Below are 57,671 nucleotides of genomic sequence, written 5' to 3' on the forward strand. Positions count from 1 at the left end.
AACACATGTTTTAGACTGCGTTGGTGAAAGACCAGAGTAAAGAGCAACCGAAATACATTCAATACAGGAACGCCGGTTTGCTTGGTGATGTTGGATTGCCGGAGCAGCTTCCCGATGCGGAATTCCTTGAAGAATGCGGTTATCATGGATTGGAGTTGATCTGAGTGCAGAGAATCACGTACCATGTAAGAAACATCCTCACTTTTTTGTAGACTGTTTGGGTCGGCAACCTCAGTCTACCAGAAATATGAGGATGTTTTTGCTTTTACATGACCCACAGCTCCAACGAACTCAAGAAATTACAGGCTCAATTCGGGTGCGAAACTTGAGGAAATTCACATATTGAAAGGCGAAGTAGCCGATAGCATTGCAGACCAGCGTGGGATGACGGAAGAAGGAGTACCAGGGCGCGCGTACTTGTTCCGACGCTTGAAGCGTCTGTTCGTCCGACAGCACGCCGTCCGTCGAGCGAATGACTGCGAGTTCTCCTTCGTCGACCAACGGGTGTTCTTCCGGCTTGTTGGTGAACACCTTCGCCCAGATGGCCACCCAAATCAGACCGACAATACCGAGAATCACAAACGTCGTCTGCCAGCTGGCGATGGACAGCAAACCCACGGCAATGGGCGCCGTCAGCAGGCTGCCGAACGGTACGCCGAATAAACCGAACGATTGCATGAATCCCTTCTCCTGCGGAGCCGCCCAGTTCGCCACCGTCTTGTTCATCGTGGAAAACAGCGGACCTTCCGACAATCCGAACAGAATGCGGAAGACCGCGAAGCCGGCCAACGCAGATCCGCCAAAGATGGCAACGCCGATATTACCGGCGAATGCCATGGAAATTTCAAAGACGGACCAGAGGCTGCCCGCGAGCAGCCACACAAATTTCGGCCCTTTGCGGTCAGCCAACAGCCCGCCCAGGATGGATCCGGCCATATACCCGTAGCCGAAGTACCCTAGAACCGCTCCCCAAGCTGCCTTGTCCAGGTGAAACAGCTGAATGATGGGCTCGGACGCGTAGGAGATGGCACCTCTGTCCACATAATTGATCATGGTCATGAGTACAATCAGTGCCATGATGACGTAGCGAAACTTCCGATGCAAATCTTTTTCCCCCCATCGTGTCAGAATCCAATAAAACATGAATTCCTTTCCAGACTACCACATTTCCGAGGTCAAGTGAATCCCCTTACATTCACGCCGTTCATGCGACCAGGGTGCATGAAACGCGAGATGTTCAGAACACGCTAAGGGTTGTATTCTCCATCTGCCTCGCGTAGACTGGTTCGGAGAATGAAATATTTGATAAACGAAAGGAAATCGCCGCCATGGAACTCTGGAAGCGGAATCTGTGGGTCTGCTGGTTCGGCTCCTTCGCCACCACTGCGGGGATGAGCCTGGTGACCCCCTTTTTGCCCCTGTACATCGAACTGCTTGGCGTACATAAAACCAGTGCTGTGGAACAGTGGTCCGGATTGGCATTCGGCGCGACCTTTCTGCTGTCCGCGATGGTGTCGCCGCTGTGGGGACGGCTTGCAGATAAACGCGGGCGAAAGCTGATGCTGTTGCGGGCCAGTTTGGGCATGTCGGTGATTGTGACGCTCATGGGCTTCGTTCATAACGTCTACGAACTGGTGGGGTTGCGATTGCTGATGGGGGCGGTGTCCGGGTACATTGCCGCCGCCATCACGTTGGTGGCGACCCAGACGCCAAAAGAGCATTCCGGCTGGGCGCTGGGCACCCTCTCCACCGGAACGGTCGGAGGTACGCTGCTCGGCCCGCTCATCGGCGGCTATCTCGCTGAGGCGGTGGGGCTTCGATCCGTATTCTTCATCACGGGCGGATTGCTGCTGGTCGCCTTCATGACGTCCGCACTCTTCATCCGTGAACGGTTCACCCCGTCAAAAACCACTGCGGACTATAGCTTCCGCCAGGTCTGGACCATGCTGCCCAACCGTCAGTTGGTGGCAGGTCTGTTTGTCACCACGTTCATTCTGCAACTGGCCAACATGTCCATCCAACCCATTGTCACCGTGTATGTGGAACAATTGCGACCGAACGGCAGCCATCTCGCGCTGATTGCCGGAGTCGTCGTGGCTGCGGCCGGCGTGGCCAACGTGATGGCCGCACCGTGGTTGGGCAAACTGTCCGACGCGGTGGGGCCGCAGAAAGTGCTCTTGGTGGCGTTGATTGCAGCGGGGATCGTGTTCATTCCACAGGCCTTCGTGACCACGCCCTGGCAGTTGATGGGTTTGCGATTCTTGCTCGGGATTGCGACCGCGGGACTGCTTCCGTCCATCAACGCGCTGGTGCGCCGAAACGCGCCCGCGTCCGTGGCGGGCCGGGTCTTCGGATACAATCAGTCCGCGCAGTACCTCGGCAACATCGGCGGGTCAGTGCTCGGCGGCCAGATGGCAGCCTACTTCGGCATCCACTACGTGTTTTTCTCCACCGGCGCCCTCCTGTTGCTGAACGCATTGTGGGTGTTCCAACTCGAACGCATCGGTGGCCGGCGCCATCGTCTGCACCCGGAGGCCAAGGCGTGACGGCGTCGGCTTGAACGCCCCGCCGCTCTGCGTCAGTTGGCTGCCCAGTCGGGCAAAAGCCAGTAGTACACAGTCCTGCCGTTGGGACGAATTCTTCCCACTTCGAGAAAGCGATCCCCGCGCGCACAGACAAGACGAGTGCCCGTCTTCAACTCAATGGTCGAAGCGTCCGTGAAGTCCGGGACGTACTTGCTGTTTTTGCCGAGATAGACGCACCGGTTGTACCGCGCAACCACCTCGACAGGATCGGACGTGCCCCAGACCTGGTCGGCGGCGCCCGTCACCTGCCGAATCTGCGCCGCTTGCAGCGGACGATACACGCCGAGCCAGTCCTCCAGTTTTTTGTACACCACCGACAAACTCAACAGAACGCCCAACAAGGCGGCCGCCAGATGCCACCCCCAGTTGCCCCAGGTGGACATGTGAAACCCTCCCCGCCTTCGGGATCTCATTTCACGAATTATACATTAGACACATTTCGTTAAGTTACAGCACAGGCGCGACAGGATTACAGAACGATGTTTTCGGAAAACCTACTAACAAAAGAAGATGGGAGGTATGGGGCAGTGCGACGAAAAAAGTGGATTGCCACCTGTTTGTACACCTCCTTGGTGGCTTCCGCATTGTCGTTTTTTCTGTTCCCTCATACAGAGTACGTGCCGCGACTGCTGTATTTGATAATTGCATGCGCTTTCACGGTCACCTACGCGCTGCAGCGCAACATCCGTGGCGCCATACTGTGCGGCGTCGGCGCCCTGTTCATCGCCATGATCATTCCGAACAGCCGAACCTTGCGCACAGCGGAACTGATTCTGCTCGTATTGGCCTCGTTTGCGGCGTACGTGGTCAACCGGTACATGCAGAAGAACCACAAACAGGCCGAGTGACACTGCACCCGGCCCGTACGGTGGTTTGGACTCCACCCGGACCGTCACGAGCCTTCCGGCGGTTTCTCACTGGGAGCTGCCGAGTTTCCGGGAAGATACACGCGAAAGGTCGTCCCCTCCCCGAGTTTGCTGTCCGCTTCAATGCGCCCACCGTGGGCCTCCACAAACTCTTTGGCGATGGCGAGACCAAGCCCCGTCCCCCCGCTCCCTCGGGACCTATCCGACTCCGCGCGGTAAAACCGATCAAAGATGTGCGGCAGATGCTCCTCGGCAATGCCGGGTCCAGTGTCGGATACGGTCACTTTGACGCCGGGCGCCGCCCGCTCCACTGTCATCATGACCGTTCCACCCAGTGGTGTGTAGCGCACGGCGTTGCCGACCAGGTTGACCAGGACCTGCGTGATACGGTTCGGATCGACCAAGGCAATGAGCGGTCCGGCAGGTGCATCGTAGCAGAGCTGAATGCCTCTGTCTTCCGCCTCGACTTCGAAGTTCGCCACCACGCGCTGGGTCAACTGCACCATGTCGGTGGATACTTTCTCGAGCGGCAGTTTACCAACCTCGGCGAGCGACAATTGGTGCAGATCCTGCACCAGCCGCGCGAGCCGAACCACCTCATCCTGAATCGGGAGCAGGGTGGCGGGTTCCGCCGGTTTCACTCCCTGTTGAATCAACTCCAACTGTCCTTGCATGATGGTCAAGGGGGTTCTCAATTCGTGCGCCACGTCTGCCACCAAGTGTCGGCGCGCCTCTTCCGTCCTCGACAGTCGATCCGTCATCTCATTGAATGTCTTGGCCACTTCGCCAAACTCGTCGTTGGACGACACGTCCACTCGCACGCTCAAATCGCCGTGCTGCAGCCGCTTCATCGCCACCAAGAGCGACTGCAGCGGCGTGGTCATGAGCCGCATCAACCAAACCCCGACGAGGAGCGCCACCATGGAGGTCAGAATCGTTCCCCAAACAGTCGCCGCCGTCATGGAGGACAGGATGTTTTGTTCCACCGGACTGCCATCCAGAATCCGGTTGCTGACAGTCAGTACGCCGATTTCCTGTCCGTGCACGCGAATGGTCACGGTGGATGTATCCGACTGGCCCCGCGGCGCAGCGCCACCCTTACCAACGCTGACCAAGATGTGGCCCTGCGTGTCTTTCAGCAACAGGCTGTTGAATCCAGCGGTGTACTCCGGGTTCTCCTTCAGGTAGTACACGATGTACTGATCCACCGCGTACCACCCGTTCTGCTCGTAATACGCCGCGATGTTGCGAGCCAACTGCTCGGCGGAGGCAGCTTCGGCCGCTTTCGCATACTGTCGAAACAGTTGTCCGATATAACCGTGGGAAATGGCAAAAAACGTGCCGCCCATGAACAGAATCAGGGCGGTCATCGCCATCCAGAGTTTGTAGCGCAGTTTCATAGTTGGTCCCCAAACCGGTAGCCGACGCCGTGCACGGTTTGAATATACTTGGGATTGGAGGGATCCGATTCGATTTTCTTTCTAAGGTGGCTGATATGGCTGTCGATGGTGCGTTCGTAATTTAGATACGCGTCGCCCATCGTCGCCTGCAACAGCTGCAGGCGGCTGTAGACGACACCAGGTCGGCGCGCGAGCGTAACCAACAGCTGAAACTCAGCCGGCGTCAGCACCACTTCTTCGTCGCCCCGCCACACCCGAAACTTCTCCTCATCAATCACCAGGTCGCCGCGCCGCATTACGTCCCGCTGTTCACCCTGCTTCTGCACTCGACGCAGCACGGACTTGATGCGCGCCAGCAGCTCTCGCAGCCCAAACGGCTTCGTGATGTAGTCGTCCGCGCCCATCTCCAAGCCGATGACCCGGTCAAATTCGTCCGATTTGGCCGTGAGCATGATGATGGCGACATTCGTTTTCTGCCGCAGTTCACGGCACACGTCGAGGCCGCTCATTTCAGGCAGCATCCAGTCGAGCAGGACGAGGTCGGGGCGGTGTGCCTGCGCCATCGCTAACGCCTCGCGCCCCGTCGCCGCCGACAGCACCGTGAATCCTTCCTTCTCGAGGAACGGCTGTATCACTTCAATGACCTTTGGTTCGTCGTCCACTATGAGAATTACGGCTTCGATGGTTTTCCCCGCCTTTCCACAGGTCCGTCGGACCATGCACCGCCCGATGCATCAGTTCCCCTGGCTGGAACTGAGCGCGCTCGTGTTCATCGGACTCACAGTCACGGTCAGCGAGAGTTTCTTCTGGCCGCGATACACTTCCAGGGTAGCCTTCTGACCAATCTGCAGCTTGAACAACGCTGTGCGCAATTCCGCCGCAGACGTGATGGTCTGACCGTTGATGGCGACAATCACATCCTGCGGTTGCAAACCGGCCGCCTTGGCGTTCGCCGATTGCACGGACTGCACGTACACTCCGTCTGTCACCGGTACATCCGGCCGCAGGTAGTCCGGCAGAGCGGACAGCGAGTACGCTTCAATGCCGAGACTAGCGTGTGTGGCATGGCCCGTTTGCATAATTTCGTCAACAATAGTATGCACCGTATTGGAAGGAATGCCAAATCCCATCCCCTGTACGGTCGGATCGACAATCTTACTGCTGTTGATGGCAATCACCTGGCCCTCCATGTTTAACAGGGGGCCGCCGCTGTTGCCTGGATTGATGGCCGCGTCGGTCTGCACGACCGTTTCATAATCGAGAATGTCCTGCGAGCTGTCAGACGTGCCATCCGACTGGCTGTCCGGCATCTCGACGGGCATCACCCGCTGCTTCGCGCTGATGATCCCGGACGTCACGGAGTCTTGAAAGTCCAGCCCCATCGGTGTTCCAATCGCCACCACCGGTTCGCCCACCTGGATGTTATCGGAGTTGCCAAACGTCGCCACAGGCAGATTCTCCACGTTTTGAATCGGTGTCTTCAGCACGGCGAGGTCCGTGTACGGATCGGTTCCGACGATGGACGCATTGATGTGCTTTCCGGAATTGAGAACCAGTTCCAACTTGTCCGCGCCGTCCACCACGTGATTGTTCGTCACAAAATACCCGTAGTTATTGTCTTTGGCGAACAGCACACCGGTGCCTACGCCCGTCTCCTGAAGCTGGCTTTGTTGATCAAAAAAGTCCTGCGTGGACTGATAATTGACCACAGCGACCACGGACGGAACGGCCTGCTTCACCACCTGTGTGATGGCGTCGTTCACGCTGACGTTCACATTCGTCGTCGCCCCGGTGGACACGTCCGTCGGATTCACGGACGATGTCACCGCCCCTCCTTGAGATGCCGACCCGAAATGATTGGCAAGGATTGGATACATCGCCAAACTCCCGCCACATCCAACCAACGCGGATACCACTGCAACGCCAATCCATTGAGGCAAACGCCGTTTGCGGGGTTCAGAGGGTTGATAGAATCCCATCCCACATACACCTCTCTCTATAATATTCGTTCCCGAAGGGTCAACAGCCGTTTATTCGTGGCGCAGCGCGTGAATCGGCGACAACCGACTGGCTCGAACGGCAGGATACACGCCGAACAGGACGCCAACGACCACCGATACCACAAACGCCAGCCACACCGCGTTGCCATTGACCGCCACGGTCGTATTCATGACACGGCCCAACACCAGGGTACTGATGCCCCCGACGACAATGCCGAGTACACCGCCCAATAATCCAACCAGCCCGCTCTCCACCAGAAACTGCCGCAGGACGGCGCCGCGTGTCGCTCCGATGGCCTTGCGCAGCCCAATCTCTCGCGTTCGTTCCGTCACCGAGACCAGCATGATGTTCATAATCCCAATCCCGCCGACCAACAGAGAAATGCCTGCAATGCCACCCAGGAACTGCTGAAGGGTTTGCGTGACGCCCTGGAGGGTGCTCAGCAACGTGGATTGGTTCGTGATGACAAAGTCATCCGATTGCCCGAACGAAAGTCCGTGGCTCTCCCGGAGCGCCATCTCCACTTCCTGTTGCGCCTGCGTCATGCGCTGACCGTTCACAGCGGATGCGTAGATCACGCTCGGATTGCTCACCCCGGTGAACCTTCGCTGCAAGGTGCTGAGCGGGATGAGCACTCTGTCGTCATTGTTGGTGGCCCCGCTCGATCCCTGGCTCGCCAACTCGCCGATAATTTCAAACGACAATCCATTCATCCACACGGTCTTGCCAACCGGATTTGTGTTGCCAAAAATATTCTGCGCCGCCGTCGCCCCAATCACCGCGACGTTTGCTGCCTGTTGTTCTTCCACCAGGTTGAACGCTCGGCCGCTGGCCAAGGTCAAGTTCCGTACACTGAAAATATCCGGGGTGCTGCCTTCAGCCTGTGTTTGATAGTTAGTCGATCCGTATACCACCTGCACGCGCGTGCTCGCATCCGGCGCCACTGCGGACAGGTCGGGCAACTTTTGCAACGCCGTCATATCCGCCGCGGTCAGCGTCTGCGCGGAGCCAAGCCCCTGACTCACCCCGTTTTGCACCGACTGTCCCGGGGTGATGACCAAAAGGTTGGTCCCAAGGCCCTGAATTCGCGCCGTTACATTGTTTGTGGTCGCGCTTCCCAAGCTCATCAGCGCAATGACAGCGGCCACCCCAATGATCATACCAAGCAACGTCAAGATGGTGCGCATTGGATTCGCCCACAGGCTTCGCACCGCCGTCCGAACCACTCTCGCGAAGGTCATACACTCACCCCCGCTCCGGCCTGCAGCGGCTGCGGAACGGGTTCGTCCGCGGCCACACGGCCGTCTCGGAAGCGGATGATGCGCTTCGCATGCTGCCCCACGTGCGGTTCGTGGGTCACCATGACGATGGTGGTTCCCTCCGCGTTGAGGGACTGAAACAGCGCCAGGATATCATCCGTGGCCTTGCTGTCCAGGTTTCCCGTCGGTTCATCCGCCAAAATCAGACTCGGGGCATTGACAATGGCACGCGCGATGGCGACCCGCTGCTGTTGGCCGCCGGACAGTTGATTCGGCGCGTTGCGGCCTTTCTCCTCCGGATTCAATCCCACCCGGACGAGCGCCTTGGCGGCCCGTTCCATCGCCTCTCGCTCGGGCACCTTAGCGTACCAGAGCGGCAGCGCCACATTTTCGAGCGCCGAGGTGCGCGGCAGTAGGTGAAAGCTCTGAAAGACAAATCCGATGTTCTCGTTCCGAAGGGTCGACAACGCCCGTTCCGTCAATTGGGACGTCGGGATGCCGTGCATTCGAATCTCCCCTTCGTCGACCGTATCCAGCAGTCCCATCAGATGCATCATCGTCGATTTGCCCGATCCGGACGGACCCATAATGGCCACAAACTCACCGGCCTCGATGCTGAGACTCACGTCCCGCACGGCGTAGAAGCGTTCCCCCGCCTGGTCATACCACTTGCTCACGTGCGACAGTTCCAGCAAGGACATCAGTTGCCACCCCCGCTTCGGGCACCGTTGTACCCGCCGCCAGCACCGCCAACCCCTCCGTATCCGCCGCGGCCTGCATAACCACCGCCGAGCACGCCGCGGCCGCCAGCACCGCCTTGACCGCCAAAGCCAATGCCGCCCGCTCCGCCGAGCATGCCGCCAAGCCCCGTATTACCGGACCGGGTTGCACCGGTTGTTGTCGTCGCCGTCTGCGTCACCACAGCCACTTGCTCCCCTTCGGTGAGACCGCTCTTAATCTCCACCTCGTTGCCTCCGTACAGCCCCACCGTGACCGGTTGGAACTGCAGCCCCACAGGTACCCGCGAGCCGGTTTCCGCCTCGGACGATGACGTGGTATCATTGTTCGACGTCGTGCCCTGTCCGGCCTTCACATACACGCCCACGGTTCCTCTCCGCTGGGTCAGTGCGGCAGCCGGTACCATGAGCACCTGTTTCGCTTGCTGTTCCACCACCGAGACGGACACGGTTTGTCCCGGCAAAAGATGGATCGATGAATTGTTCGGATTGTCTACGCGAATCGTGACCGGATACACGGTGACTCCGCTCTGGGTTTCCGGTAGATAACTGATGTTTTCAACCTGGCCGGTCAGTGACGGCGATCCCGAGGTGGACAAGGAAATCTCAGCCGTCTGTCCAGCTTTGATGTTCGCCGCGTCCGTCTGATCCACCGTCGCATCCACCTCGAAGTCGGACGGACTCAGATCTGCAATCACGGCGATGGGACTCGAGCCACTGCTTCCTCCGTTCCCACCACTAGAACCACCCCCCGACTGACTGGACGACTGCGACGACGTCGTGACCACGTTCGGGTTGGCCACCGAGAGCACCGTTCCCGAAATGGGACTGGTCACTGTACACGCTGCCATCTGCTGCTCCACCGAATCCACCTGCGCCTGGGCCTGGGTGACGGCCGCCTGCGCCTGCGCCACCACGTTCGGATCCGGAGCAGTCGCTCCACGTTGACCGCTCGAGGTGGCCGTCTCCTGGCTCTGAGCCAACTTGGCCTGTGCCGATGCAAGCTGAGCCTGCGCCTGCGTCAGCTGGTTCTGCAGCGAAGAATCGTCCAAATGCGCGATGACCTGTCCTTTCTGCACGACATCACCGGGCTTGACCGACACGGATAGCAGCTTTCCCGTGTTCTCAATCTGCACTTCGCTGACGGGGGTCAACGTGCCGGACAGACTGACGCTCTGACTCACACTGCCGCGCTGCACAGTCACCCAGCGCACCTGAAACGCGGCGTCCGACGCGTCCAGTCCCCCATGCGCCGCCATGATCCAGTAGGTGAATCCACCGCCAACCAGTATCACCACGCCCGCCCACGTAATGGGGCGCTTCCACCATGCATTCCGTTTTTCAGACAATTCCTGAAGCCTTGCGGCCGGTTGAACTTCCATCGCATTCGGTCCTCCGTTCCCCTGCTCATTGACGCTATACCATGAAGAAGAAGGGTAACTTGACACATTCATTGTAGGAGGCGCCTTACAGGACTTGGTGGAAATGATTTGAGGAACTTGTGGAGAAGTTATGGAGACCGTGACAGTTTGCGAAGATCACGTCTGAACTCGTACCGCTCGGGTGTATAAATAAGAATGAGGTGGGGTGCGGTGAAAGAAGCGAACGCGGTCATCTACACTGAAATATTGGAAGAGCGGGCGCCCACCTGTGACCACGGATGTCGGACAACGGTCCGGTTGACCAACGTGGTCACAGGGGCCACGTGGCAGATGTGCCATCTGTCCTTCGAACGGTTTATCGGAAACGCGTTGCAGGCGCTGGAGTGTGCCATGCGCGACTCGGCCGGCACTCAAAGGAACGACGGTCCATTTTAGATCAGGGCGTGGTCAGATAGCTGTTCAAGGCCGACCAGGCAGCGGCGTTTTCGGTTCCCAGATGCCACACGGCCACTCCGTGCAGCCGGAACGTTTTCGCCAGAGTCAGTTTGTCCGAGAGACTCGCGCCGTTTTCATAATACACGGTGTGCGTCTGACCATCCGCCTGATAGGTGAAATACGGTGCATCGGCCACGGCATCCCAGCTCGGAGACAGGTGCCTGGTCTGCAGGAGGGTGTCAATCTGTGACAGCGTCCACGCCTTGGTGGCTTGTCCAGACCAATCGTATCCGTACAGCGGAATGCCGAGCAGCAGCCTGTCGGGATGGATTTGACTGGTGGCATACGTCAAAACTTGTTTCACCCACCCGATAGGAGCAATCGGCCCCGCCGGTCCCCCCGGGTACGAATCGTCGTAGGCCATGATGACAACCTCATCGGCCAGCGCCCCTAACGCCGCGTAGTTGTATGCATTTGCGGAAGCGGTTAGAGCGGGGACATCCACCGACAACCGCGCCCCTGCTTGGTGGAGCGCCGTGGCCAAATGGGTCATGAACTGAGTGTAGAGCGGACCGTCATTGCTCGCGACCATCTCAAAGTCCACGTTGATGCCGAGCGATGTGGTGCGGGCCAACTGCACCAGTTGACTGATGAGTGCCTGTTCGGCCGCCGGCGTGGAGAGCACCTGGTGGAGCACATTCGTATCAAACTCGCCTGTGGTGTCATTCAGATTCGTCACCGTCACATAACCCGTGGCGCGCTGCAACACGGAGCTGGGAATGGTGAGCGGAGTGCCAACGAGTTCGCCGTCCGCCGTGATGGAATCAGTGAACGTGCTGAACTCGTTCACTTGCGCATGATTCACGAGATCGTTCAACGAAGTCTGGCTGCCCCCGTAGTTGGTGACAAAGCCGAACAGAGATGGCGGACTGGTGGGAGCGACAATTGCCAGGCTCCATCCATTCCACTCTGCGTTCATCGCGGCAGCCTGCAAAAGTTGCTGAATATAGTAGATGGGCAGGTATGTCGTGGCTTGTGCCTGCGGTCCTCCGGCGGGATCTTTCGCCGTATACGTGTTCACCTTCTTCACGGCTTGGCCATTGACAACGATGGTTGCATTGCCCGTTCCAAGGCTCAGCCCGGAGGTGTTCAACGCGAAGCCGCTGCTGAGCGTCCACGTCCGCGTGGCACCATTCCACGACACCGACCAACCACACGCTTGCAGCGCCTGTCCGACGTAATAGATGGGCATGTACGTGGTCTGCTGGCTGCCGTCCGTGGCAACAAAGGCGTACGGTGAAGACAACACGTGCCCATTGATGGAAATGGTCTTTTTCGTTTGCACAAGCGCCGCAGCATTCGACGGGCCAACCATCAGACCACTGGCCACGCAGACGAGGCCGGTGGTCAAACTCCACTTTGTCAATCGCCTGGTCAAGGAACTTCCTGCCCCCATCGTTGATTGGTCTCTGCGCTCATTCTACGGGACCGGCGTTAGATTCTCATTGCACAATTGCTTCCTGTTCTTCGGAACCACATGCGGATCCACGGTTTCCCGCTTCCCCGCCCGCATTCCTATGCGTCTCGAACACTTCGCGCAAACGGACCTCTTTGCGACGCAGCAGATCCACCAACCCCTCAATGTACGCGCGCGGTTCCCGCGGATTCGCAAAACGTCCGAAATGTTTGCCGCCCGAGCCAATCAACTTCGAGACCGCCCCGCCGCCAACCCCGAGGATGGCCTGCCGTTCCTCCATGATGCAGATGTTGTACACGCTCTCTTTGCCGGGCAACGCAAATCCGATGTTCTCCTGGTTGCCGAGAATGTCCTTTTGGCGATACAGATAGTAGGGTCCGTAGCCGAGATCTCTCGCCCACGCCTTCGCTTCCCGCATCATCTCGCGTACTGTCGCAGCCGTAGGAATCCGAAACCGTTCGCGCTCCTCTTTCACCACCGCCGACGTCTTGAACGACATCGTGTGCACCGTGACCGACTCCGGTTGGAGCCGACCGATGCGTTCGAGGGTGTACCGAACATCATCCACGGTTTCGCCGGGCAGTCCGACAATCAGATCCATATTGATGTTGTCGAATCCGGCGTCGCGGACAAATTGGAAACGGTGATCCACGATGTCCGGCGTATGCCCCCGACCGATATCCCGCAAGGTGCTCGCCTTGTACGTCTGAGGATTCACACTGACGCGCGTTACACCATACTTCTTCATCACCCGAACCCTGTCCGGCGTGATGGTGTCCGGCCTGCCCGCCTCCACGTCCAACTCACGCCACTGTTCGGGATTTGGAAGGTGCGTATACATCATGTCGAACAGCCTCTCCAATTCCGGGCCGCGCAAACTGGTCGGCGTACCACCGCCGATGTACACGCTTGTGATGGACAGCTCGTATTCTCGCAACAGCTGTCCGAGCTGCGCAAATTCGGCCGCCATCGCCTCCAGAAATCCTTCAACATAGGTGGCTTTGTCCTGCATCGAATACGCCGGGAACGTGCAGTATGCACAGTGCGTGGGGCAGAACGGGATCCCCACGTACACGCTGACTTCCCCGTCGAGGGCGTACAGCTGGGGGATGACCCTTTGCTGGGCCGCGGCAATCTCGAGCAATAACTCCACTCGATCCGCGGACAACAGATAATCCTCGCGAAGACACCGACGGATCTCCGCTTCCGGCACCTGTCGGCGCATCATCTCATGGACCAATTTCGTCGGCCGTACGCCGGTTAAAATTCCCCATGGCTGACCTTCTCCCGCCACTGCGGTGAGCAGTTCATGGAGCACATGCAGCACCGCGCGTTTGCCCAACCGGCGCACGCTGACGTTCGACGCCGCTTCGGGCACCTCCACGGCATACGACGATTGGTGAACTTGGCTGCCCATCGTCAGAGTTCCCGCCGCCCGCAGTCGCCCTTCCACCGGTGTCAGGCGCAAATCCACCGTCATGTCCGCCGTCCCGTCGACAGGCGTTCCATCCACCGCATCGCGAATGGTGATGACGGCTCCTTCGAAAAACAGATAGGTGAGTCGCTCAATCTCCCGTTCATAAAAACATCCATCGGTCTGGATGACAATTCGCACAGAGACACCCTCCCCTTGGCACACCGCCACTCTAACCAACCTGCTCAGGCGTGTCAATGTGGCTTTTCCTAACGCAAACACCCCCCGGAACCAGGGGATCCGAGGGGGCGCGTTGTCTATGATGTGAATTTACTGTCCTACGCGTTCAGCAACTTCATAAACTCTCGCATGAATCCCGGCAAATCCGGCCACGCGTGGCCAGAGACCAGATTGCCGTCGACATGAAGGCCGGTTTCCTTGTACGTGGCGCCCATCGCTTCGACGGAGGGCTTGCACGCAATGTACGCGGTCATCGATCTCCCGGCGACGACGTCACGGACCACTTCGAGCACCTGAGCCGCATGGCAAATGGCGCCAACCGGTTTGCCCGCTTCGAAGAAATGTCGAACAATGCGCGGTACATCCGGTTGCAGGCGAATGTATTCGGGCGCCCGTCCCCCCGGCAGAATGAGGCCGTCAAACGTTTCCGGTTGAACATCCGAAAAGGCCACGTGGGCTTCCAGCAGATACGCCGGCTTTTCGGTGTAGGTGTCCCACCCCACGAAGTCGTGAACCACCGTGTTCAGCTTTTTCACCGATGGCGCGGCAATCACAGCTTCCACTTCGGCTTCAAGCAGGCGATAGTACGGGTAGAATACCTCCAGCGCCTCCACCGCGTCTCCGGTCAAGATCAGCACGCGTTTGCTCATGACGATTCCCCCTTTGGAATTCTGCATGGTTTTCCATAGGTGCCTCTTTCATGTTACCGCAACCCCATTCAAGAAGAAACAGCCAGTCAACGCATGCGGAGAGCTAGGGGCGGATGGTGACGCGCGTCCCAATGGGCACGGTTTCCGCCAGATAAGTCACGTCTTGGTTGTACATGCGCACACAGCCGTGGGACACGCGCTTGCCAATGGAAGACGGTCGATTGGTGCCGTGAATTCCGTAGTGAGGTCGGGAGAGGCCGAGCCAGTACGCGCCGAACGGACCGCCCGGGTTCGGCTGCTTGTTCATCAGCGTGTATTCCCCCACCGGCGTGGCGGTCAACATCTTGCCCACGCCGATGGGGAACGTCCGGATGACGCGGTTGTCCCGCAATAAGTGCAACCGAAATTCTGATAGGTCGACGATGATGTGATAGGTCGGCAACGGTCTCACCCCCTCGTCATGTCATATGAACATGCGCCCGGCGTGGTACCGATTGGCCGCCTGATTGACGGCTGCACGTATCCACTCACTGGCCCGTGCGGCGACGTGTCTTCCCTCTTCGGCCGTCTACCCACCGAGCGACAGCGTCGAGGGCGACGCGCCGCACAAGTGAACATACCGCGTCAGCTCCGCCGTCAAGTCGTACCGCAGAAATGGCGTGATGAGGTAAATTCCCCGGAAGTACTGCAGAGCTTCATCCAACAGCGCTCTGGCGAGGTCCAACCCGACCACGGCGGCCCGCTCCGGTTCGGCGTTGGCCATCGCGCTGAGCACTCCGTCCGGAATCGAAATGCCCGGTACCTCGTGGTGGAGGAATTGGGCATTGCGCGCACTGACCAGCGGCATCACGCCCACGAACACCGGTACGCCGAAGGATTCCGCCGCGCGGGCGATGGGCTCGAACAGACGCGGATCGTAAATGGGCTGCGTCATCACAAAATCCGCGCCGGCCTCCAGTTTCCGCTGCAGGCGCTGGATGGCCTTATCGAACCGGGGCACGTGGGGATTGAACGCCGTCCCCACAACGAACCGAGAAGGGACTTTCATGGGCAGCCCCGCAAAGGAGATGCCGCTGTTCAGTCGCTTGACCATGCGAGTGAGTTCGATGGACGACACGTCATACACCGATGTGGCTCCTGGCAGATCTCCGAACCGCGACGGATCTCCGGTCACCAACAGAATGTGGTAGATGCCAAGCACATGCAGACCCATCAGGTGAGACTGTTGTCCAATCAAATTGCGATCCCGGCATGTTACGTGCACCAGCGGTTCAATGCCCCGCTCCTTCAACATGCTCGCCAGGGCCATGTTGCTCACGCGCACCGTGCCAAGAGAGTTGTCGGCCAGCGTGATCACGTCGGCGCCGGCATCGCGCAGGACCGCGGCACCGGTGAGAAATTTCCTGACGTCCAGGGTTTTCGGTGGATCGAGTTCCACAATGACGCTCACGTCTTGCTCCACCCGGCGCAACAGCGAAAACTCTTCCATCGAACGCCGTTCCGGGATTCGCACGGTCGGGTCGGCGGTCACAACGACAGATGAACCGACGACCGAAGAGCCAGCGGTCGCTCCAACAGGTGCGGCGTCCACCTGCTGGAGTCGCTGCACCAGGCGGCGAATGTGCTCCGGCGTTGTGCCGCAGCACCCCCCGAGCACGCGGACGCCCGCGGACGCCAAACCTACCATCATGTCCGCGAAGTAATCTGCATCCGCGGTGAAGGAATAGTCTCCATCGACATAGTGCAGTCGACCCGCGTTCGGATTCGCGGAATAGATCAGATCACTGGCTAAAGTTATTCTTTCGTAGGAACGTACAATGCCGGCGAGGCCCAGTCGGCAATTCAATCCCACCACGTCCGCCCCCGCCTGCCGCAATTGGCGAAAGGCATCGTCCAATGCGCAGCCATCCCGCGTCACACCGGGGTGGTCCGGGGACAGATTGGCGAAAATGGGGACATCCGTCAATCGTTTGGCGACCGCCACGGCCACCAGGAGTTCCTCCAAATCGGCGAACGTTTCCAACAGCAGGCCATCCACGCCAGCGTCCAACAGTGTCGTCATCTGCTCTTCGAACACGCTCGCCAGCTCTGCGCCCTCCACCGGATCGGCGCCGGGTCGCACACCGAGGTCCCGGGTGCTGCCGACAGTGCCGATGACATACGCGTCCGCGTCCCCCACAGCCTCGCGTGCAATGCGCACTGCGGCGCGGTTCAAATCCGCCAATCGCTCGCTCATCCCATATCGATCCAGCCCAATCCTGTGACCACTGAACGTATTGGTCTGAATCAACTGGGCGCCGGCCGCCACGTAGGCCCGATGCACTTCCCAGACCAACTCGGGCTTTGTGAGGCAGAGTCCTTCAAAGCACGTCCGTGCTGGGACGGCCATCTGGTGCAACAGCGTCGCCATCGCGCCGTCGCCCACCAGCCACCCGGACTGGAGTCTATCCCGCAAGTTTGTCCGCATGTTCTCGCCCCCTCGTTCCTGTCCTATTCGACGCTGAAATACCGCGCCTCGGGATGTGCGAACACCATCGCGGAGACGCTGGCCTCCGGCTCCATCATGAATCCTTCTGTCAGGCTTACACCGATGTCCTCGGGCTGGAGCAGGTGAAACAGCTTGGCCTGATCTTCGAGATTGGGACACGCCGGATACCCGAACGACACCCGGATGCCTTGGTACTTCGCAATCCACCGCTCCCGCATGGTCAGCTCCGGCGCGTCCGGAATCCCCCACACATCTCGCAGCATGTGGTGCAGCCGTTCCGCAAACCCTTCCGCGTATTCGATGGCAATCGCCTGGATGGCGATGGATTTGAGGTACTCTCCCGCCTCTTTCCACCCTTCGGCCAACGTCCGCACGCCCTGGCCCGCGGTGACCGTGAACAGGGCGATGTAATCCATTTCCCCGCTGTCCACCGGTCGCAGGTAGTCGGCAAGGCACAGGTAAGGCGGCTTCGACTGCCGAGGAAACGAGAATCGTTCCAGCACCTCGCCAGGATGCTCGGGGTGGTACACGAGCACGTCGTCCCCCTCCGCTTGAGCCGGGAAAAACTGATAGACCGCATTCGCCCGGAGCGCGCTATCCCGCACCACCGTTGCGATCAGATGGTCCACCATCGCCTTCAGCGCTGTTGCTTTCTCGTCACCCGCCTGCAGGAGCTTTTCCACATTTCCGCGCAAGCCCAAGTGCTTGCCGAGCAGCATCTGCAAATTCACGTACGGGCGGACGAGCGCCAACGGGTAGTCGCGCAACACGTGGCGCTGCAGATCCGGCGGCACATGGATGGGGACATCCCGCGTCACGGAAATCTTGTGAACCGCCTGTTCGACGGTCGTCCGTTCAGACGACGTAGACCTGTTCTCCATCTCCCTGCGCGCCTCTTCCAACTCCATCAACAATTGTTCCCGTTGATCCGGCGTACACAGGCGGTTGGCGATGTCCAGACCTTCCATGGCGTCCCTCGCATAGGCCACAACCCCATCGTAATGGGCCTGGATGCGAGTCATGGTGAATTTCTTGGTCAGTGCCGCGCCGCCCACCACCAGTGGCAAGGCAATGCCCGCGTGGCGAAGGTCCTCCGCCGTGACCACCATCTGCTGCGCGGACTTGACCAACAACCCCGACAGCCCAATCATGTCCGGGTGGTGTTCGTGAACCGCCTGGATCAGCTGCTCCGGCGGTACCTTAATGCCCAGGTTCACCACCTCGAAGCCGTTGTTCGACAGAATGATTTCGACCAAGTTCTTGCCGATGTCGTGGACGTCACCCTTCACGGTGGCCAACAGCACCTTGGCTTTGGTCGCCGTCTCCGTTTTCTCCATGAACGGTTCCAGGTGAGCGACCGCCGCTTTCATCACCTCCGCGCTCTGCAGCACTTCCGCCACAATGAGTTCATTGTTGTTGAACAACCGCCCCACTTCGTTCATGCCGTCCATCAGGGGCCCGTTGATGATGTCGAGGGGCGACAGAGTCTGCAGTGCTTCGTTTAAATCCGGAATCAGTCCCTCTTTGGTCCCGTCCACCACGTATCGAGCAATGCGCTCCAGCAGAGGCAGCGACTGCGCAGGAGCGGTGTTGACCGGCGATTTATTGCGATAATAGGCGGTGAATTCTGCCACCTTCTCGTCGTCGGTCGCGAACAACAGTTCTTCGCACATCCGCCGTTCCTCCGCGGGAATGTTGGCGTAGCGCTCCAACTTTTCACTGTTCACGATGGCATAATCCAGTCCCGCCTTGGTGCATTCGTAGAGGAACACAGAGTTTAAAATCTCGCGTCCAGCCGGCGGCAGTCCGAACGACACATTGCTGATGCCGAGAATGGTGGCACAGTCGGGTAGGTGTTGTTTGATCAACCGTATGCCTTCCACCGTCTCCCGTGCCGCGCCGATGTAGTTCGCGTCGCCGGTTCCAACCGGAAACGTGAGCGGATCGAAAATAATGTCTTCCATCGGCAGACCATATCGGTTGACCAACAGATCCGCACAGCGTACAGCAACTTCCAGCTTGCGTTCCCGCGAGACCGCCATGCCCTGTTCATCAATGGTGCCGACGACCAACGCCGCGCCATAACGCTTGGCCAACTCCGCAAAACGAGCCAGCCTTGGTTCTCCATCCTCTAAATTGGTGGAGTTGATGATGGCTTTCCCCTGACTGTGTTTGAGCGCGAGCTCCGTGACGGCGGCATCGGTGGAATCAATCATGAGCGGCACCTTCACCTTTTTCACGACGAAGGGAAGAAACGCAGCCATGTCGGCAGCTTCGTCTCGGTCCGGATCGGCCAGACAGATGTCAATCACCTGAGCGCCCGCTTTCACTTGCGCGCGCGCCACTTCGGAGGCCGCCTCATACTGCCCTTCGGCAATCAGCCGCCGAAATTTCCGCGAGCCGATGACGTTGGTCCGTTCGCCGACGAGGATGGGCCGGTTGTCCGCCTCCAGAAACACGGCTTCCAAACCGGACACCGCGTGGTACCTCCGCGGGCGAATGGCTCGCGGCCGAAGTTCGCCAAGCGCCTGCTGCACCGCTGCGATGTGCGCTGGAGTGGTCCCACAACAGCCACCCACCACGTTCAACCAACCCTGTTCAGCGAATTCCACCACCTTTGCCGCGAAACTGTCCGGGGTTTCGTGATAATGGCCGTCTTCGTCGGGAAGACCGGCATTGGGGTAGCAACTGACCCCGCAGTCGGCCAGCGCGGCCAGCGTACGAATGTGATCCCGCATGAATTCGGGGCCCGTGGCACAGTTCAAGCCAACCGTCACGGGACACAAGTGTTTGACGGAGAGATAGAACGCGTCGATGGTCTGTCCGGCCAACGTGGTTCCCATGGGCTCGATGGTACCGGACACCATGATGGGCACGCGCCGTCCCGTTTCAGCAACGGCTCGTTCAATCCCAAAGCTCGCGGCTTTCACGTTCAGCAGGTCCTGTGCTGTCTCGATGAGCAGCACATCCACACCGCCTTCGAGCAACCCCGCGGCCTGTTCCGCATAGGCTGCCACAAGTTGTTCAAACGTCGCGCCACCGGTCACCGAAAGGCTCTTCGTGGTCGGCCCCATGGCTCCCGCCACAAACCGCGGCCGCTCGGGCCGACTGAATTGACTTGCGACCGATTTCGCCAACGATGCAGCTTCGCGGTTCAGCGCCCGCGCCAGGTGCCCAAGCCCGTATTCGTCCAGCACCAACGGCGTCGCACCAAACGTATTGGTCTCGATGATATCTGCACCCGCATCCAGATACGCCGCGTGAATCGCGCGAATCACGTCCGGACGCGTCCGCGTCAAATACTCGTTGCATCCATCGTAGGCGCTGCCGCCAAAGTCCGCTTCCGACAGCCCCCACTGTTGAATCATGGTCCCCATTGCGCCGTCGAGCACCAGAATCCGCTCTCGAAGCGCCTCCTGCACCGTGGCCATGCGGCCTTCCCCCTCATCTCGATGTCTCTCGACATGTTTGCACAATGAAAAAAACGCCCAAAAGGGCGTTCGTATCACGACGCACCCTTATCTTTCAATACCGCACCGCCGTTCCGGGGGGCGACATTGCTGGAATTAGCACCTCGTGCATCCGCACAGGTTGCCGGGCGTCATAGGGCCAGTCCCTCAGCCGCTCTGGATAAGGTATCCGATTTGTTTTGTTCATTGCATTCTGCTCAATATATTCGGAGTATATCACAATTTTTCTATTTGTCCAGCGCCGTTCATAGACTGCGAACCATGCCGCCATCCACCAGGATGGATTGACCGGTGATGTAACCATTGGCCGCCGATCCCAGGAATACGGCCAACGCCGCAAACTCATCCGGTTCCCCGTAGCGTCCGAGCGGAATTTGCGCCACACTGCGCGCGACGACTGCCGCTACGGATATGCCTTCCCGTGTGGCGGTGTTGGCGTCCAGTTCAGCCACCCTGTTGGTAGCGATTCTGCCGGGGCCAAGCGTGTTCACCAGAATGTTGTCGGGCGCCAGCTCCAGCGCCAGCGATTTCGATAGTCCCGCTACAGCGGTTCGGAACGTGTTGGAGAGCACCAGGTTGTCAATGGGCTGCTTGATGGACGAAGATGCGATATGTACAATTCGCCCCCAGCGCTGCGCGCGCATGTGCGGAAGCGCCCCACGCACCAAGCGCACCACGCTCAACAGCGACAGTTCAAACGCGGCTTGCCAAGCCTCATCGGCCACTGCATCAAATCCGCCCGGCGGAGGGCCACCGCCGTTGGTCACCAGCACATCCACGCCTGAGAAACGCTGTTTCACCTGAGCATACAGCCGATCAATCTCCTCCGCCTTCGACACATCCGCAGCACACCAGGCGACGTCCGCCTTTGGCACTTCCCGTTGAATCCGCTCCGCAGCCGCCGCGAGGTGCTCCGCATTGCGGCTCGCCAACATCACGCGCGCGCCCTCCTGGGCAAATCTCAAGGCGGTGGCAAAGCCGAGGCCTCGGCTGGATGCCGTCACAAGGACTGTTTTTCCGGCCAACCCGAAATCCACTCTTCCATCCTCCTTATGCATGTGGGACGATGCCACGCGGCGTCTGCATCATGTGCATCATGTTGCCGAGATGCGCATCCCCGTGACACCGGAACGGTTTCCGCAAAGGTTGACGCGGCAGAGACCACGTGCATTTTCCATATCATATATCAAAAAGGCACCCCATGGGTGCCCTGATTCACAAGTTTTCCGGGTTGGTCGTCCCCTTGTCTATATCCACTCGTTCAGGCCGCCGCGGCACCTCTGGAGCAATGCCGCCTTCGTCCCGCATGCGATCCACGCCGTCCACCACGGACTCCTCGATACTTCCGTACTCGTCAGCTTCATTGCCATCGATCCATCTCATCGATGATGTACGCCGCATTTGGCATCCCTCCTCACGTGTCATGGGTTACCATGACCCATTGTCCCCAAATTCATACGCACTGGGTCTGAACCTTGTCGCCTACGAAAAAAGGGAGTCCGAAGACTCCCTGGGGTGAAACTTGCACGACGTCCCATTCAATTCGAGCGGCGTCCGAGATGCGGCACGTTCGCCCGATGGATCTGTTTCCACGGGATAGGCACAATTACCGCGTCGTGAAACGCCCTATCCCGCCGTTCGACGATGGCCTCATAGTGTTCGTTGGAGCGGAGCGCCCCCAGAAACGTGAGCGCATCGTTGTGTTGATCCGTATGCTGGTTTGACATGTAAGCCACCCCCGTCTATGGTGTGCCCACATCGTCGCTGTAGCATGCGACACTGCGTACTCCGCCCATTCCGCAGCAACGAGAAGCGGGAGCGCCCGCGGCCACGGCGTTCCCAAGTTTCAGATCCGGACCTTCTCCCGCAGCCAATCCGCCACGTCGGAAATGGGTATCCGTTCTTGTTCCATGCTGTCTCGGTGCCGGATGGTGACACACCGGTCCTCCTCGGACTGAAAATCGTACGTGATACAGAATGGCGTACCGATTTCATCATGGCGGCGATACCGTTTGCCGATGGAACCGGAATCGTCGTAGTCCACGCGAAATTCTTTGACCAGTCCCGCAAATACTTCGCGGGCGCCCTCCTGTAATTTCTTGCTCAGAGGAAACACCGCCGCCTTGTACGGTGCAATCGCAGGATGGAAATGCAGCACGGTCCGCACATCCCCGTCCGGCAGCGTCTGTTCTTCATACGCGTCTGCGAAAACGGCGAGGAACAGCCGATCCGCACCGATGGACGGCTCAATCACGTACGGAATGAAAGGCTCCTGCCCCTCCTCCGTCACTGTGAAATCCTCATTGGAATACGACTGATGTTGGCTCAAGTCGTAATTGGTCCGGTCTGCCACACCGAGCAGTTCGCCCCATCCGAATGGGAACTTGTACTCCACGTCGGTGGTCGCCGCACTATAGTGCGACAGCTGTTCCTTTTCGTGATCCCGAAGGCGCAGATTTTCTGGCCTGAGTCCGATGTCCAACAGCCAATTGTAACAGAATTCCCGCCAATACGAGAACCATTTCAGGTCTTCCCCAGGCGCGCAGAAGAACTCCAGTTCCATCTGCTCGAATTCACGCGTTCGGAAAATAAAGTTTCCAGGCGTAATTTCATTGCGAAAGCTCTTGCCAATCTGCCCGATGCCAAATGGCAGCTTCTTGCGCATCGTTCGTTGTACGTGCCGGAAATTCACGAATATCCCCTGGGCCGTCTCCGGGCGCAGGAAGATTTCATTGGACGCCTCATCCGTCACGCCCTGATGCGTCTTGAACATCATATTGAACTGGCGAATGGGCGTAAAATCCTTGGCACCACAGTCCGGGCACGTCACGCCGTACTCCGCCATCAGCGTTTCCATCTCGTCAAACGAGAGCCCGTCCACCACTTTCTCAATACCCTTTGCGGCCAATGCTTCTTCAATCAACTTGTCCGCACGGTGGCGCGCTTTACATACCTTGCAATCAATCATGGGATCGTTGAAGTTGCCCACGTGGCCCGATGCGACCCACACCTGTCGGTTCATGAGAATGGCTGCGTCCAACCCGACGTTGTATGGCGATTCCTGGATGAATCGTTTCCACCATGCGCGTTTGATGTTATTCTTCACTTCGACGCCGAGAGGGCCATAATCCCACGTGTTTGCCAGGCCACCGTAAATCTCAGAGCCGGGAAAAACGAATCCGCGGTGTTTTGCGAGTGCGACGAGCTGTTCCATCGTAACTGTCATGTTGATTCTGTTCCTCCGTTCCAAATACGAACATAGCGATATGATACTTGATTTCGCATTGGCTGTCTAACCGCAGCCCGTTTCTCGTGAAATTTTGACCCTCAAAAATGCGGCACCGTATAATATCGGGTGAAACGTGAAGCGGCAGACAGAGGAGTGGTCCAATGGCTGAAACATTTCGCAGTAATTCCCGACATGACATTCGAGCCGTCTTTCTGGATATAGACGGCACGCTGTTCGTGGACGGACAGCTAGTCACAAGCGCACAAGAGGCAGTCTCCAAACTGAAGGAACGGAACATTCGCGTCGCCCTCTGCACGGGTCGTTCCACTGTACACACCCGCGCCATTCGGAACACGCTCGACATCCCGGATGCCGTCTATTTCAACGGCGGGTTGGCCGTCACGCATACGGAGACCGTGTACTCCACGCCCATGAAACCTCATGTGGTGGAGCGCGCCATCCACTTCAGCGAACGCAATCGCATTCCGATGATACTTCACACGGCGCATCGAACCATGATCTTCCGGCCGTTGCCGCAGGCGCTCACTCCGATTCTGCAAGCGTACGATTATCCGCCCTTGGAGCAAACGACCCCCGAAACTTGGAACGGAATGGAGGAACCGGTGTATCAGTTGAATCTGTTCATGACACGCGACTGGGACACTCGCGTGCAATCGGCCTTTCCAGAATGCCTGTTATATCGTTGGCACGATCACGCGGTGGATTTGCAGGTGCGCGGGAGCGACAAGTCTCACGGTGCCCTTGCCCTACTCGACGCATGGAACATTCCCGCAGCGTCAGCCCTCCATATTGGGGACGGAGGCAACGATGTCGGAATGTTTCAGGTTCTCGGATACTCCATTGCCATGGGAAACGCGCGTGCCGAAGTGAAGCAGCATGCAAAATGGGTAACCACCAGCGCCTCCGAGCACGGAGTATGGAACGCCTTTCACCAACTCGGCATCATTTGATGAATCCTGCCGAAATACCATGGCAGCGGTGTTTTCTCGACGAAAAATGCCAATTACCCACGAACCGTAGCACCTTTTCTCATTACCACGGCAATGACCAGGAATCCGCGTAGCCGTCGGACACCCTGCCGCTCCTTCGTGTTATTCGTCATCGTCCGGAATCCAGAGCGTGTCTCCCGGATGAATGCGCCATGTGTTCAAGTGGTTCATCTTTTCAATTTCATCCACGACCGGCCGAGGATCTGCGTGAGGATGCACCTGCGCAGCGATGGTCCACACCGTATCTCCCGGCTGTACAACGTATTTCACCGCCTGAGCCTGCGCGGACGCTGGACCACCCCACCAATGCGCGCACAGACCAATCCCGAGCGTCCAACAAATCGCGTAAAACATCAACCACGCCGAGCGTCTTCCCCGCCTCACCGATTTGGAGCGCATGAGACCCTGACCGTATTGCAAAGCACCCACCCCCGAACGTGTGTTCTGTGTACAGTGTATATGCGAACGCATGTTCTGTCAACAGAAACGCGAACATTTGTTTGCAACAAAGGATACCCGTGGTATACTGGTGCCAGCAAAGGGAACGGAGGAATCACGCGGTGACGAAACTATCGAAGCGGCAACAGGCCATCCTGGACTTCATCCGACAGAACGTTCGAGAGAAAGGATACCCGCCGTCCGTGCGCGAAATCGGGGAAGCGGTGGGACTCGCATCCAGTTCCACGGTGCATGGGCATTTGGAACGACTGCAATTGAAAGGATTTTTGCGACGCGATCCCACGAAGCCACGCGCCATCGAACTGCTTGAGGACGCAACCGATGACAGCGGGGATGCTGCGGCATTGCCGGAGACGGCTGTGTTCGCCCCCATCGTCGGCAAGGTCACAGCAGGCGAACCCATCACGGCGGTCGAAAACGTGGAGGATTATTTCCCGTTGCCGAAAAGTCTTGTACATAACGACGAAGTGTTTCTTCTGCGCGTTCAGGGAGATAGCATGATTGAGGCCGGCATCTTCGACGGGGACTTCGTCATTGTTCGGAAGCAGGAGCAGGCCCGCAACGGGGATATCGTGGTGGCCTTGACGGAGGACGACGAGGCCACGGTGAAGCGTTTCTTCAAAGAGGCGGATCACATTCGTCTGCAGCCGGAAAACGCCGCGATGGAACCGCTGCGCTACCGAAATGTACGCGTGCTCGGCAAAGTCATTGGGGTGTTCCGCGCCCTGCACTGAACCGCCCATGCGCACATGCGCCAACTCGTTGACCACCAGTGAAACAGGGGCTGGAGTAACACTCCAGCCCCTTTGATGTACGGCAACTTCCCGCACGGTCCCTCAATAGTTGGTCACGTACTGCTCCCATTCCCACTCGGTGACCTGCGTGCGGAACATATTCCACTCTATCGTTTTCGCTTCAATAAAATGCGTGAACACATGTTCGCCGAGCGCATTGGCGATGACCTCGTCTTTGGCCAGCGCTTCGAGCGCCTTGCCCAAACTCTCCGGCAGACTGTGAATTCCGGCCTCCGCCTTTTCTTCATCGGTCATCATGTAGATATTCCGATTCGTCGGCGGCACCAAGGGCAGTTGACGACGAATGCCGTCCAGGCCGGACGCCAGCATGGCTGCGATGGCAAGGTACGGATTGCCCGAGGGATCTGGGCTGCGAACCTCAATCCGTGTGCTCATGCCACGCGCGGCCGGGATGCGAACGAGAGGCGATCTGTTCTTTGCAGACCACGCCACGTAGCACGGCGCCTCATAGCCCGGAACCAACCGCTTGTAAGAGTTCACCAGCGGATTGCAAATCGCCGTAAACGCCGGCGCGTGCTCCAAAATGCCCGCCAGGAAGTGGCGCGCCGTGGCACTGAGCCCGAGCTCATCCGTCTCATCGTAAAAGGCGTTGGTGCCGTTGCGGAACAGCGACATGTGACAGTGCATGCCGGAACCGTTGATACCGTATACCGGTTTGGGCATGAACGTCGCGTGCAATCCGTACTGCCGCGCAATCGTTTTCACCACCAGCCGGAAAGTCGCGATGTTGTCGGCCGCTTCCACCGCATCCGCGTATTTAAAATCGATCTCGTGCTGCCCAGGAGCCACTTCATGGTGCGACGCCTCAATCTCAAACCCCATCGATTCCAGCGTCAGCACAATCTCCCGTCGGCAGTTTTCGCCGAGATCCAACGGCGCCCAGTCAAAATACCCGCCCTCGTCATTCACTTCGGAAGTGGGCCGGCCGTTGGCATCCAATTTAAACAAGAAAAATTCCGGCTCCGGTCCGACGTTGAAGGAGTCAAACCCCAATTCCCGCGCTTCTGCCAACACCCGCTTCAAAACCGATCTCGGGTCGCCTGGGAACGGTTGTCCGTCCGGCAGATACACATCGCAAATCAGACGCGCAACTTTGCCCAACTCCGATGCCCACGGAAACACGAGCCAGGTGGACAGGTCCGGAACCAGGTACATATCCGATTCTTCAATCCGTACGAACCCTTCGATGGACGAACCGTCAAACATAATCTTGTTGTCCAACGCCTTTGGCAGCTGATCCACGGGGATTTCGACGTTCTTGATGACCCCGAGCAAGTCGGTGAACTGCAGGCGCACATAGCGAACATCCTCGGTTTCGGCAAGCGCCAAAATCTCTTCCTTCGTATACTCCTTGCGCATTCCAGTCCTCCTCCGCCAAACTTCCAGCGCCAGTTATTTGCGTCGATAAAACCGCGACAGATCCCCCTGAAACTCGTTGGGTCCAGCGTCCGGGCGTCCCAATTGCTGCTGCATCCACTTGTACAGTTCCTTGTCCGACGGTTCCGGCCGCTTGGTATCCGGTGTACTGGTTGCACGCCGGGCTAACTGCGCCTTCACACCGGCCATGTTCAACCCTCGGTCCAACCAACTCCGCACTTCCAGCAGGCGCTCCACGTCATCGAACGAAAACAGACGCTGATTGCCTTCACTGCGCGCAGGCTGAACCAATCCATGTTCTTCGTAATACCGGATTTGGCGTGCGGTCAATCCCGTGAGCTTTTGAACAATGCCGATTGGAAACAACGGCATCTGCCGCCTCGCATGAAGGTCCACAGGCGTTCCCCTCCAAGTCCCCGTTACCTGCCATATTACCATTCTTCTGCAAATTTCACAACGTCCGTGTAACGAAAAATTACATTAAGTCGTGAGCATTAATGACTCTGCAATCCGCTCCATGGCCAGGTATGCGTGTTCGTACGTCAATCCGCCCTGCAGGAACCCGGTATAGGGCGGTCGCATCGGGGCATCCGCCGACAGCTCGAGCGAACCGCCCTGTACGAACGATCCGGCCGCCATCACCACCTGGTCTTCATATCCGGCCATCGGCGCCGCCTCCGGACGCACGTGCGCGTCCACTGGTGCGCTGGCTTGAACCGCTTGACAGAACGCGAGCAGCGCAGCGGGTGACGGAAACGCAGCGGTGACGATGATGTCTGCCCGCGGCTCGGACCACTTGGGGCTCACCGCAAGCCCGAGCGCCTCCAGCACACGAGCGGCGAGAATCGAACTCTTCACCGCCTGGCTGACGGTGTGCGGCGCCAGAAACAGGGCTTGGTAAAACGGCCGCAGGAAATCGTGCGTCGGGCCCGCTTCCGAGCCGACGCCGGGCGCAGTCAAGCAGGTTGCCGCAGCCTCCACATAGCGCGCGCGGCCGACCACGTACCCCCCGGTTGGTGCAATGCCCGCGCCTGGATTTTTAATCAAAGACCCCGCAGCGATGTCCGCGCCCACTTCGGTGGGCTCCACATCCTCCACGAATTCGCCGTAGCAATTGTCGACGGCGATGCACACCTGGGGCCACTGCGTTCGAATCGCCGCAAACACCTCGGCCAACGTCCGATTCGACAACGCGGGCCGGCTGCTGTAGCCACGGGACTTCTGAAACATGACCACGCGCGTGCGCGGAGTGATCCTGGCTAGAATACTCTGCAAATCCACACCGCCGTCCGGCAGGAGCGGCACCACCGTGTGTGTCACACCCCACTCCGCCAGACTGCCCGGCGCCGGCCGGATGCCGACCACCGCCTCGAGCGTGTCGTAAGGCGCTCCCGTTGCAAACAACAGTTCATCTCCCGGACGCAATACCCCGAACAGCATCAGCCGCAGCGCGTGCGTCCCCGAAATGATTTGAGGGCGCACCAGTGCCCGTTCGGTGCCGAACACGCGCGCGTACACACGCTCCAGCTTGTCGCGCCCTCCATCATCCAACCCATACCCCGTGCTCCCCGACAGATCCGTGGCGGCCACTTGTTCTGCCCAAAAAGCCTCCAGGACTTTGCGTTGATTGTGACGGGCCGTCTGCTCCACCACCGCGAATGCCGATTGCACTTCCTGTTCACATGTCGCAACCAACGCCCGCGCTTGCTGTTTCACCAATCGCGTAACCTCTCCTCTCTTCCGCCATCGTCGGCAACGACGCCTTCCGGTGTCCGAATGACAGCGTCGATTTCCACGCCGGTCATGGTTTCCGTGGCGGCCATCAATTCAACGATTCTGCGGCGCTCCATCACCACCGTGGCTTCGACGGTGGCATCGCCGCCGATATGTACATTCGTCACTCGACCGTATGGGTGCAGCCATCCCGACAGCACGGCATGCGCATTTCCCCGAACGGTCACCTGCACGCTCTCCATGCCGAGATGGCGCGCCACCGCGTCGTACAACGCCTGCATGCCCTCGCCCGTGGTTGCCGATCCGTACAGACTGGCCATCGCCCGGGTATCCGGGGGAGGCGTCTCGCCGACCGCATCCATTTTGTTAAACAACGTGATGATGGGCTTGTCCAGAGCCCCAATCTCGCTCAGCACCTGATAGGTGGTCTCCATTCGCTGCAGCGTCGCCGCCGTCCCGTCGACGACGTGCACCACGAGGTCTGCGGCCAGGACCTCTTCCAGGGTGGCCCGAAACGACTCCACCAACAGATGCGGGAGATTCTGCACAAAACCGACCGTGTCGAGCAGCACCGCTTGGCCGGTGGAGCCAACTTGGACGCGGCGCGCCAACGGATCGAGCGTGTCAAAGAGACGGTCATTCCCCGCCTCCACCGATGTTCCGCCGCAATCCGTCAACCATCTCCGCATGACCGTGGATTTTCCCGCGTTCGTGTAGCCGACGAGGGCGACGACGGGCACGGATTTGGCACGTTGGCGGCGCGCGGTCTCCCGATGTGCGCGCACGTGGGCCAGGGCTTGACGCAGGTGCTGAATGCGCTGCCGAATTCGCCGCCTATCCATTTCGAGCTTGGTCTCACCCGGTCCCCGCGTGCCAATGCCGCCACCCAGCCGGGACATTTCCGCGCCTCGTCCGGTCAGTCTCGGCAGCAGGTATTGCAATTGCGCAATTTCAACCTGAAGCCGGCCTTCCCGCGATTTTGCGCGCAAGGCAAAAATATCGAGGATCAACTGCGTTCTGTCAAGTACGCGACAACCGAGGTGGTGCTCCAGGTTTCGTACTTGCCCGGGCGACAGCTCCCCGTCAAACACCGCAAGCTCAACCTCGTGCTCCTCGATATAACGCGCCATTTCGGAGATCTTGCCAGAACCAAGATACCATGCGCCGTCTATGCTGGACCGGGTTTGCTGGAAGACCGCCACCACCGCCGCACCCGCGGCTTCACAAAGCCCGATGCACTCATCCCGTCGGGTGATGAATTGCTCGTCCGTCTCCTGCGGGCTTCGCCGACAAGCCAAAACAATCCGCGTTGTTTCCGCAGCTGCCACGTCATCACCTCGTTGCCTCCATTGTATCACGGGACATACGGGTTGCCTCCACAGTCCCGCATACGGGACAGCGACCGTCGTTGAGCGCGCGCATCCGCATCTGCAAGGGCGCAGCCGCCTGTGCTAGAGCCCGCCCCTCTTTTTTACCAACGCGCCGCCCCACCATGTAGGCCACGAGCGCTATGAAGCAGAGACCCATCCACCACGCCAACCACAATGAAAGGTTCATCCCCAGGGCACCTCCTTGTCATCCTCTCCCGAAGCGGACCACAGCGAACGGGTGGTCGCTTCCGACCACATCGTAATCACCGTGAACGCCAGAAATGCTATCGCGGTCCACCAAGCGTTGAGCAGGATGGCACCGCACAAGGCGAGCATGGTGAGCAGGGTTGCCTCCACCACTCCCAAGCGCAGGGCGATGTTGTGTTGTCCCGTCCGCTGGTCGGCGAGCCTATCCACCAAGTCATCCAACCAATCGAACATCGCCATCAGCAGGAGCCCCCAGAGCGCAGTCCGCCAACCGGTCAAAACCAATGACAATGCGACGGCCATGACGGTTTCCAGCCACGCCGGCAGCTTGGTCGGTAGTACTTGCTTCCAGTCCGACAACATGCCCACCGCATAGCTGCCGAAGAAAACCGACAACGCCATCGGCAATTGGGCAGCCGCCGCCAAAAAGGCGAGCACCATCCCGTACGGCAGCGCGGATCTCGACATTCGAACCGCCAGCGTGTGCTTTCCTCGGCAGATGTCGTACTCCGCGTCCAGATAATCGTCCACCCATTTGATCGCCGCTCCAGCCAATACCAAACACAGAAAGATGCGGAACCCTTCAAGCAAATCGCCAAACATGTTGCTTCACCTCCCGGAACCCCGTCGCGTACAGCGCCGATACGGGGATGACGCGATGGCGGGTGAAGCGCTTGGACAACGCGGCATATCCGCTCCGCGCTTCCGGAAGGTCCATTTTGTTCGCAAGGATGATATACCCCGACTGCGTTCCTCCATAGTCCGCTAGTTGCTCCTCCACCGGATCCCACCACGCGTCCCCGCTGCCCACCCCCTGCATCAACCGCCGGCCAATCTGGGCAGCGTCCACGATGTGCAGGACGATCCGGGCGGAGAACAGCACCTCCAGGGTTTGGGCCATCGCCTCGCGCACCGAAGCCTCCGGGTGAATGCCGTCGCATAACCCGGTGCTGTCCGACAGCAACAGCGTGTGCGTCCCCTTCTTGTGCGGAAACTCCACAGCCAGCGACTGGAGGTTGCGGGTCCGGTGCGGTGTCGCATCCGACAATTCCACCTCCGCGGCGTTCACGCTCATGCGTCGGCGCTCCGTCTGCCCGTCCGTGCGCTCCACCAGCCAGTTTAGTTCGCGAATCCCCATAAATTTCGCAAAGTGAATGCAGAACAACGTCTTTCCCACGTTCGTTTTCCCAATCACCAAGCCTCGGTTCACAGCACCATCCCCTCCCGCTGAAAGTCCTGCGGCTGAAGCGTCATGGCCGCCTGCCGGTCCACGGTCGCCGCCTCGAACAACCGCAGCGCCTGTCGCCGAATCGCCCGCTCCACCAGATTGCGCACAAACCTGGCGTTGGAGAAGTTGCTGCGGTGGCACGAGGACAGCGCTTCCTCCAGGTACAGCCGGAGTTTTTTCTCCGCCTCCGGACTCAACCGGTACTGACGATCTGCCGCGATGCGCCTGGCGATTTCGAGCAGCGCCGCAACGCTGTAGTCAGGAAACGTCACGTGAATGGGAAAGCGACTGGGCAAACCGGGATTGGTGGAAAGAAACCATTCCATCTCCCGTTCATACCCCGCGATGATGGCGATAAATTGATTCCGAAAATCCTCCATGCTCTTGACCAGGCAATCGATGGCCTCGCGTCCGAAATCCTTTTCCCCTCCGCGGGCCAACGAGTACGCTTCGTCAATGAACAGCACGCCCCCCAATGCCTTCTTCACCATCTCGCGCGTCTTTTGCGCGGTATGGCCGATGTACTCCCCGACCAAATCCGCTCGTTCCACTTCCACTAGGTGGCCCTTTTCAAGGAGACCACACTCGTGGAACATCCTTGCCAACAACCGCGCCACGGTGGTTTTCCCGGTTCCAGGATTACCCTTGAAGACCATGTGCAAAACCACCGGCTCCGCACGCAGTTGCAAGCTTTGCCGCCGCTGTTGCATATACAGGTACGCGAAAATCTCACGAACGGTCGCTTTCACCTCATGCAATCCCACCAGCGCATCCAATTCGTCCAAGATTTCCTGCAAGCGTTCGCGGCGGATGGTCGGATGACCGGAAACGGAAGGTCCAGGAGCCGCTTCACCGCTCAACTGTCGCAGTGCATCGGACAGTGCAATCTGTCCCTGGCGATATTGATCAATCACGTGCTGTGCAACGATGGGCCGCACCGTGGTGCGCCTGTGGTCAGACGGCAACATCCATCACCTCGGGTTGTACCGGAACGTCTGGTCGTCGTGGACATCGTCATCCGGTAAGTATGTGTGCGCAAAGTAACGTATGCAGCCAATCGGATCTGGGTGAATGCCCAGTGGACAGGTGGACACAAAAGCGTCCCCGGTGCTTACACCGAGGACGCTGGCGAGGTATCTCACCCTTTGCGGCGAACGATTTTCGGTTGAAAAATGGGTGGACGTCCGGATTCCACCGCTGTGGGACGGCGAAACAGAATCTCCCGCAGCCCGTTTCGCCATTGAAACGGAATGAGTGGCCAAAGATACGGGATGCCGAAGGAACGGGTTCGATACAACAGGAGGAACCATGTGATGCAGGCAATGGCGAATCCCCAACCGCGGAAGAATCCCGTCCAGACAATGATCCAAAAACGGGCCATTTGATTCGCCGTGGCCAACTCGAAGGATGACGTTGCGAATTGCGCAATCATCACAAACCCCATGTAGACGAGGACTTCCGGTTGAAGCAGGTGAATGTGCGTGGAGAAATCACCGAACAACATCGCGGCCACAATCCCCACCGCCGAAGCGAGGGTCGATGGCGTATTGATGACCGCCAGGCGCAGGATGTCCAGCGCCAGCTCGGCCACCAGGAGTTCCACGAACAATGGAAGCGGATCGTCCCGCGAAGCGATGAAAAAACTCAAGCGCCTGGGCATCGCAGTCGGATGTGCGTTGACGACCAGGAACACTCCGGGCAAAAACACGCTCATCAGCACCGACAACAGGATGACCCAGCGCAGATACGTCCCAATCATCGGATAGGAGTGGTACTCCTGGGGATGCTGCAGATGCTGAAAGAAGGTGACGGGCGCAATGATCACTTCGGGACTGGTATCCACCACAATCAACACGTGACCATCGAGCAGAGCGGTGGTGGCGACGTCAGGGCGCTCGGTATATCGCACAATCGGATACGGATTCCACCGTACCTTGCCAATCAATTCGGCCACCGCCTGATCCGCCATCGCCAGCGAATCTACGCGAATCCCCTTCAATCGCGCGCGAATGTCATCGACCAACTGCTCACTGGTGACATCCTGCAGATACAGCAAGCTCACGTCCGTTTGAGAACGTGCGCCAATCTGCATCAGTTCGATGCGTAGCCGCGGATCCCGAAGGCGTCGGCGAATCATCGCGCAGTTGAGCAGCATTGTCTCGGTGAACGAATCCGCCGGTCCACGAATCACCCGCTCCACCTGGGGATTGGAGATACTGCGCATGGGGTACACCCGCGTGTCCACCAACAGCGCCTGATTGCATCCTTCGATGAACGTGACCATCGGACCGGAGAGGATGAACCGGATCACGTCCGACATCTTGTCCAACACCTGGACCTGCACAAACGGCAGGTGCGTGTTCAGGTACTCCATCAGCTCATGCGCGGTGTATCCTTTATCGGCCGGATATTCTTTGGCGAACGCTTCCACCGTTTGTTCGAAATTCTGCATCAGCAACAGCACGTGCGTGGTCATAAAGAATCCGTTCATGATGTATGTGGTCATGTGCACGTGGTCGTAGTGGAATGGCTTTTGGATGATGTCCCACGTCGTCCCGATGCCCAACAGTTCGTGGACAAACTCAACATTTTCGCTCATTCGGGACGAAATGGGGGTTTGCTCGGCTCGCTCCATGGCGGTTGTCATTGACAGTCCATACCCCTCCATCCCAGTCTCCCGTCTACCATCCCCGAACGGAGGGAAAATCATGCAACCCCGCCGACTGCGAGACAACACAAAAAAAGAAGGTCCTTTTCAGGAACCTTCCTTGTTCGGTGGCGGAGTGAGACGGATTCGAACCGTCGATACGGTGTTACCCGTATACTCGCTTAGCAGGCGAGCGCCTTCGACCTACTCGGCCATCACTCCAGGCGTGATTGGTGGGCGGTAACGGGCTCGAACCGCTGACCCCCTGCTTGTAAGGCAGGTGCTCTCCCAACTGAGCTAACCGCCCAAAATTCTAATTGCGGACGCTGCACCGAAGAAGGCGCTCGCGCCCACCTTCGAAGCGAAAACACCGTGGAGCTCCCAATCGGACTTGAACCGATGACCTCATCCTTACCATGGATGCGCTCTGCCGACTGAGCTATGGGAGCATGGCTCCCCGAGTAGGATTCGAACCTACGACCCTCCGGTTAACAGCCGGATGCTCTACCGCTGAGCTATCGAGGAACAAGGATACCGTACCCGTCCATTCAGGTACGACAGGATGGTGGAGGTAGACGGATTCGAACCGACGACCCCCTGCTTGCAAGGCAGGTGCTCTCCCAACTGAGCTATACCCCCAGGACATCCGCTCTCCCCGTCAGGAAAGCGTGGTCGGAGCAGCGGGATTTGAACCCACGACCTCCTGCTCCCAAGGCAGGCGCGCTACCAAGCTGCGCTATGCTCCGTGGCGTGCCCGGAGAGATTCGAACTCCCGACCTCTTGATTCGTAGTCAAGCGCTCTATCCGGCTGAGCTACGGGCACATGGGTCCGGTCGCGAAGACCGTTTGGCTGGGGAGGAAGGGATCGAACCTTCGCATGACGGAGTCAAAGTCCGTTGCCTTACCGCTTGGCTACTCCCCAATATGGGGTGAGTAGTGGGAATCGAACCCACGAATGCCGGAACCACAATCCGGTGCGTTAACCACTTCGCCATACTCACCATGGCAGGGGCGGCAGGATTCGAACCCACGACATGCGGTTTTGGAGACCGCCGTTCTACCAGCTGAACTACGCCCCTGCATGCCGCTCACAGCGGCTTGGTGGAGGGGGAAGGATTCGAACCTTCGAAGCTTTCGCAACGGATTTACAGTCCGCCCCAGTTGGCCACTTTGGTACCCCTCCGCACTGGAGCCAGCGACAGGAATCGAACCTGCGACCTACTGATTACAAGTCAGTTGCTCTACCTGCTGAGCTACGCTGGCGCCGCGACAAGACGTAATGTATCACATCCAAAACAGCATTGTCAACGGGATTTTCTTTCCATTAGCCATCCAAAATTGACCAGCGGTCATCCCTCCGTCGTGTTCGACTCCAGGTTCAGCGTGACGCTGCGAAACGGCGTAAATGTCGAGATGGCGTGTTTGTATATCATCTGCTGTTTGCCTTCCGATTCCAATACGATGGTGAAGTTGTCAAACGCGCGGACGAGGCCGCGAATCTGAAACCCGTTGACCAAATATACGGTGACGGGAATTTTGTCCTTTCGAATTTGATTCAAAAACGTATCTTGAATATTGATTGGCTGTTTGCTCATCTGTATGCCCTTCTTTCAGAAAAGTGGTACTTCACACTTATTCTCGGCAGGCGCTTTGGATTCCTGCCAGCATACGTTGGCCCACCGATAAAATCCGTTGCAGATCCGCATCTTCGACCCGTCCCTCGGGATCTAATTCAATCCACTCCACCCGCGGATCCCTCCGGAACCAGGAAAGCTGCCGTTTCACAAAGCGACGGGTGTTCTGTTTCACTGCCGCCACCGCCTCGGCCAACGAACACTCGCCGTCCAGCCAGGCCAACAACTCTTTGTACCCAATCGCCTGCATTGCGGGCAGACTGCGCGAATAGCCGCGTTCCCACAAGCGCGTCACCTCAGACGCCAACCCGTCCGCCATCATTGCATCCACGCGTCGATTGACGCGCTCATACAGAATGGGCCTATCCACCGTCAACCCGAACTGCACGGTCCAATATCGGCCACCTTTGACCCGCCAATCGTACGATGCGGACAAAGGCCGTCCACCCCCCGCCTCATACACCTCCAAAGCGCGCAGCACCCGCCGCGTGTCATTGGGATGCAGGCGCTGCGCCGTGGGCGGATCGACCTTGGCCAACGCCGCATGCAACGCTTCCGCGCCATGGGCTTCGAGATACCGCACCCACCGTTGACGCGCCTCCGGCGCTTCGGTGGCAGCACCAAAATCCAAGTCCTCGCAGATGGCCCGGATGTACAAGCCGGTGCCGCCCACAACAATTGGCAACTTGCCGCGCCGGTGCAACGCAGCGATGACCTCGTCCGCGGCGGTCACCCAGTCGGCCACCGTGAACCGCACATCAGGTTCGACCAAATCGAGCAGGTGGTGAGGCACGCCCTGCCTCGCGTGCAGAGGAACCTTCGCGGTTCCCACGTCCATGCCGCGGTACACCTGCATCGAATCCGCGGACAGCACCTCTCCGTTTAGAATTTTGGCCAACGCAATGCCAAGATCGCTCTTCCCGGTGGCGGTTGGCCCGACGATACACAACACCGGCGGCTTATGTTCGTTCATACGCCGTCTCCTTCCACGCGACACCATACGCGAATTTGGCGCGCGGTTTGTCCGGGTGCAGATGAAAGCGTTCGAATTCCCCGGAATCCGGGCGCTCTTTCAACACAACCGCCCGCCGCGCAACCCGCAGCGCCTCCCGCCAAGCATCGTGCGCCAGAGGCGCTGGATTGGCCAGTCCCCGCACGCTCTCCAGATCTGACGAGGGATTGTGCAGCGGATGGCGAAACATCGGATCGAAATACACCACGTCCACAGCGTTGTCGCTCATCTGTTGGAGCACCGCGACGTGATCTCCACAGTGCGCTTCAATGCGAGCCAACAGGGGCTGGAGCGACGGGTACAGGTGTCCTTCGTAACGCTGGGCGTATTGAAACAGGCGAACCAGCAGCCACGACGAATCACACGCCAGCACGCGCCCCGTATCCCCCACCGCGGCCGCCAGCACGAGGCTATCCACCGCGAGCCCGAACGTGGCGTCCAACACCACATCCCCGCGGCCAATGCGGGCGACCCGCACCAGCCGATCGCGCTGCCCCCCGCGCATAGCAGCAATGCGAGGCAGCGCCATACCCGGGTGAAACCACACCGGCTGCTTCGGATTCGCCCGCAACACCACGCGCAGCGGCTCATCCGCCACCACGATGGCGTCCGCACCCGTCTTTCGAAACAGCGTCTCCAGGCTGTCCTTACCGCGCCGAACCACGTCGCAGGTAAACCACTCCGCCGCCCGGCGCACGCGAATTCTGGCCACGGACGTCACATTCACCGGTGTGGTGCAACAGACTCGCAGGGCCCCGCTTTCGTTTCGGTGGACACTCGCGATGTCAAACAATGCGTCGAAACTCCTTCTCCAATTGCTGCGCGGTCAACCGCAAAAAGACCGGACGTCCATGCGGGCAATGAAACGGATCTTCCAGGGTCGACAGCGCTTCGCACAAGGCCTCCATCTCGAGCGGATGAAGGAAGTCATTGGCTTTGATGGCTGCCTTGCAGGCGCGCATCACAATCTGATCCCGCAATACATCCCGAACGTTGGACAGCCGTGCGGAGGCAGCGAGGGTTTCCAGAAACTCTTCCACCAGTTGACCGTAGTCGAGCCCCTCCCAAATGGTTGGAATGGTGCGGACCACCACGTCTCTGCCTCCGAACGCTTCAAGACTGAGCCCCATCTCCGCGAGCAGCTCGCGATGCGTCTGAACCGCGTCCCACTGCGCCCCCGACAGGGTCAGGTTGAGCGGCGTCACCAACGCAATGGCCGGCACTTCAGCCGCGCGCATGCGCTGGCTGAAACGCTCGTACAACACGCGTTCATGCGCCGCGTGTTGATCAATCACGTAGAGGTCCTGACCATCCTCCGCAATCATGTACATCCCCAGCGCCTGCCCTACGGGGCGCAGCCGCCAGTTCGATGGGCGCTCTTCAGCCGCACGGTCCGCGTCGGGCGCAGCGGGCTCATCCGCCACGGGCACATCCGTGTGGGATGGTTCGGGCGGACTGCTTTGCAGCGGCATCCATTGTTGCCAGTCCACCGGTTGTTTGGGCGTGCGGGACACGGTCGGCACACTGCCTTCGCGCTTTCCCGGGGACGCGGTCAGTACCCTCGATCCGGCGCTGGTGGGATATCCGGTCCCCGGCTGGTAGGGCGCAGCCGGTTCCGCCGTCGTCGCCAACTCCAGCTTCGCCTGCTGGCCCGACACGACACGCCGGTCGCTGGCTGGCGTCCCACTGAACGAAACCCCCGGGACCAGAAATGTGGTATCGAGCACACTCTGGACGGCTCGCTGCACCATCTGCACCACGTCTCGTTCCTCACTGAAGCGGACCTCAGCCTTGTGTGGATGAATGTTGACATCCACCAGCCCCGGATCCATCTCCAGGTACAGGGCGTACATGGGATGTTTGCCCACCATGAGCCGGTTGCCGTATCCGGCCACCACGGCTTGGTGCACGGCGGGGTTTCGAATGGGGCGTTGATTGATGTACAGATATGTATGGCTGCGGCTCGACTTGGCCTGTGTGGGGCGTCCAATCCACCCGTGCAGGCGATAATCCGCAGTGTCCGCCGTCACAGGCAAAAACTGCTTCGCTTCGCCCACGCTGTACAGCGCTGCCAGCACATCGCGAACACTGCCGTTGCCCGTGGTCTGAAACACCACGTGGTCATCGATGGCGCAACGAAACCCCACATCCGGCCGCGCCAGCGCCGCCCGGTGGATCACATCCAGGCACCTCGACTGCTCCGTCTGCACGGATTTGAGGTACTTCAACCGAGCCGGGGTGTTGAAGAACAAATCCCGCACTTCAATGCGGGTTCCGGGCGGCATGCCCACGGGCTCCGGTGCACTCGGCTTTCCCCCCGCCACTTGGACGGTCACTCCCTGCTCTGCGGTGGGCACTCGCGACTGCAGGGTGACCTTCGCCACAGCCGCGATGGATGCCAGCGCTTCTCCGCGAAAACCAAGCGTTGAAATGCGCATCAAATCCCGCGCTTGGCGAATTTTGCTGGTGGCGTGACGGGCGAACGCCAACACCGCGTCCTCAGCGTCCATCCCACGCCCGTTGTCCTGGACCGTGATTTCGCGAATCCCGCCTTCGACCAAACGCACGAAGATGGAGGTGGCGCCCGCATCCAGGCTGTTTTCCACCAACTCTTTCACGCAACTGGCCGGACGCTCGACCACCTCACCCGCGGCGATCTGATTTGCTAGGTTTGCCGGGAGTACTTGGATTTGTCCCACTGCAAGACCTCCCTCGCCTGTTCGACCAAATTGTGCAGTTCATTGAGTGCCGCCACAGGCGTCAACGTGTTGACGTCAAGCTCGGCCAACGCCTGAAGCACCGACTCCCCACGCCAAGCGAACAGGGGCAGCGAGAAATCTGGCGACGCCATCTTACTCGATGAGCCGCCATGGGAGTCGACCGCAGCCGCCGTTTCCACACCAGCGTCGACCGTGGACTTCCCCGCCTCGGCCGTCTCTCGCACTTTCAGCAACGCCGCTGCCCGCTCAATCACAGCATCCGGAATCCCTGCCAGTTTGGCCACCTGTATGCCGTAGCTCTTGTCGGCAGGGCGCGGCACCACGGTGTGCATGAAGGTGATGCCATCCGGACTCTCCCGGACCAGCACCGAACAGTTGGCTGCCCCATCCAGGCTATCCGCCTTTTCGGTCAGTTCGTGGTAGTGCGTGGCGAACAGAGTCAACGGCCGACTGTCCGGCGACAACAGCGCCTCCATGACCGCCTCGGCGATGCTCATCCCGTCGTACGTACTCGTCCCTCGTCCGATTTCATCCAACAACACGAGGCTCCGGTTCGTCGCCTGCCGTAAGATCTGCGCCAGCTCGACCATTTCCACCATGAAAGTGCTCTGGCCTTCGGCCAAATTGTCGGATGCGCCAATCCTGGTGAAAATGCGGTCCACCAGTCCAATCACAGCGGACTCCGCAGGCACGAAACAGCCCATGTGCGCCATCAGCACAATCAGTGCGGTTTGGCGCATGTATGTACTCTTTCCGGCCATGTTCGGCCCGGTGATCAGCAGCAAATCGGCGTCGTCGCCGAGCCGCACGTCATTCGGCACGAACGTGCCGGGATGCGCCGATTCCACCACCGGATGCCGACCCTGTTGAATGAAGATGCCGCGCTCCGCCCGAATCACCGGCCGGGTGAACCGACACTCTGCCGACACGGTGGCCATGGAACACAGCGCGTCCAGCACCGCAATCCGCTCGGCCACGCGCTGAAGATCGGTGAGGCGCTCCACCACACCATCCCGCACCTCGCAGAACAGCTCGTACTCCCGCTCCACACTGCGCTCCGCCGCCGTCAGAATTTCCGCCTCGCGCTGCTTCAGCTCCGATACCACGTACCGTTCGGCCGCGGCCAGCGTCTGCCGGCGCTCGTACGTGTCCGGCACCAGGTGCACGTTCGCCTTGGACACTTCGATGTAGTAACCGAACACCTTGTTATACCCTACTTTGAGCGACCGGATGCCGGTTCGTTCCCGCTCCTGCTGCTCAAACTGCGTCAACCATTCCTTGCCGGAACTGCTCAATGTCCGCAGCCGATCCAACTCCGCATCCACCCCGTCGCGGATCAAGCCGCCTTCGCGAACTCCGAGCGGCGGTTGGTCCACGAAGGTCCGGAGAATGGTTTCCGACAGGGACGCGAACTCAGGCAGTCCCCGCATCAATTGCTGAAGCAGATCACTCGACGCATCCCGAAGCATGTCCTCGAGACTCGGGAGTTGCGCGAGCGATTGACCCACAGCGCGGAGGTCCCGCGCATTCGCGGTCCCGAGGGCGAGCCGGCCCGCCAACCGTTCCAGATCATAGATTTCCCGCAGCGTCTCGCGAATCGACTCGCGCAAAAAAAAGTCGTCCACCAGCGCCTGGACCGCACCCAGCCGATCTTCAATGGCGGCCACGTCAGCCAATGGCCGTTCAATCCACGTTCTCAGCATACGAGCACCCATCGCGGTCACCGTCGCATCGAGCAGGCCGAACAGCGACCCTTTCTTTTGCCGCCCCCGTCCCGACTCCAACAGTTCCAGATTCCGCTGCGCCGTGTAGTCCAATACCAGGTGCCCACGGCTCGCCAAATTTTTCGGAACCCGCAGATGCGCAAGCCGTTGTTTCTGGGTCGCCGCCAGATAATCCATCACCGCGGCCAAGGCTTCCACGGCCACCGGTACGTCGTCCAGCTCGAGGGCCGCCAATTGCGGGAGGTGAAATTGCTCACACACCGTCCGCTCGGCGCGAAGCGGTGCGTCCAAGGGTTCGTCAACCCACGAGATACGCACGCCGTTTTGTCGGCTCCATTCGTCCACCGCACTCCCTGCCACCCAGTCCTGCTGACTGCTGTACGCAAGAATTTCGGCCGGCGTCCACTGTGCCAACCAATCCCGCAGCTGGTCCTGGGACGATTCGGCGTACCACAGATCACCGGTGGCCACATCGGCCAAAGCCAATCCACAGGTTTCCCGACGCCGAACCAGCGCCGCGAGAATCCGGCGCTGATCTCCTGCCTCCTTGGTTACAGTCCCCGGTGTCACAATCCGAACGACTTCACGTTTCACCAAACCCTTGGCCTGCTTGGGGTCTTCTGTCTGCTCACAAATGGCCACACAGTACCCCTGGTCCACCAGTTTCTCAATGTAGGCCGTGGCCGCGTGGTACGGAACGCCGCACATCGGCACGCGCCCCTGGCTGCCGGCGTCCCGCCCCGTCAGCGTGATGTCGAGAGCCCGGCTCGCGGTGATGGCGTCATCGAAGAACAACTCGTAGAAGTCGCCCAACCGGAACATCAGCAACGCGTCCGGATATTGTCGCTTAATGTCCACATACTGCTGCATCATCGGCGTCAGCGCCACACAAACACCCCCTGCACCACAAACTCGCGAACCGGCCGGTCAGTCGTTCTCCCCACAGGTGCAGCCGTTGCCGTCCGGACCCTTGCCGCATCCCTGTCTTGGTCCCAGTTCAACCGGCAGACGTTCCCCGAGCCGAACCAAGAGCAGATGCATGACGCCTTGTACGAGGTCGTTCAGTTCCGCCTGAGCTTCTTTGTACTGCATGGCCACCGGGATGCCGTACAATCGTTCTTCGAGGACTTGAATTTCGGCGGCCAATTCCTGCACCTTCGGGTGGTCCGCCGGGAGAGCCTGGCTCAATCCAATCCGGTTGTTCGTCTTCAACTTTAGTGTTTCAAACAGTTTCTGCGCCTCCGTGTGCGACTCCATCTTGGCACGGGCCTTCCAGTACTGGTGGGCCGCCTCCGATTGGCAGATCATTTCCGCAATGGTGTCCGCTTTGGCCATCAACGCGTCCATCATGCCAATTCCTCCTCGGCGACGGCAACGAGCGACCCCATCAACGTCCAGGTCTTCGGCTCCACAATCCGCACCGGCACCGTTTGCCCGGTCAGCAACGCATCGCCCGGAAACAGCACCAGCTTATTGGTCCTGGTGCGTCCCGCCAACACATCCGGGTTGGTCTTGCTCTCTCCTTCCACCAACACATCCACCACGGCGCCCGTCAACTGTTCATTGTGCGCGCGGCTGATGGCGTACTGAAGGTCGTTCAAACGCTGCAACCGCGCCTTCTTGACACACATCGGCACGTCGTCCGGGAAGTTGGCGGCAGGGGTGTTTTCCCGCGGCGAATAGATGAAGGTGAACGCATTGTCGAAGCGCACCTCTTCGACCAGACGCAGCGTATCCTCGAACTGCTCCTCCGTCTCGCCGGGAAAGCCCACGATGATATCGGTGGTCAAGCTCACGCCCGGGATGGCCGCACGAATCTTGCGGACCAACTCCAGGTAAAATTCACGGGTGTGTGATCGGTTCATGCGCTTGAGAATCTGGTTGTTCCCAGACTGAACCGGCAGGTGGATGTGTTCCACCACTTTGTCGCAGTCGGCAATGGCGGAGATCAATGCATCCGTGAAATTCCACGGATTGGACGTCGTGAACCGAATCCGCTCAATTCCCTCCACGGCATTGACCTGCCGAAGCAACTCGGCAAACGTGATGGTTTTGAGGTCGACGCCATAGTCGTTCACGTTTTGTCCGAGCAGGGTGATTTCCTTCACGCCCGCGTCCGCCAGCGACCGAACCTCGGCCAAAATATCTTCGGGCAGGCGGCTGCGCTCCGCACCGCGCGTGTACGGGACAATGCAGTACGTGCAGAATTTGTTGCATCCGTACTGAATGTTCACCCAGGCCCGCACCCGATCCTGACGAACCTTCGGAATATCTTCAACGGTCTCCGCCGCCTTGTCCCAGACTTCCAGAATGGTTTCCTGACTCTGCCGAGCCTGGATGAGGAGCTGGGGCAGGCGGTGAATGTTGTGCGTGCCAAAGACCACGTCCACCCACGGGAACTTCTCAAGAACGAGCTGCTGCACACCCTTTTCCTGCGCCATGCAGCCGCACAACCCAAGGATCAATTCGGGATTCACCGACTTGAGCGGACGCAGCCGCCCGATTTCACCGAACACTTTGTCCTCCGCGTTCTCGCGAACCGCGCACGTATTGAAGAGGATGAAATCCGCTTCGGCGTCTGTGGCAGCCGGTTGATAGCCCATGGCCTGCAACAAGCCGGCCATCGTTTCCGTGTCATGTTCGTTCATCTGGCATCCGTAGGTTTTAATCACATAACGATACGGCTCGCCCGACGCTTTCAATCCCACCTGGTAATTTCTCGTCAGTGCCTCGACGTCGAACGAGGTTCTCGTGGCCGTGTTCGGCCGATGCGTTCCAAACACCATGCCCGCTCCGGGCTGCAGGCGCCCCTCTCGCAGCTGGGTGATCAAATTTTCCATTCCGCTTCACTCGCTTTCCACGTATTCATGAACGTCATGCGCAAACTGGCCATATTCAAACCCTGTCGGGAGAAGTTCGCTTGGAGCACTTGTCTGTGCATACATCATCCTTCATTATATAAGAAAACCCAATCGTATCGCGAAAGCCAAGTCTTGCTACCCGTCTGAGGAGCGGACTCGGCCAGGCTCTCCCATTATAGACCGGTCTTTCCGCAGTGGAAAGCTTGTCCATGTCAAAGGTTTTCCACAGGGAAAAAGGAGTGTCTCATGTCCGAAAAACGACAGGTACCCACGTTTCGACTTCACTTACCAGAGCACGCGCAGCCGCTGGAGGGACCGGTGGTCTGTCCGGATCGGACGGAGGTCGCCACCAATCTGACGACCATTCACCACATCCTGAAGGCGCACGATGCCTGTCTCGTGTACGCGGGGCAGTGGGTGTACGTGCCGTTTCACGCCATCCGCAAAATCGAACGCGGCGCACATCGGTTCCAGTTGCCCTGGCCGCTCAATCCATGACGGCACGCCTGGACGTCCCCGCCGTCAGCCGCGTCGATTGGCACCGGTGGTGAGCGGAGCCTGCGCCTGCCGCAGGTGGTCCAGGTGATTCAGCACCCCGACCAAAGAGCGCGAGCGAATATCCGCCTCGTCAAATTTCATGGGCTTCGCATTGGCCTCGAAAAACCAGGGATGTCCTTCGTCATCCACGCCCACATCCATCGACATTTCGCCAAGCGCATAGTGATAGTGTGCGTCGATAGCTTTTGCGCAGCGGATCAGCATGTCGTCCATCCGTTGATCCACGGCTTGACTTTGCTCGCCGAAATGCTTCGTCATCACTTCGGTCGCATCGGCGATGCTGCCGCCGTTTGGGACATGGGTGGTGATGGTATGCTGACCGGCCACGCGAACGCCTTTCCCCACCACGGACCACAGATCTCCCCGCTTTTGCAGCAGCACGCGAAAGTCACAGGGTCGGCCTTTCCACATCAGCAGCGGGACCGCCGCCTGAATCACGTAGCGCCCCGGCACGCGTTCCTGGCGAATCATCTGCAGCAATCGGCGAAAGGTCGGTGCCGAGAACGTTTTGCAGCTGGTGTTTTTCAGCACGCTGACGGTGAAGCCACTCGCTGCATGGTCAATTCGAATCATCCCGTGTCCAATGCTGCCGCCCGCAGGCTTCAAGTACACGGCGCGATGCCGCACCAGCATCTGTTCCAGCGCCGTCGCCGCCAGTTGATTGACGGTTTCCGGCAGATACTGTGCGAGCCCCGCCGCCCGAATGACATCGTAGACTTCCGCCTTGTTGAAGTAGTCCGGATTGAACATCGGGATGGCGAGCGAGCGTAAAATCTGCTTCGCCTGCACGGTTGCCGGTTGACGTTCCAAATACCGGGTAGGAATGCGGTTGTACATTGCCTCGGGATGCGGAACGGGGAGCGCCAACCAGCGACGGTACCCGAGCCGGACGTACCCGGTCCAGGTCGCGTCCTCCGAGACCGCATTCGTCGGAACCACGTACATCAGACAGTTGCGTCGCCGCGCGACGCTCATCAGGTCGCGAAAGCAAGATCTCGAACCAATGAACTGGCCTCCCCCCGCGCCTGCCAGAATGGCGTAGACGGGTCCCGCCGTCCAAGCCCCCGCCGTCCGATGAACGCCAATCCGCTGCCGATATCGCACCTGCCCGCGCGGCAGGCGAGATACCAGCGGCACCCGCCAGTTCGACAGACGAACCAGCGCATTCCCGCCGAGTTTCCGAACTGTTTCAGGAACCAGAATCACCACCGACCATCTGCCGTTCCCTCGGTCCAGCCACACGACTTCCCCATTCCATGTTCGGCTCACGACCGTGCCTCCCTCCCGTCCTTCGGCCTATCCTCGCCCCACAGCCGCGCCCGCGCGCGCCGTCGTCCCCCGCTGTGGTCGCCGTGCCGATCCCGCCCGTCGAATGGTGAGTGGAAGTCCCCACACCGTCCGCACATCGACCGATTCGTCCCACGTTTGTCCGCGGCGGATCATGTCCATCAGCGGATCGATATATTCTTTGTACCGCTCATACGCGCTCAGTCCGGAGAGCGCGCGCAAGTTCCGCTCAGCAATCGGGCGCAGCAGGTCTTTATCTCCGGTCAGGAATGCGGTTTGCAGCCGCTCCTGGTACAGATCCACCAACGGCAGTTCCCGATGGTGAACCGCCACGACGTAGGCCAGACACAATGCGGCCATCGTGATGTCCGGATGAACGACGAAACTGCCGGGGGTGCGGTATTCAAACCCTCCGTAGTCCTTGTGCCGAATGTCTCCGAGAAATCCGTAGCGCTGCCGCCGTAGGCGGGCGGTTCGAGCGTCCTCCACCAGCATCAGCGGCAAGCCCACGTAGTTGTCGAGAGCTTTCACGAGGCGACTGGAGAAGGGTATGCTGGAAAAATGAATGTGCCCACCGGTCCAGTAGCGCCGGAACGGCATGCTCCCCGCGCGCCACTCGACATTTGCTCGGTTGATTTTTTCGATGGCCTCCAACATGGCTTCCCGCAGGTTGGCCACCAGTCCAAGGGGTGTGCTGTCCGGCTCTGGTCGAAGCTCCATCAGCGGCAGCCGCTTTCCATCAAACTGGATGCTGCGGTCATCGCAGCCAACGCGCCCCTTGCGTGTGAAATACCGACTGGCGAGGACCATCTTCCCTTCAGCGTTCCGGAGAATCAATTCCACGTCCGCCCCGAGCAGGAACGCCCCCGGCTCCACGCCGGAACGCTGCTCTTCTCGGCGCACGAACGACGTCACCGCATCGGCGTACAAATCCAACAATCGCCCTAGCAGCACGGGGGCACCGGTGACGTCGAGGACGTACAGGACGCCTTTTTGCCCCATGCCGATGCTGACGAGACCGTGGTCCAGTCCCAGCGTGTGCAGTGCGCGGGCCGCCAAGCGCACGGCGCGCATCGTCGCTTTGTCTTCGTCCAGCGCCACTTCTCGAAACGTGTCCTGCAACTGCTGAATTCGCTGGTTGATCCAGACGGGGGCATTGTCGGACCGAAAGCAGGCCAACGGTGTCAGGTCGAACAGCGGAATGCGATACTGTCGTACCAGCCGTACATCCTGCGCTCCGTTCCTGTCCTTCGACCAAACGCGAATCCCCATTCGGCGCAGAAACCGCGCCATGGACGCGCGGCTGAGCGTCCGCGCCATGGCGTCCTGCGGATTGAGCGCCTCGGCTTCCGGGGGGTCTGCCTCCGCGTGCCGTCCCCAGCGGATCACCGTATCCCCGCTGGCCAGATGCGTACTGGAGAGGTAGGGCTTCAGCGACGGTACCCTTTTCAACAATCGCTTGGCCGATGGTTGCCCAGCGTGCAGCAAATAGCAGGTCATGGCCCACAACTCCTTTCAGGGTCGGTCACCCCTTCGCCTTGGCCAGCCGCAATGCGTACTCCATTGGGCGTGAAAACGCCAGGTCCACAATGTCCTGGCGACCCGTTTCTGTGGTTGGCGATTTCCATGGTTTGGAGTTCACCTCTATGATCCAAACGTGTCCGCGATCATCCAGTCCGACGTCAATCCCCAATTCTCCGAACGTCTTCCCGGATTGCGCCTCAATCACGTCTGTCACCAGACGGCTCACTTTGCGAATCATGCGCCTCGCCCGATTCCGCCGATGCGGTTTGGCGTACAGTTCACGCAGCACCGTGTCCACGGACAGCGCTTCGCCACCGCTGCTCAAGTTGGACGTGAACTCGCCGGATCTGGCGACGCGGGCGAACATCTTGGTGCGTTTCCACTCCCCGGTGCCGTCCCGCTGCAGCACAATCCGGATGTCGAACGGCCGCTGTTTGTGTGTCGCCAACGGAATGCCCTCCTGAAGCAGGTAGGGACGTGACTTCAAGCGTCCCTTCAGGGCGTCGAGCAGCGCCTCCGGTGTGGCGGCCCGCGCCGTTTGCTTGCCGTTCTGCTGTTTCAGTTCATACAGGTATCCGGTGTCCCCCTGACGCGTGATGCGAATGATGCCGAGCCCCAGGCTTCCGTGAATCGGCTTGAGAAACACGACGGGATGCTGTTTGACAAATGGGACGAAATCTCCGTGTTCGCTGTATTTCAACGTCTGTGGAATATGCGGCCGCGTGCGTGCATCGGCGGTCAACCACTCGTGCACCTGCCGTTTGTCAAAAAATCCGTCGTTAAAAATGCGCTGCTCGTACAATTTGCTGAGCTTTCTCCGTTTTTCGATGTACTTTGGATTCCGTTCAACTTTTCTTGAAATCACCTGATCATAAATGGCGTCCGGAAGAGGAAGTAGCAACGGATTCCAATTTTCCCCATCCAACACGTAGCCGTGGACGCGTTGGCGGGCAAAATCCACATCCTGAATCCCAAACAGATACACGAGCGCGCCCAACTTCCGGCCGGCTTCCGCCATTTTGCGCAACCCGGGCAGCTGCTTGGAAGACATCAGACACTTCCGTTTGGCATCCCAGCGCGGATTGCAGAGAATACCGATGGTCGGCCCAACATGCACGCGGTCCCCCGCCCACCTGGCGGAGACCCAGTCGATGGGCACATGCAACAACACCTGCTGGATGAGACCCTCGCTGAACCACACCGTGTCCACCGGCACAACGGGATCGACGGTCAACAGCGCATCGATCACTTGGCGGCCAAAGGAACACCGGCAGGTCGCCATGCGCCGGCGGTCTGCCGGGAAGATGGCCTGGGGATGGGCGCGGATTTGGGGACGCGGATTGGGAAACACAACAATCCGATACGTGCGCTCTTCGCCCATGCGGATGGCCCCTTTCAACGATCTGATTCAGCGGAAACCCCGGTTGCCCTGATAGCATATTCAAGGAGCCCACGAAGTGACAGTTCACGGACATCGCCGGGCAGCGCTCGGAGCATGCGGCGCCCTGGCGTGGGATTGACCTCGAACAGCGTGACGTCCAGCGTTGGCCGAATCGCTAAATCCACCCCCACTTCCGCATAAGGACCATACAGTTCATACAGCCGGTCCGCCACGGCGAGGGCGACCGTATCCATCCGCCGCAATGCCTCCGCCACGGTTCCGGGGCAAAGTTGCTGCAACGCGCGCTCCGCCGGTATCGCCTCTCCGCCGCTGTGGATATTGGTGGTCACAGCGCCCGTACGGCCCACGCGCGCCACGCGCGCCATGACCTGGAACTTGTCTGTGCATTGGACGAGCCACCGAAAATCGATGGGGCGCTCGTCTTTGGTGCGCGGCAGCGCCACGGTCTGTTGCACCAGACAGCGATGAAGCCGCATGTCAGACCAGAATTGTGCCAATCCAGCGTCCTCCGCCAAACGCCGCTTCATCACCCGAATCTCCGGACGCCCTTTACCGGCGGGGGGGATCCGCTGCTCGTACAAGGCCACCGGCTCACCGTCCTCCACCATCACACGCACCACCCCCACCCCTTGCGCGCCGTTCAGCGGCTTTAGATACACGTCCTCGTACCGGGAGAGCGCCCGCAGCACGTGCTCGGGACCGTTGGCGACATGGGTGTGCGGCAACGCGTGCCGGATGGACGCGTGGTCATTCATTTTTTGATAGAACGTCCACTTATTGCTGATCTCTCGCGGCAGGGTGTGAAGGCGTTGGGCCGAAGCGAAGTGTCTCAAGTCTGCCTGAACCGTCCGCGGCGAAGCATGCCGAAAGCTGCCAGATCTGCGGATCACCACATCCGGATACGCCATGGCCACCGATTCCCAACGTGCACCGCTTTCATCCCACCGCCATCCGTTCCGCGTGCGCGCATAGCCGGGAGTCAGCACCGTCACATCCACGTCCAGTTCCTTGCCGAGTGACGTCAAATCCCGAAACATCGACGTTTGTTCGCCAAACAGGGCTCCACTTTTCTCCGGTCCGTCGACATACACGGCGAACACCGTACCGTTCCGCGTCGACCTGCGCGCACGAGATGGCGGTTTGCTCGCTCTCCCGGCGCCGCGCATGCCCGTCCAAATCGCCACAACCATCCCTCCTGCAAGAAAGGCGGGGCCTCTTCGCCCCGCCTTCTCCGTGGATTCGGCCTTGCGGTAAAATTCGTCAGTCCTCGATGTCTACTTCCTCCAGCAGATCTTCTTCCTCTTCCATAAAGTCGTCGTCTTTCTTCTCCACAGCCTCGCAGGTTACAATGCACAGTTTCGTCCGGCCAATCACTTCCACCCCCAGTTCTTTTTCCACGCGGACCAAGATCTCTGATCCGTTCCCCGTCACTGCAGCATCCAGGCAGTTCGGGTTCTGGAGCACCCGAACCTCCACTTCCCTTGTCTCCCGGTCTGCCGACAGGTCGAGGTCACGAAGCGCAATCTGCTCCACGTACGATACGGTGTCTTTGGCGACGGCGGTTTCCGAATTGCCGTTGTAGGAGTACCAGACGTTCACGTCGAATCGTCCGCGCACTTCCACGTAATCTCCGACCAATTCGGCCTCGTACGAATGATTCATGACCCAGCATCCGCCAATCGTGGTCGGCCGGTTTGCCGGGCGAATCGTGTACGTGGTCTGCGAGTACTTGCTACCTCGCCCACAAACCGCGTGGGCCATGATTTCGCGGTAGTTTAAATCTTTGTTTGAGAGCACCATGCGGCTACCTCCTCCTGAGTTCACAGGCGCAGAACGATGTTGCCCGAAGGCGACTGCCCAGCCTGCGGTACTGCATCAGTATGCTTTGCTGCGAACAATGGTGCGACGGTCCAGGGAGCATCCGCCCCGTCCGGCATACGCAAAAGGTCCCCGGTCAACAACGACCAGGGACCTGTTCCGAACCGATGTATCGCCAAGGGCATCTACGCATGACGCGGCAATGTACGATAAAGGAAGGATTCAAAATTGCGAAAGCACAACTTCTCCGCCAATGGACGGCCATACCTTTGCACCAATCGCTCAGTGAACGAGGCGTAATCTTCCGCAGTCGCCAAGCCTGCCACAGGGTGCGTGGTTCCATCAAAGTCCGATCCGAACCCCACATGATCCTCACCGCCGAGCGAGAGTACGTGATCCAAATGCCTGCACAACTGGTCCAGTGTTCTGTTCGCCGGGTCGCCCACGAAACTGGCTTCAAACACCAGTCCCATCCAGCCTCCCCGCGCGTACAGTTCGCGAATTACGTCGTCCGGAAGATTGCGCGGATGTCCGTGAATCGCCCGCGCATTGGCGTGGGACGCCATGATGGGACCGTTCGTATGCGTGAGCAGTTCGCGTACTCCGGCATCCGCCAAGTGCGCGATGTCAATCCACATGCCGAGCCGATGCGCCTCGCGAACCACGCGCCATCCCGCATCGGTCAGTCCTCCGCCCCGCGACTCCAGGCAGCCGTCGGCCAACGCGTTGGGATGGTTCCACGTCAGGCCGATACCGCGAACGCCCAACCGATACAGCGTGCGCAGCAGTTCCGGTTGGCCACGCAGACAGCCACCGCCTTCAAGGGACAACACGCCCGCGATGTTCCGGGACCGACGGGCAGCTATCCATTCATCCAACGTCCGGATGGGGGCGACACCTCCGGCCTGGACGATTTCCTCGTAAAACAAGTCAATCTGGCGAAGAACGGTCTCCAACTGGAATACGTCCGGTTCCCGCGGCGACACGTAGAGCGCGAATACCTGAGCCATGACGCCGCCTCTTTGCAATTTGTCCGCGCTCGCCTGCAGCGGGGAAGCTGGATCTGTGAACGAACATCCTTCCCGCTCCATGCGGTACAGCACATCGACATGGGCATCCGCCACCGCCAGTCGATTCATCGCGGCTCCACAATCAACTTGATGGCGGTGCGTTCTTCGCCATCAATGACAATATCGGTGAACGCAGGGACACAGACCAAATCCACGCCACTGGGTGCGACAAATCCGCGTGCGATGGCCACCGCCTTGACCGCCTGATTCAACGCGCCGGCCCCGATGGCTTGAATCTCGGCACTGCCGCGTTCGCGAAGTACACCTGCCAAAGCGCCTGCTACGGAATTGGGGTTTGATTTTGCAGATACCTTTAATACATCCACCCTAAGGCGACCTCCTTCAATGACCACGGGACTGGACTAGCACACTATATCGATATTCGCTGTATTCCGGTATATTCCTGTAATCAGGATTCCACGCGCCGAATTCGCTGAATGGATTGCGCGGTCCCGGTGACATCGTCCAGTTCCAGCACCACCGCGCAAAACTGTCGCGGACCGTCCGCGACTTGAAACCGCGCGGGCCTCTGCGTCATCATCTTGTGCATCACCCCTACCCGATCCATCCCGAGAATGCCGTCGTTGGGTCCCACCATCCCCACATCGGTGATATACGCGGTACCGTTCGGCAGCACGCGCTCGTCCGCTGTCTGCACGTGCGTGTGCGTCCCCAAAACCGCTGACACGCGCCCATCCAGATACCAACCCATAGCCAGCTTTTCAGACGTGGTTTCCGCGTGCATGTCGACAATGATGTGTCGGACACCCGATTGCTCCTGCAAAATCTGGTCCACCGCGCGAAATGGACAGTCCAACTGGCTGAGAAACGCCCGGCCCATTACATTCACAATCATCACCGGCACGCCCTTCACCTGACAGGTGGTGTATCCCCTGCCCGGCGTTCCCGGCGGATAGTTCGCGGGACGAACCACCCGTGCGTCGTCATCAATCCACAACTCGGTGTCCTTCTGATCCCACGCGTGGTTGCCCAGCGTCAGGAACTCAATCCCCGCATCGTACAGAAACTCAGCGCTCGCTCGGTTGAGTCCCCGGCCGTGCGTGGCGTTCTCTCCGTTGGCGATGACGAGGTCCGCGCCCCCCAGTTCCGCCATCTCGCGAAGACATTGCGCCGCGTACTCCTGTCCAGGCCTGCCCACGATGTCACCCACGAATACAACCTTCAAGCCTATCCCTCACGTTCCGCCGCACGACGAAAAAATAGAGCAGCCAAACACGGCTACTCTACTTTGCGTATTCCACGGCTCTAGTTTCTCGAATCACTGTCACCTTAATTTGACCTGGGTAATCCAGCTCGTTTTCAATTTTCTTGGAAATACTCTTCGCAATGCGTACAGACTCCGCATCGTCAATCACATCCGGCTTCACAATGATGCGCACTTCCCGTCCTGCCTGAATGGCGTATGACTTTTCCACACCCTCGAAGGACTCAGCAATGGCCTCAAGTTTTTCCAAACGTTTCATGTAAATATCCAACGTCTCTCGACGTGCTCCCGGCCGGGCTGCAGAAATGGCATCCGCAGCAGCCACGATGACCGAAACCGCTGAGCTGAACTCCACATCTCCGTGGTGCGCGGCAATGGCGTTGATGACCACTGGATGCTCGCGGTACCGTCGAGCCAGGTCTACGCCGATTTCGACGTGAGATCCCTCAACCTCGTGCGTAACCGCCTTCCCGATATCGTGCAACAAGCCACCGCGCTTCGCGAGATTGACGTCCAATCCCAGCTCCGCCGCCATCAGACCCGCCAGGTGCGCAACCTCCACCGAGTGCTTCAGCACGTTTTGTCCGTAACTCGTCCGAAAGCGCAAACGTCCAAGAAGCTTCACCAAATCCGGATGCATGCCGTGCACGCCTGTTTCAAACGTGGCCTGCTCGCCTTCCTCGCGAATCAAATCATCGATATCGCGGCGAGCCTTTTCGACCATCTCTTCAATCCGAGCCGGGTGAATTCGACCGTCCGCAACCAGCCGCTCCAATGCCACTTTGGCAACCTCTCTGCGGACCGGATCAAACCCCGACAGGATGACCGCCTCCGGCGTATCGTCAATGATCAGATCAATACCGGTCAACGTTTCCAGCGTGCGAATGTTCCGGCCTTCTCGTCCGATGATGCGCCCTTTCATCTCATCGCTCGGCAGATTCACCACGGAGACCGTGATCTCCGCCGCGTGATCCGCCGCACAGCGCTGCACCGCTGTCGCGATGATGTCGCGAGCTTTTTTCTCCGCTTCCTGACGCGCTTGCTGTTCAATCTCTTTCATCAGTACCGCCGCATCATGGCGGCTTTCCCGTTCCACGGCGGACAGGATGTGCTCCCGCGCCGCTTCCTGCGTCAAACCGGATATACGCTCCAGTTCTCGTACCTGCTGTTGATACAGAGCCTCAATATCTGCCTGCTTTTCCTCAAGCAACCGCTCTTTTTCTCGCAAAAGTTCAGAACGTTTGTCCAAAGACTCCAACTTTTTGTCAATGGCTTCTTCCTTCTGGAGAATGCGGCGTTCCAACTTTTGCAGTTCGGCGCGTCGCTCTCGCCCTTCGCGTTCCGCTTCCTGGCGAATTCGATGCGCCTCATCTTTGGCTTCCAACAACATTTCTTTTTGCTTTGCTTCAACGTCCTTCTGAGCCGACTCAATGATATGCAATGCCCGCGTTTCCGCAGCACCGATTTTGGCTTCCGCAATCGACTTACGAACCGCGTACCCAATCCCTGAACCGACCAGAAAGGCTACAATCACAACAACAATCCACACAAGTGGTTCCATGAAACTGCCTCCCTGCTCAACCCAGGCAACACTGCTGGGAACCGCTTTTTCGAGCTAGAGGCCGTAAATGATACGCAGTTCAATTGTATCTTTTTGTACCAATCGTTGTCAAGAAACCTGGCAGGGAGGACGAGTGCGCCACGCTGTGTCTTTCAGAGGCGTTTGGAGCATGGCGTGCTCACCCGTCGTCGGATGAATCCATTTGGTTCAGTACCCGGAGGATGAGTGAGGCTGGAAAACCCTTTCGCTGCAACGCTGCGCCGACCTGCTCACGACGCTTGGACGGCGGAACGTTCCGCTTGCGACTCCACATCCGGCGGGCCTGCGCCAGAGCCGCTTCGCGCTCGTCGTCTCGGTCGTCCTCTTGCATCAACGACCGCCACACAGATTCCATCACATCCGCGGCGATACCGCGCTGCTTCAGCTTCCACGAGATTTCTCTGCGACTCGCCCGCTCACGCCACGCCAGAATGTACTGTCTGGCATAATCCGCGTCATTCACGTAACCCAATGACTGCAGGTCATCGACGATGTCGGACGCCACTTCCACAGGGCATTGCAACCGCACAAGATAACGCCGCACTTCCTCTTTCGTACGCGGACGCAGTCGCAGATAGCGCAGGCTCTTATCCATATATAGCGCCTTGCTCTGTGCCGCTTCCAACTGGCGCATGTCGGAAGCGGACACCGGTTCACCGCGGCGGAGGCCCAAATCGGCAACCAGGCGCAGCGGAACCTCCAGCGGCTCATGTACGGCGAACAGCAACCGAACACAGCTCGGACGGCGCGGGATGTCCTCCATCCCCATCAGTCGATCCGGCTGTATCTCATCGCTATTCGTCAAAATCAAACACCTCGTCATCCACTGGCGCAGCGCTCACCAAATTTGCAGTCCCCAGTTGGAATGCCTCGCGAATCTTCTGCTCAATCTCATCCGCCACTTCCGGATGTTCCTTCAAGAACTGCTTGGCATTCTCGCGTCCCTGCCCGAGGCGTTCATCATTGTATGAATACCAGGCACCGCTTTTCTGAATCACATCAATGTCCGTCGCGATGTCAATCATGCTGCCCTCGCGGGAAATCCCTTCGCCAAACATGATATCCACTTCCGCCTGTTTGAACGGGGGGGCAACCTTGTTCTTCACCACTTTGATCTTCGTCCGGTGGCCAACCACGTCATTTCCCTGTTTGATGGCCTCACCTCTGCGAACTTCGAGGCGCACGGACGCGTAGAATTTCAAGGCCCGCCCACCGGTCGTGGTCTCCGGGTTGCCGAACATCACGCCGACTTTCTCCCGAAGTTGGTTGATGAAAATCGCCATCGTCTTCGATTTGCTGATGGCCCCAGCCAACTTGCGCAGCGCTTGCGACATCAGCCGGGCCTGCAAACCGACATGGGAGTCTCCCATTTCGCCTTCCAACTCATTTTTCGGAACGAGCGCCGCAACGGAGTCCACGACGATGATGTCCACCGCTCCGCTTCGCACGAGCGCTTCCGCGATTTCCAACGCCTGTTCCCCGGTATCCGGCTGCGAAATCAAAAGCTCGTCGATATTCACGCCGAGTTTTCCCGCGTACACCGGATCCAGCGCGTGTTCTGCGTCGATGAACGCCGCCTGCCCGCCTCGTTTCTGAACTTCAGCCACCGCATGCAGGGCCACCGTCGTCTTCCCGGAGGACTCCGGGCCGTAGATTTCAATAATTCGGCCTCGTGGAAAACCACCAATGCCGAGCGCAATGTCCAATGCAATCGATCCAGACGGCACCGTTTCCACATTCATGTTGGCGGTGGCTTCTCCCAATTTCATGATGGAACCCTTGCCAAACTGTTTCTCAATTTGCTTTAACGCAACCTCCAACGCCGCACGACGGTCGCTCATATACACCATCCTATCTGCATCCCCAAATCGGCATCGAACCACCGGCGCAAACGCCCAGCCGCTCAACCTGTGGAACTAGCTTCGCGCTGTCGCCCCTCGATTCCTGCTCCCTATTGTATCAATCCCAGCACAAAATGCAAACATTTGTTCGCCAAATCACACCGGCTTACATGCAGAACGGCGTGACCTCTGGCCACGCCGTTCTCGTTCCCGTTCGCCCGTTGTGGTTGAACAGACATTTCCGTTCCCGCGCGAGGGCGGCTCGTTCGCCCCCTCGCCGCAATGATTCACCGCGTCCGCAGCCGAGGTTTCGCCGGCTCCATATTGACGCGCGCGCCATTGATGCGGCTTTGACGCAGCGCCTCGTAGACAAATGGCGCGGATTCCTCCTCAATCTCCACGAACGTGAAGCGATCAAAGATATCAATCTTCCCGACCACTTGGCCAGGTACACCCGCCTCTTCCGAGATGGTGCGCACCAGGTCTCCCGGGCTGACGCGTGCGCTGCGTCCGATGTTCACGAAGAATCGAACCATGCCCGGGCTGGCGCCGGTATCGCCGAAGTCGTAGTCCGCTTCTTCCTGGCTCTCCAGTTCACCTGCGGAGGCCAGTTTCAACGCGGCGCAGGCGACATCGATGGGATCGTGCTCATCGATGATGTTGCCGAGAATTGCACGATAGTGTGCCAACCCGCCGTCCTGGATGGCTTCAATAATCCGATTTCGCCACATTTCCGCCTGCCGTTCGGCAACGTCCGCAAGCGACGGCACTTCTCGCGCCAGCAGCTTCGCCTTGGTCTCCCGCTCAATCTGTTTCAACAGCTTAAACTCACGCGGGGTCACCAAAGTGATGGCCAACCCCCGCTTGCCGGCACGGCCCGTGCGGCCAATGCGGTGCACGTAGGATTCCGGGTCT

At 59.2% G+C, this 57,671-nt stretch carries 53 protein-coding genes, 12 tRNA genes, 1 pseudogene and 1 riboswitch (1 of these 67 running past the window's edge); of the genes and pseudogenes, 6 read left to right on the top strand and 60 right to left on the bottom strand.

The features are described 5' to 3' along the window. Both G463_RS23305 and G463_RS18605 read right to left on the bottom strand, forming a co-directional pair. Positions 1-185: pseudogene (locus G463_RS23305) on the bottom strand (hypothetical protein); the annotation flags it as partial. Positions 186-291: 106 nt separating this feature from the next. Then, positions 292-1,104, bottom strand: a complete 813-nt coding sequence (locus G463_RS18605) for an MFS transporter (protein ID WP_245575678.1) — start codon at positions 1,102-1,104, stop codon at positions 292-294. Between the two features lie 224 nt (positions 1,105-1,328). On the opposite strand from G463_RS18605, the gene G463_RS0103690 reads away from it, so the two are divergent. Then, positions 1,329-2,546, top strand: coding sequence for a multidrug efflux MFS transporter (locus tag G463_RS0103690; protein WP_026974098.1), 1,218 nt, complete (start codon positions 1,329-1,331; stop codon positions 2,544-2,546). A gap of 32 nt (positions 2,547-2,578) precedes the next feature. On the opposite strand, the gene G463_RS0103695 is transcribed toward G463_RS0103690, so the two are convergent. Then, on the bottom strand, positions 2,579-2,968 hold the full coding sequence (locus tag G463_RS0103695) for a hypothetical protein (protein WP_026974099.1): 390 nt from the start codon (positions 2,966-2,968) through the stop codon (positions 2,579-2,581). 144 nt (positions 2,969-3,112) lie between these two features. On the opposite strand from G463_RS0103695, the gene G463_RS0103700 reads away from it, so the two are divergent. Then, positions 3,113-3,433 carry a hypothetical protein gene (locus G463_RS0103700; protein WP_026974100.1) on the top strand — a complete coding sequence of 107 codons (321 nt, stop codon included), beginning with the start codon at positions 3,113-3,115 and terminating at the stop codon, positions 3,431-3,433. A 44-nt stretch (positions 3,434-3,477) separates the two neighbouring features. On the opposite strand, the gene G463_RS18610 is transcribed toward G463_RS0103700, so the two are convergent. The 6 genes from G463_RS18610 to G463_RS23775 form a co-directional block, all read right to left on the bottom strand. Further along, a complete protein-coding gene (locus G463_RS18610) occupies positions 3,478-4,851 on the bottom strand; it encodes a HAMP domain-containing sensor histidine kinase (RefSeq protein ID WP_035485588.1) in 1,374 nt (457 codons plus the stop codon). Then, the gene (locus tag G463_RS0103710; protein WP_051321895.1) at positions 4,848-5,570 is read right to left on the bottom strand and encodes a response regulator transcription factor; all 723 of its coding nucleotides are present in this window, start codon (positions 5,568-5,570) and stop codon (positions 4,848-4,850) included. The genes G463_RS18610 and G463_RS0103710 overlap by 4 nt, the downstream gene beginning before the upstream one ends. A gap of 15 nt (positions 5,571-5,585) precedes the next feature. Beyond that, positions 5,586-6,677 carry a S1C family serine protease gene (locus G463_RS0103715; protein WP_245575679.1) on the bottom strand — a complete coding sequence of 364 codons (1,092 nt, stop codon included), beginning with the start codon at positions 6,675-6,677 and terminating at the stop codon, positions 5,586-5,588. A 204-nt stretch (positions 6,678-6,881) separates the two neighbouring features. After that, on the bottom strand, positions 6,882-8,093 hold the full coding sequence (locus G463_RS0103720) for an ABC transporter permease (RefSeq protein ID WP_026974103.1): 1,212 nt from the start codon (positions 8,091-8,093) through the stop codon (positions 6,882-6,884). Next, positions 8,090-8,815, bottom strand: coding sequence for an ABC transporter ATP-binding protein (locus tag G463_RS0103725; protein ID WP_425387050.1), 726 nt, complete (start codon positions 8,813-8,815; stop codon positions 8,090-8,092). Before G463_RS0103725 ends, G463_RS0103720 begins: the two co-directional genes overlap by 4 nt. After that, a complete protein-coding gene (locus G463_RS23775) occupies positions 8,812-10,230 on the bottom strand; it encodes an efflux RND transporter periplasmic adaptor subunit (protein WP_026974105.1) in 1,419 nt (472 codons plus the stop codon). The genes G463_RS0103725 and G463_RS23775 overlap by 4 nt, the downstream gene beginning before the upstream one ends. A gap of 210 nt (positions 10,231-10,440) precedes the next feature. On the opposite strand from G463_RS23775, the gene G463_RS0103735 reads away from it, so the two are divergent. After that, on the top strand, positions 10,441-10,665 hold the full coding sequence (locus tag G463_RS0103735; protein ID WP_026974106.1) for a hypothetical protein: 225 nt from the start codon (positions 10,441-10,443) through the stop codon (positions 10,663-10,665). A gap of 1 nt (position 10,666) precedes the next feature. Here the strand turns inward: G463_RS0103735 and G463_RS21560 are convergent, their stop codons facing one another. From G463_RS21560 to G463_RS0103785, 10 genes are all read right to left on the bottom strand, one after another. Next, the gene (locus G463_RS21560) at positions 10,667-12,103 is read right to left on the bottom strand and encodes a glycosyl hydrolase family 18 protein (RefSeq protein ID WP_051321896.1); all 1,437 of its coding nucleotides are present in this window, start codon (positions 12,101-12,103) and stop codon (positions 10,667-10,669) included. 64 nt (positions 12,104-12,167) lie between these two features. Beyond that, positions 12,168-13,757 carry a coproporphyrinogen dehydrogenase HemZ gene (gene hemZ, locus G463_RS18620; RefSeq protein ID WP_051321897.1) on the bottom strand — a complete coding sequence of 530 codons (1,590 nt, stop codon included), beginning with the start codon at positions 13,755-13,757 and terminating at the stop codon, positions 12,168-12,170. Positions 13,758-13,894: 137 nt separating this feature from the next. Further along, the gene (locus G463_RS0103750; protein ID WP_026974107.1) at positions 13,895-14,446 is read right to left on the bottom strand and encodes a DJ-1/PfpI family protein; all 552 of its coding nucleotides are present in this window, start codon (positions 14,444-14,446) and stop codon (positions 13,895-13,897) included. Positions 14,447-14,549: 103 nt separating this feature from the next. After that, the gene (locus G463_RS0103755) at positions 14,550-14,888 is read right to left on the bottom strand and encodes a L,D-transpeptidase (RefSeq protein WP_026974108.1); all 339 of its coding nucleotides are present in this window, start codon (positions 14,886-14,888) and stop codon (positions 14,550-14,552) included. 126 nt (positions 14,889-15,014) lie between these two features. Next, positions 15,015-16,913 carry a bifunctional homocysteine S-methyltransferase/methylenetetrahydrofolate reductase gene (locus G463_RS18625; RefSeq protein WP_051321898.1) on the bottom strand — a complete coding sequence of 633 codons (1,899 nt, stop codon included), beginning with the start codon at positions 16,911-16,913 and terminating at the stop codon, positions 15,015-15,017. Positions 16,914-16,936: 23 nt separating this feature from the next. After that, positions 16,937-20,365 (bottom strand): methionine synthase, encoded by a 3,429-nt coding sequence (metH, locus tag G463_RS0103765; protein ID WP_026974109.1) that lies wholly within the window; start codon positions 20,363-20,365, stop codon positions 16,937-16,939. Between the two features lie 84 nt (positions 20,366-20,449). Next, positions 20,450-20,571, bottom strand: a riboswitch (SAM riboswitch). Between the two features lie 78 nt (positions 20,572-20,649). Continuing rightward, the gene (locus G463_RS0103770) at positions 20,650-21,441 is read right to left on the bottom strand and encodes an SDR family oxidoreductase (protein WP_026974110.1); all 792 of its coding nucleotides are present in this window, start codon (positions 21,439-21,441) and stop codon (positions 20,650-20,652) included. Between the two features lie 178 nt (positions 21,442-21,619). After that, the gene (locus tag G463_RS18630) at positions 21,620-21,805 is read right to left on the bottom strand and encodes a hypothetical protein (protein ID WP_035485594.1); all 186 of its coding nucleotides are present in this window, start codon (positions 21,803-21,805) and stop codon (positions 21,620-21,622) included. A gap of 137 nt (positions 21,806-21,942) precedes the next feature. After that, a complete protein-coding gene (locus tag G463_RS0103780; protein ID WP_026974111.1) occupies positions 21,943-22,131 on the bottom strand; it encodes a hypothetical protein in 189 nt (62 codons plus the stop codon). A 119-nt stretch (positions 22,132-22,250) separates the two neighbouring features. Next, complete coding sequence (locus G463_RS0103785; RefSeq protein ID WP_026974112.1) at positions 22,251-23,630, bottom strand: glycine--tRNA ligase; 1,380 nt, start codon at positions 23,628-23,630, stop codon at positions 22,251-22,253. A gap of 164 nt (positions 23,631-23,794) precedes the next feature. On the opposite strand from G463_RS0103785, the gene G463_RS0103790 reads away from it, so the two are divergent. Then, positions 23,795-24,604 (top strand): HAD family hydrolase, encoded by an 810-nt coding sequence (locus G463_RS0103790; RefSeq protein WP_026974113.1) that lies wholly within the window; start codon positions 23,795-23,797, stop codon positions 24,602-24,604. A 141-nt stretch (positions 24,605-24,745) separates the two neighbouring features. On the opposite strand, the gene G463_RS18635 is transcribed toward G463_RS0103790, so the two are convergent. Continuing rightward, entirely contained in the window at positions 24,746-25,063 is a 318-nt protein-coding gene (locus G463_RS18635; RefSeq protein ID WP_169725417.1) for a LysM peptidoglycan-binding domain-containing protein, read from the bottom strand. Positions 25,064-25,203: 140 nt separating this feature from the next. On the opposite strand from G463_RS18635, the gene lexA reads away from it, so the two are divergent. Then, on the top strand, positions 25,204-25,836 hold the full coding sequence (gene lexA, locus G463_RS0103800; protein ID WP_026974114.1) for a transcriptional repressor LexA: 633 nt from the start codon (positions 25,204-25,206) through the stop codon (positions 25,834-25,836). A gap of 102 nt (positions 25,837-25,938) precedes the next feature. Here lexA and glnA read toward each other — a convergent pair whose 3' ends face one another. The 28 genes from glnA to miaB form a co-directional block, all read right to left on the bottom strand. Continuing rightward, positions 25,939-27,276: a type I glutamate--ammonia ligase gene (glnA, locus tag G463_RS0103805; RefSeq protein WP_026974115.1), complete on the bottom strand. Its 1,338-nt coding sequence runs from the start codon at positions 27,274-27,276 to the stop codon at positions 25,939-25,941. Positions 27,277-27,309: 33 nt separating this feature from the next. Continuing rightward, entirely contained in the window at positions 27,310-27,666 is a 357-nt protein-coding gene (locus G463_RS0103810) for a MerR family transcriptional regulator (RefSeq protein ID WP_281171051.1), read from the bottom strand. Positions 27,667-27,774: 108 nt separating this feature from the next. Next, positions 27,775-29,013: a methionine gamma-lyase family protein gene (locus G463_RS0103815; RefSeq protein ID WP_026974117.1), complete on the bottom strand. Its 1,239-nt coding sequence runs from the start codon at positions 29,011-29,013 to the stop codon at positions 27,775-27,777. After that, positions 29,007-30,356, bottom strand: coding sequence for a GTPase HflX (gene hflX, locus G463_RS18640; protein WP_051321899.1), 1,350 nt, complete (start codon positions 30,354-30,356; stop codon positions 29,007-29,009). Before hflX ends, G463_RS0103815 begins: the two co-directional genes overlap by 7 nt. A 4-nt stretch (positions 30,357-30,360) precedes the next feature. Continuing rightward, positions 30,361-30,585: a hypothetical protein gene (locus G463_RS0103825; RefSeq protein WP_026974118.1), complete on the bottom strand. Its 225-nt coding sequence runs from the start codon at positions 30,583-30,585 to the stop codon at positions 30,361-30,363. Next, on the bottom strand, positions 30,582-31,208 hold the full coding sequence (locus tag G463_RS0103830) for a hypothetical protein (protein WP_026974119.1): 627 nt from the start codon (positions 31,206-31,208) through the stop codon (positions 30,582-30,584). The genes G463_RS0103825 and G463_RS0103830 overlap by 4 nt, the downstream gene beginning before the upstream one ends. Beyond that, positions 31,189-31,815, bottom strand: a complete 627-nt coding sequence (locus G463_RS0103835) for a P-loop NTPase family protein (RefSeq protein ID WP_026974120.1) — start codon at positions 31,813-31,815, stop codon at positions 31,189-31,191. The genes G463_RS0103830 and G463_RS0103835 overlap by 20 nt, the downstream gene beginning before the upstream one ends. Beyond that, positions 31,812-32,801, bottom strand: a complete 990-nt coding sequence (locus G463_RS0103840; protein WP_026974121.1) for an AAA family ATPase — start codon at positions 32,799-32,801, stop codon at positions 31,812-31,814. The genes G463_RS0103835 and G463_RS0103840 overlap by 4 nt, the downstream gene beginning before the upstream one ends. Before the next feature lie 170 nt (positions 32,802-32,971). After that, the gene (locus tag G463_RS0103845) at positions 32,972-34,480 is read right to left on the bottom strand and encodes a spore germination protein (RefSeq protein ID WP_051321900.1); all 1,509 of its coding nucleotides are present in this window, start codon (positions 34,478-34,480) and stop codon (positions 32,972-32,974) included. 129 nt (positions 34,481-34,609) lie between these two features. Next, a tRNA-Ser gene (locus G463_RS0103850) sits at positions 34,610-34,702 on the bottom strand. A gap of 9 nt (positions 34,703-34,711) precedes the next feature. Further along, positions 34,712-34,787 (bottom strand) — tRNA-Val (locus G463_RS0103855). A 66-nt stretch (positions 34,788-34,853) separates the two neighbouring features. Continuing rightward, positions 34,854-34,929: transfer RNA gene (locus G463_RS0103860), tRNA-Thr, on the bottom strand. Position 34,930: 1 nt separating this feature from the next. Beyond that, a tRNA-Asn gene (locus G463_RS0103865) sits at positions 34,931-35,005 on the bottom strand. 38 nt (positions 35,006-35,043) lie between these two features. Continuing rightward, a tRNA-Ala gene (locus tag G463_RS0103870) sits at positions 35,044-35,119 on the bottom strand. Between the two features lie 30 nt (positions 35,120-35,149). Beyond that, positions 35,150-35,226, bottom strand: a tRNA-Pro gene (locus G463_RS0103875). Continuing rightward, positions 35,227-35,303 (bottom strand) — tRNA-Arg (locus G463_RS0103880). It lies immediately after the preceding tRNA gene. A gap of 24 nt (positions 35,304-35,327) precedes the next feature. Then, positions 35,328-35,402, bottom strand: a tRNA-Gln gene (locus tag G463_RS0103885). 3 nt (positions 35,403-35,405) lie between these two features. Further along, positions 35,406-35,481: transfer RNA gene (locus G463_RS0103890), tRNA-His, on the bottom strand. 2 nt (positions 35,482-35,483) lie between these two features. Further along, positions 35,484-35,559 (bottom strand) — tRNA-Trp (locus G463_RS0103895). A 20-nt stretch (positions 35,560-35,579) separates the two neighbouring features. After that, positions 35,580-35,663: transfer RNA gene (locus G463_RS0103900), tRNA-Tyr, on the bottom strand. Positions 35,664-35,667: 4 nt separating this feature from the next. After that, positions 35,668-35,743 (bottom strand) — tRNA-Thr (locus G463_RS0103905). Between the two features lie 86 nt (positions 35,744-35,829). Continuing rightward, complete coding sequence (hfq, locus tag G463_RS0103910; protein ID WP_026974123.1) at positions 35,830-36,075, bottom strand: RNA chaperone Hfq; 246 nt, start codon at positions 36,073-36,075, stop codon at positions 35,830-35,832. A 37-nt stretch (positions 36,076-36,112) separates the two neighbouring features. Continuing rightward, positions 36,113-37,087, bottom strand: a complete 975-nt coding sequence (miaA, locus tag G463_RS0103915; RefSeq protein WP_026974124.1) for a tRNA (adenosine(37)-N6)-dimethylallyltransferase MiaA — start codon at positions 37,085-37,087, stop codon at positions 36,113-36,115. Further along, positions 37,074-37,919 (bottom strand): class I SAM-dependent methyltransferase, encoded by an 846-nt coding sequence (locus G463_RS18645; protein WP_051321901.1) that lies wholly within the window; start codon positions 37,917-37,919, stop codon positions 37,074-37,076. The genes miaA and G463_RS18645 overlap by 14 nt, the downstream gene beginning before the upstream one ends. Beyond that, on the bottom strand, positions 37,912-39,825 hold the full coding sequence (gene mutL, locus G463_RS0103925; RefSeq protein WP_026974125.1) for a DNA mismatch repair endonuclease MutL: 1,914 nt from the start codon (positions 39,823-39,825) through the stop codon (positions 37,912-37,914). The genes G463_RS18645 and mutL overlap by 8 nt, the downstream gene beginning before the upstream one ends. After that, positions 39,792-42,458, bottom strand: coding sequence for a DNA mismatch repair protein MutS (gene mutS / locus G463_RS0103930; RefSeq protein ID WP_026974126.1), 2,667 nt, complete (start codon positions 42,456-42,458; stop codon positions 39,792-39,794). The genes mutL and mutS overlap by 34 nt, the downstream gene beginning before the upstream one ends. A gap of 39 nt (positions 42,459-42,497) precedes the next feature. Then, positions 42,498-42,920, bottom strand: a complete 423-nt coding sequence (locus tag G463_RS0103935; protein ID WP_035485599.1) for a YlbF/YmcA family competence regulator — start codon at positions 42,918-42,920, stop codon at positions 42,498-42,500. Continuing rightward, complete coding sequence (gene miaB, locus G463_RS0103940) at positions 42,917-44,410, bottom strand: tRNA (N6-isopentenyl adenosine(37)-C2)-methylthiotransferase MiaB (protein WP_026974128.1); 1,494 nt, start codon at positions 44,408-44,410, stop codon at positions 42,917-42,919. The genes G463_RS0103935 and miaB overlap by 4 nt, the downstream gene beginning before the upstream one ends. Before the next feature lie 267 nt (positions 44,411-44,677). Here miaB and G463_RS0103950 point away from each other — a divergent pair, with 267 nt between their 5' ends. Beyond that, positions 44,678-44,929 (top strand): hypothetical protein, encoded by a 252-nt coding sequence (locus G463_RS0103950; RefSeq protein WP_026974129.1) that lies wholly within the window; start codon positions 44,678-44,680, stop codon positions 44,927-44,929. A gap of 24 nt (positions 44,930-44,953) precedes the next feature. On the opposite strand, the gene G463_RS18650 is transcribed toward G463_RS0103950, so the two are convergent. The 12 genes from G463_RS18650 to G463_RS0104010 form a co-directional block, all read right to left on the bottom strand. After that, a complete protein-coding gene (locus tag G463_RS18650; protein ID WP_051321902.1) occupies positions 44,954-46,258 on the bottom strand; it encodes a YheC/YheD family endospore coat-associated protein in 1,305 nt (434 codons plus the stop codon). A 27-nt stretch (positions 46,259-46,285) separates the two neighbouring features. Continuing rightward, positions 46,286-47,776 (bottom strand): putative amidoligase domain-containing protein, encoded by a 1,491-nt coding sequence (locus tag G463_RS18655; protein WP_051321903.1) that lies wholly within the window; start codon positions 47,774-47,776, stop codon positions 46,286-46,288. 25 nt (positions 47,777-47,801) lie between these two features. Then, positions 47,802-49,181, bottom strand: a complete 1,380-nt coding sequence (locus G463_RS0103965; RefSeq protein ID WP_051321904.1) for a YheC/YheD family endospore coat-associated protein — start codon at positions 49,179-49,181, stop codon at positions 47,802-47,804. 14 nt (positions 49,182-49,195) lie between these two features. Then, positions 49,196-50,386, bottom strand: coding sequence for a YheC/YheD family protein (locus G463_RS18660; protein WP_051321905.1), 1,191 nt, complete (start codon positions 50,384-50,386; stop codon positions 49,196-49,198). 76 nt (positions 50,387-50,462) lie between these two features. Beyond that, positions 50,463-51,002, bottom strand: a complete 540-nt coding sequence (cotE, locus tag G463_RS0103975) for an outer spore coat protein CotE (RefSeq protein ID WP_026974131.1) — start codon at positions 51,000-51,002, stop codon at positions 50,463-50,465. 203 nt (positions 51,003-51,205) lie between these two features. Beyond that, entirely contained in the window at positions 51,206-52,159 is a 954-nt protein-coding gene (locus tag G463_RS0103980; RefSeq protein WP_245575680.1) for a dipeptidase, read from the bottom strand. Beyond that, complete coding sequence (locus tag G463_RS0103985) at positions 52,156-52,416, bottom strand: stage V sporulation protein S (protein ID WP_026974133.1); 261 nt, start codon at positions 52,414-52,416, stop codon at positions 52,156-52,158. Before G463_RS0103985 ends, G463_RS0103980 begins: the two co-directional genes overlap by 4 nt. Before the next feature lie 83 nt (positions 52,417-52,499). After that, positions 52,500-53,276 (bottom strand): TIGR00282 family metallophosphoesterase, encoded by a 777-nt coding sequence (locus G463_RS0103990; RefSeq protein WP_026974134.1) that lies wholly within the window; start codon positions 53,274-53,276, stop codon positions 52,500-52,502. Positions 53,277-53,334: 58 nt separating this feature from the next. Further along, positions 53,335-54,876, bottom strand: coding sequence for a ribonuclease Y (gene rny, locus G463_RS0103995; protein WP_026974135.1), 1,542 nt, complete (start codon positions 54,874-54,876; stop codon positions 53,335-53,337). 178 nt (positions 54,877-55,054) lie between these two features. After that, complete coding sequence (locus G463_RS18665; RefSeq protein ID WP_051321906.1) at positions 55,055-55,720, bottom strand: regulatory protein RecX; 666 nt, start codon at positions 55,718-55,720, stop codon at positions 55,055-55,057. Beyond that, positions 55,710-56,756 (bottom strand): recombinase RecA, encoded by a 1,047-nt coding sequence (gene recA / locus G463_RS0104005; protein WP_026974136.1) that lies wholly within the window; start codon positions 56,754-56,756, stop codon positions 55,710-55,712. Before recA ends, G463_RS18665 begins: the two co-directional genes overlap by 11 nt. A 287-nt stretch (positions 56,757-57,043) precedes the next feature. Next, positions 57,044-57,671 carry the end of a DEAD/DEAH box helicase gene (locus G463_RS0104010; RefSeq protein ID WP_026974137.1) on the bottom strand. Its footprint extends 953 nt past the window's final position, so only the last 628 of its 1,581 coding nucleotides appear in the window; its start codon lies off the right edge, out of view; its stop codon occupies positions 57,044-57,046.

The organism is Alicyclobacillus contaminans DSM 17975 (assembly GCF_000429525.1).
Taxonomy (GTDB): domain Bacteria; phylum Bacillota; class Bacilli; order Alicyclobacillales; family Alicyclobacillaceae; genus Alicyclobacillus_A; species Alicyclobacillus_A contaminans.

Bases quoted from the DNA above. Each gene is read 5' to 3' on its own strand.
- G463_RS0103825 (WP_026974118.1), bottom strand. From the start codon at position 30,585: ATGAACCTTTCATTGTGGTTGGCGTGGTGGATGGGTCTCTGCTTCATA.
- G463_RS0103785 (WP_026974112.1), bottom strand. From the start codon at position 23,630: ATGACAGTTACGATGGAACAGCTCGTCGCACTCGCAAAACACCGCGGA.
- miaB (WP_026974128.1), bottom strand. From the start codon at position 44,410: ATGGAAAATTTGATCACCCAGCTGCGAGAGGGGCGCCTGCAGCCCGGA.
- G463_RS0103935 (WP_035485599.1), bottom strand. From the start codon at position 42,920: ATGATGGACGCGTTGATGGCCAAAGCGGACACCATTGCGGAAATGATC.
- G463_RS0103980 (WP_245575680.1), bottom strand. From the start codon at position 52,159: ATGAATCGACTGGCGGTGGCGGATGCCCATGTCGATGTGCTGTACCGC.
- G463_RS0103790 (WP_026974113.1), top strand. From the start codon at position 23,795: ATGGCTGAAACATTTCGCAGTAATTCCCGACATGACATTCGAGCCGTC.
- G463_RS18630 (WP_035485594.1), bottom strand. From the start codon at position 21,805: ATGCGGCGTACATCATCGATGAGATGGATCGATGGCAATGAAGCTGAC.
- G463_RS0103750 (WP_026974107.1), bottom strand. From the start codon at position 14,446: ATGAGCAAACGCGTGCTGATCTTGACCGGAGACGCGGTGGAGGCGCTG.
- G463_RS0103720 (WP_026974103.1), bottom strand. From the start codon at position 8,093: ATGACCTTCGCGAGAGTGGTTCGGACGGCGGTGCGAAGCCTGTGGGCG.
- G463_RS18610 (WP_035485588.1), bottom strand. From the start codon at position 4,851: ATGAAACTGCGCTACAAACTCTGGATGGCGATGACCGCCCTGATTCTG.
- G463_RS0103830 (WP_026974119.1), bottom strand. From the start codon at position 31,208: ATGTTTGGCGATTTGCTTGAAGGGTTCCGCATCTTTCTGTGTTTGGTA.
- G463_RS18655 (WP_051321903.1), bottom strand. From the start codon at position 47,776: ATGACCTGCTATTTGCTGCACGCTGGGCAACCATCGGCCAAGCGATTG.
- G463_RS18625 (WP_051321898.1), bottom strand. From the start codon at position 16,913: ATGCGGACAAACTTGCGGGATAGACTCCAGTCCGGGTGGCTGGTGGGC.
- glnA (WP_026974115.1), bottom strand. From the start codon at position 27,276: ATGCGCAAGGAGTATACGAAGGAAGAGATTTTGGCGCTTGCCGAAACC.
- G463_RS0103965 (WP_051321904.1), bottom strand. From the start codon at position 49,181: ATGGGCGAAGAGCGCACGTATCGGATTGTTGTGTTTCCCAATCCGCGT.
- G463_RS0103950 (WP_026974129.1), top strand. From the start codon at position 44,678: ATGTCCGAAAAACGACAGGTACCCACGTTTCGACTTCACTTACCAGAG.
- recA (WP_026974136.1), bottom strand. From the start codon at position 56,756: ATGAGCGACCGTCGTGCGGCGTTGGAGGTTGCGTTAAAGCAAATTGAG.
- G463_RS0103845 (WP_051321900.1), bottom strand. From the start codon at position 34,480: ATGACAACCGCCATGGAGCGAGCCGAGCAAACCCCCATTTCGTCCCGA.
- G463_RS0103690 (WP_026974098.1), top strand. From the start codon at position 1,329: ATGGAACTCTGGAAGCGGAATCTGTGGGTCTGCTGGTTCGGCTCCTTC.
- G463_RS0103695 (WP_026974099.1), bottom strand. From the start codon at position 2,968: ATGTCCACCTGGGGCAACTGGGGGTGGCATCTGGCGGCCGCCTTGTTG.
- G463_RS0103840 (WP_026974121.1), bottom strand. From the start codon at position 32,801: ATGTTGCCGTCTGACCACAGGCGCACCACGGTGCGGCCCATCGTTGCA.
- hfq (WP_026974123.1), bottom strand. From the start codon at position 36,075: ATGAGCAAACAGCCAATCAATATTCAAGATACGTTTTTGAATCAAATT.
- G463_RS23775 (WP_026974105.1), bottom strand. From the start codon at position 10,230: ATGGAAGTTCAACCGGCCGCAAGGCTTCAGGAATTGTCTGAAAAACGG.
- G463_RS0103710 (WP_051321895.1), bottom strand. From the start codon at position 5,570: ATGGTCCGACGGACCTGTGGAAAGGCGGGGAAAACCATCGAAGCCGTA.
- rny (WP_026974135.1), bottom strand. From the start codon at position 54,876: ATGGAACCACTTGTGTGGATTGTTGTTGTGATTGTAGCCTTTCTGGTC.
- cotE (WP_026974131.1), bottom strand. From the start codon at position 51,002: ATGGTGCTCTCAAACAAAGATTTAAACTACCGCGAAATCATGGCCCAC.
- miaA (WP_026974124.1), bottom strand. From the start codon at position 37,087: ATGAACGAACATAAGCCGCCGGTGTTGTGTATCGTCGGGCCAACCGCC.
- metH (WP_026974109.1), bottom strand. From the start codon at position 20,365: ATGGCCACGGTGCAGGAGGCGCTTCGAGAGCGGATTCTGGTGCTCGAC.
- G463_RS0103810 (WP_281171051.1), bottom strand. From the start codon at position 27,666: ATGCCGTTGTTTCCAATCGGCATTGTTCAAAAGCTCACGGGATTGACC.
- G463_RS0103780 (WP_026974111.1), bottom strand. From the start codon at position 22,131: ATGTCAAACCAGCATACGGATCAACACAACGATGCGCTCACGTTTCTG.